Source organism: Roseivirga sp., from assembly GCF_049099775.1.
Classification (GTDB): Bacteria; Bacteroidota; Bacteroidia; order Cytophagales; family Cyclobacteriaceae; genus Roseivirga.
In genome coordinates this window covers 115344-172450 of sequence record NZ_JAGDZM010000002.1, presented here as the reverse complement: position 1 = coordinate 172450, position 57107 = coordinate 115344, and the positions used below count along the sequence as shown (strand labels likewise).

Here is a 57107-nt window from a genome sequence, read left to right as displayed (position 1 = left end):
TAGCCGATGTATGTGGCAATTGGGAGTCGTTTTTCTGTTCCATCTGGGTTTACCGAGTACAAAGCCGCATTAGTGGTAAATGCCCGCTTAATTCTTGCAATTTGACCCTTAGATGTACCTTCCATGTAGTCGGTAAGCGTTGCTCTTACAGCCTTCAAATCGTCTTGTGCCAAGCCTATGCTACTTACTGAAAGTAATAGTGATGCGATTAGAATAGTTTTCTTCATTGTCTTGTTGTTTTTGTGAGTTATGAAATCACAAATAGCAAAGAACTCAAATCAGAAGTAGGCTTTTAAAGCTAGTGGTTCTTCGGATTTATAATGTTGAAGAATTTGAAGTCTCTTTTCTAAAGGCTGCTGGTGTAAGTCCTGTTGCTTTTTTAAAGGAGGTATGAAAAGTGGAGGTCGAATTAAAACCGCAATCAAAACCAATAGCTTCCACAGTTAAATGAGGCATATCTATCAGCATTGTTTTAGCTGCTTCTATGCGATAAGTACTCATTAATTGAGAGAAATTTTGACCAAGTTGATCATTAATGAAAGATGAAAATTGATGTGGAGTTTGCCCAACTAATTTAGCTAAAGCGGGCATGGTTAAATTAGGGTCCTTGAATAGGTTTTCGTTGAGTAGTACCGTTTGAATCTTTTCTTCGAGTCTACCTTTTTCACTATCATTTAAAGGCTTTACTGAAGCCTTCCCTTTCTTTTTAGCAATGACTTGTTTGCGTTGCGTTAGAAGTACCCAAGCCAATAGATAGACAAGAAATGAAAAGGTAAGAGACCCCGTTAAGTATGATGTAAAACTAGATGTATAATAGGCAATCCAAATGGCAAGAACCCCTAGAAGGACTCCGGTTGTCCACCCATCTTCGTTGAAACTTTGCTTTAAAATAAGTCGCTGTTTAATCACCAAGAAAACAGAATAGAATAAGTAAAGCCCCCAGTAAATGTAGATGCCTCTTACTATTTTGGAACTCCAAAAGGCTCTATTTTCTCCATATGACTCGTAAAAAAGAGCATAGCATGCCAAAAGCACCATAGGAATAAGGTGCCAAAGACTTTTAGGGTCGAATGATTTTTCACCACTGATTTGCGTCTTGGTAAAATAGTAGGTCATCGGACCGATAGCAGCACAACCCAATAAGCCGATGAGAATATAATTCTCGTTAAGTCCACTATCGAAATAGAAGAAGACAGATTTGCCTATGCGTATCACAAGAGCTGTAAGCAATAGGCCTAAATATATGTTGGTATACGCCCTTCCCTTCTTACTAAAAAGAAAGTAACCCGTTAAGAAAAGGCCGTTAATAACGCCTAGCAGGCTGACAAGAAAGAGGTATTCGCGTGAAATAGTCTATCGATTTTATTTAAATATAGGTATCCATACGTAATCTTTCCGCAAAATAGTTTCAATGAAACAGCAGATTCGCTGAATGTCGGCTTTTATCTTCCGGAATCAACTAAAACAGCTTCATAAAGCAAAGCCCTTAACCTTTCGAAATCAATCTCTTTAATAGATTTAAACGTTCTGATTCTTACATACTTTCTCTTTCCTGTCGCTAAAAAACCGTCTTCATTCGAAAGAAGGTATCCATGAATAAAACCGAACTGAACACCTTCGAAAGTTTTGCCCCATGGCACAGCACCGGGCCAAATAAAGCAAATCGTTTTTCTAACTCTAAAAAAGGGCACGTTGTAAGAAAGCTTTTCTTTTACTTCTGGAATGCAGTCATAAACTAATTACCGCAGTGCCTGTACAATCTCCAGTTCCTCTGCTGGTAAGTAAGCAAAAAGGTCGTCTAAGTCTTGAAAATCAATCGGCTGAAACTTGTTCACGTTACCTTAAGTATTTGCATCATATGCCTTTTGAAGCCATTCTGCTAAACCAGCATCAACTTGCTCTATGGTCGTCAGTTTTACACGATGTGTAACCATTCCATTCCAGCTTCCTGCCGCTTCAACGCTCCCTTCAGGGGCAATTCCCTTTAAGTTTAAGCCGATATCAACCCTTGTTTTAGTACTTGGTTGTAATAGGGCAAATTGTTTTTTAGGCGTTCTCATGCTGATATATGTGTTTTTATAAGCAAATTCCACCTCGCCATTTATGGCCTCGAACTGACTTTTCGCTTTCTTGAATATTTCAGCAATACCATCCTTACCATTCAATAATTTAGTATCAGCATCATCACCACTTTCTGCCTTTTTATTTAATAATTCTGGTTTTAAAAAGAATTGTGAAATGGTATTGGCAAATCCATGAGTTACTCCATAATCACCCTTTAGCAGCTTTACAAGCTCTCCATGCTTCACTAATCCGGAGTCTTTTAATACAACATGCCAATCATTGAGCGACTTGCCTGTTTTTTCAGGCATATTATTGATCATTGTTTGGAGCATTTCTTCTGGAGTAGCCATAGCATTTGGTTTGATAAAATATGAAAATAACCAAAGCCTTTTAAAATCACCACCGATTAGCAGAAGGATCGGTTGATGAATAAGATATTGAACATAAATTCATTTATATTTCACTATGCAAGTGCCCTTTCTCGATCTAAAAGCAATGAATGATCCGCTCAGGCAAGCGCTTGAAGAAGTCTATAAAGAAGTACTGAACGACTCGTATTTCTTGTTTGGTAGGCAGATGTATGCTTTTGAAGCAGCTTTTGCTGCTAAAACAGGAGTTTCACATTGCGTAGCTGTTGGTAATTGTACTGATGCCCTTTTCATCACGCTAAAAATGATGGGAATTCAACCCGGAGACGAGGTTATTGTACCCGCAATGACTTGGATATCTGATGCAGCAGCAGTATCGCAGTTAGGAGCAATTCCTGTATTTGTTGACGTTGATGACCAAGGCTTGATTGATTTAAACCTGATTGAAGCCGCTATTTCTCCCAAAACGAAGTTCATTATTCCTGTGCATCTCTACGGTCAAATGGTGGATATGCCAAAATTGATGTTTTTAGCTCAACAGCATAGTCTATTTGTCATTGAAGATTGTGCACAGTCACATTTTGCGACACTAGCTACTGGTAAGGCGGGTAGTTTCGGCCACGCCGGAGTCTTTAGCTTTTACCCTTCCAAGAACTTAGGCGCTTTAGGAGATGGTGGGTGTATTAGTACTAACAATAAAACGCTGGCCTTGGCGTGTAGAAAGTTCGCAAACCATGGAGGAATTGATAAAGACAGTCATGAATTTGTTGGTTTAAATAGTAGAATGGATACTATTCAAGCAGCTGTATTATTAGAAAAACTAAATCATATTGATCAGTGGACGAATGAGCGAAGGCGTTTAGCGACTTATTACACTAATGCGCTTGACGGTCTAAAAGAATTTCGGCTTCCAAAAGATATACACGATAACTCACATGTTTTTCATATTTATGAAGTTCGTTCAAAACGTAGAAACAGCTTAAAAAGCTTTTTAGAGGAAAAAGGAATTCAAACGCAGGTGCATTACCCTAAGGCTATTCCTTTTACTAATGCTTATCGTCACTTGGGCTCTGAGGAGGCAGACTTTCCAAAAGCATATCAACACCAAGAAGAAACTTTGTCTCTGCCTTTATATCCGGGAATGCCAAAAGCCCATCGAGATTATGTAATTGAACAGGTAAAAGCATTTCATACCTTATGAAAAGGAAGAAAATTTCCTTTATAAATAGTTTTCTTCATGCACTTGAAATAGGCTTAATCTTTAGCTTTTCATTTGCTTATATGGAGCTTTCTCAGAATTTTCCAGAGCGTTTAAATGACGGCTTTTGGCGCGATATCAGAGCTACTATTGATTACTGGTTTGGTTGGGTAATTGGATTTATTTGGCTCTATATAATCGCTTTCACAGTAGTGATGGGTCTGGTTATTCACGGTATAAAACTGTTCTGGAGAAGGATTTTTGAATTCCCTGAAAAATAAATCGCAGCACTAGTTGCCTAATGCTGCGATTCGTATTCTCAAAGTGTATCAGCCAATGCTATAGGTCATAAACGACACTCAATAGCCAATATCTTTTCTGAATGAAATATTCATAAGTGCTGATTAAACTTTCACTAAAAGAATCTCTACGAATTCCAGTCGTATTAAGAAGGTTCATACCTTCAATCTTAAATTCCCAAGGCGATTTTGCTTTTCTGTAAGTTAATTCTACATCAAGAATTTCGAAGTCACTTTGAATGTCATTCGCCTTGTTTTGGTAGTTGTTGTATTCATAGTCAACATCTAGTCTAAACCCTTTCCAGAACCTTACATCCATTTTAATAAAGGGTTTATCGTTTTCAAATCGGTTAGAAATATTATTTCCATCGTAGCGATTGAACGTTTTTTCAAGGCCAATGTCGATATTCATTTTCTTAAAAAATGTAGTGGAAAGACCCGCTGTATAAGTCTGTTGCAACGAAACGTTTTCATTCAAGATGTCACCAATAAAATTGTTACTCACACTCCTAGTAACACGGCCACTGAAATTCACGCTGAAGTTATCAAATCGTTTATCGGCATTGATATTACCAGACATGGTTTCGTTAGCCACGTCTATGTTTATCGGTGTGTTTACTCTTTCCAATCCGGTAAATTGAATAATGTTAGACACATCATCGAAGCGTTTAGAGTAGTTAAGACCTCCATAGACATTGAAGAAACTATACATATTGAAGTTGGAGTAGTTCAAACTTAAATTGTGGTAAAAACTGTTCTTTAGGATTGGGTTTCCACCGAAAAGCGAGTTGTAGTTTCTTACAATAAGTCCTCTAGCCAAATTTTGAATATCCGTGAATTCTGCTCTCGGACTATAATTCAAACTGAGTGAGTGTGAAGAAGAAAACTTATATCGGGCTGAAGCCGAAGGCAACAGTAATGTCTTATCAAACCTTTCGGTAGTTCCTCTCTGCACATTTTCTATCTGATAGTAGTGTAAGTTCAAACTTGGTGTGAATAGCAGGTTGCCAAATTTTGTCTTCAATGTAATGCCAGCATAATAATCTTGGAATGTATAGTCAACATCGTTCATCAGATCAGCATTTCCCAAATTGAAATCATTGTCATTTACGCGTTGAACCAAATCCGATGTCATGCTTTGTTTCGTATAAACATTACCAACACTTAGGTTGATGTGGTTCGTTTTGTTCAGAATACGGTAGTAATTCAATATTGATTCTTGATTGTCAGTGATGATTTCTCTTGATTGAAGAATGTTAAATGGGTTGTCATCACTTAATGTTATCAAGGAAGCAAATGGCCTTTCGGAGGTAGACAGGTCGTATAAAGGATCTTGAAATTTATGTTCGTAAGAAGCTTCAAAAGACATTACATTTTTGTCGTCCATGGCATAGAACGCACTTAATTGGTTCTGAATAGACCAAGGTTCTTGCGAATTCACACCACCAATAGCATTATTAACTCCTCCGAACTCTGAGTTTTGAATAGCAGTATTTTCAGAATCGGAAATTCGAACCAGCGCATCATAACCTATTTGCAAAGAAGGGTTCGGAGTATACTTGGTATTGAATTTGAATAGTCCGGCATTAGATCGCGTATTTGTAGAGGAAGTCAAAATTTCCTGATTATCTCCGGTTTGAAGAATGTAGTTTCTTCGAGAAACTGAGCCTAAAGTGTTATTTACTTTAGAACCAATCGCAAAACCACTAACCCTCCAAGCTTTACCTGGTGTGGTATTGAAGTTAAAGGCAAGCGTCTCATTTTTAAGCTCCTGTGCGTTGTTTCTTTCTGCAACTGGAAATCCCAAATTATTTGAGCTAAGTCTTAAGCCAGAACCTGATCTGCTCGCAAACCCACCTAAACCTCCTGAAAACCTAAAGTAGTCGCTCATAGTGAAAGTAAGCTTACCTACATTGTTGGCTCCACCGATAAGGTTTAAACTAGTTTTTGGGCTATAATAAAAGGCATTTGCATGGCCTAAATACCTGTCCTCAGGCCCAGCACCAGCGGTAAGATCTCCAAAAAGAATGTTCTTTTTGTCTTCCTTCAACATGATGTTTAATGCCATGGCCTCGCTTTGGTTCACGCCACTTAATGGTGCGACGTCATTGAAGTTTTTCAGCAACTGTACCTTATCTACGACGTTGGCAGGTAGGTTTTTGGTCATCAGTTTTGTGTCTCCACCAAAGGCCTCCTTGCCATCGACCATTAGTTTGCTGATCGTTTGGCCTTCCACTTTTACTTGGCCATCTTCATTAACCTCGAAACCGGGCAATTCACTCAGTACATCTCCTAGTTTTCGTTCATTGCCCTTCGTAAAAACATCAGCTTTGTAAGTGATAGTATCGCCTTGAATCAAGACAGGCATTTCTGTGACCACTTCTACATCGCCCAGTTGTTTTGAGTTTTCCTTCAACACCACCGACAAGGGAGCATCTGTGTTGTTATACCCCTTTATCATTGCTTCTACAGGTAAGAAACCTATAAAACTGATCTTTAGTTTGTAGGCCTTTCCGTCGAGGAGGGTGATTCTGAAATTACCTTGGGGGTCAGTTACACCAAAAGCAGCAATACTGTTTTTTACGGTGTCCATGGCTAAAACATTGGCGAATTGTAATGGCACGCCCAAGGAGTCAGTTATTTGCCCGACAAAAGGTACTTTCTTTTGAGCTTGCGCTTGAAAAGCGAAGCAGAAAAGCGAAATGATGGTGATTAAGAAGAACTTTTTCATGAGTTTTTGACCTTTAGTTTTTAATTATTCTCCACCACCAATTCTAATGACACGCGTGCCGCTTCCTCCACTATATTTTTGAGACATTTCTTCCATCTTCTCTTTTACAATTTCGGTATACTCATCGCGGCTAACCTTTTTACCTTTTTTAGGCCTTTTGATTTCAATCGCCTCTTCTGGGTTAAGCACTACTTTGGTACATAGGAAAGTTCTAGAACCATCATTTAACTCTAAAATAAGACCTGGAAGCCCCCAGTAAGCGTCTGGGCCATGGGAAACAGGAATTTCCGAAGTAAACCATGCCTCAACTTTAATGGTATCAGTATAGGTTTTGATTTCGCTTGTATTTTCTTCCTCTTCACCGTCGTCAAAACTGCCGAAAGACATGTTACTTCGTTCAACAGTGCGCTCATAAATAGCTTTTTGAGCTGTATAGCCTCCTATTTCTTTAGTTTCGTCCGTTAGTACCCATTCTTTTCTAGATAATTCATCTTTAATCAAGAATGCTTTTCCGAATAGGTCCGTTTCTTCTAAATATTGGTTTTCGGCTGTGTTTCTGTACTTAATACTACCTTTTCCTGTACCAACGCTCATAACAATGGCTGTTGTAGTGCCGCCGCCAGCAGGTGCATTTCCTAAGCTTTCGTCTTCTTGCCAGCTAGACTCACTTAAATTGAATTTTAGCGTGTATTCTTTCTGGCCTTGCTTTTTAACAGCACTTTCTAATTGCTTTTGCATTTCGGGTGTTATACCATCTCCTTTAAAAGAGATTGATCTGGCTTTAGAAGCACTTTGGTATGTAGCATACCCTTGAAAGTTTTGTGCGTTCGCTGAAATCATGCCCGAAGTCATGAATGCGATAACTAATAACAATTGATTTTTAAACTTTTTCATTATTTGAACATTTTGAGATTTTACAAATGAATAAAAGCCAGACATCACTTTGAGTTAACCAGTGTTAACGTGTGTTAAGTATCAAAAAACTTTGTTTAACGACTTTAATCGATGTTTTTCTTTGATGTTTGGCTTTTGAAGAATCCTTAGTATTAAGGATTGCCTCCGCTAAAACCTTTTAAAAACAGGTCTCTTTTTTCCTCTTGGATTTTTATGTATTCTTTTCGACTGACCTTTTTACCGATTGATGGCATCTTAATTTGTACTTCTTCCTCAGGTTTGGTCGTCACACTAATGCACTCGTATTTCATTTTTCCATCGTCTAGTTCCAAGACTAAACCGGGAAGCCCCCAATAGCCATCAGGTCCGTGTTTTAGAGGAACTTCTTCGGTATACCATGCGACGACTTCTTCCGAATTGCTAACAATTTTCGTTTCGTCCTTTCCTTTGGCTACGCTTTGCCAAGTCCTAGTGCTGGTTGCCTTTTTTGCCATGTATGGGCCAATCTTTTTCGTTTCGTCACTTAGCGTCCAGGCTATAGGTACTAACTTATCTTTTACCAGATAGGTATCATTCATAATAGCTGCCTCCTCGATAAAGGTAGACTTGGCTATATCACGATATTTTCTTTTCTGATTTGGTTCTTTGGAATCTATCCAGTTTGCTTCGCTACCATTGAAGTACAGAATGAACGTCTTTTGTGCTCGGGCCTTCATCATGGCTTCTATTTGGCTTTTCATTTCTTCCGACATACCATCTGTCTTTATGCCAGCGCTTCCATAATCTCTAACCGTTTTATAGATGGCATTGCCTTGCAACTTCTGTCCGTAGACTACTATTGAGGATTGTACCAGAATTAATAGTAGGGGTAAAACCTTGTTTATCATCTTTCTCATAGGTGTGTTATTAATGATGATATAAATGAAGAAAAGCCCTGACGCACTTTGAGTTAACCAGTGTTAACGTGTGTTAAGCTTTTCTCTGTACCCTTCGAAACTCCGTATATTTGTATTGTGAATGCACTAAGATTCAAACGTATTATCTATATGATCTCCGCCACGGTGATAATTACTGTGGGGATTCAGGTGTATAGAAACATTCAGAATTATCAGCTGAATAAGCAGCAGTTTATGAACGAGGTTCAGCAGGCTTTAGACATTAGTGTAGAAGCTTACTATGCTAATCAGGTTAAAGGAGAGATTATCGTTTTAAACTCATTCAACGATCAGGATAGCCCGAGTTTTCTTGGGGGTAACTTTCCGGTTTCAGGGAGTATTACGGCCAAAAGAAATGTAACTACCGTTTTTGATGGCTTAACGATTTCAAAAGAGACAAAAAGCGCAGGTTTCTCCTCTTCCTTTCAAGATTCAGTGCTGGCCGCGGCACTAAAAAACAACATTCGAATTACAAGTAAATTACAATTAGATTCAATATTGACTCATACTCACCGATCGGTTGAAGGTGTGAAACTAGATAGGACCGTCAATGTTTCAGACTCTATTGATGACCTAAAAGTATTTACAAATCGATTGTTTTTTGCTTTAACCCAAGACTTAGATTTTGTTAAAATGGACTCCTTTCTCACCAAAGAGTTGGGTAGAAAGAATATGAAAATTGACTATGCGCTTTTGCATAATGTGCGCGATTCTGTTAGGAAAAGTAGCGATGAGGTTTACCCATTGTTCACTGTTTCTAAGTCTACTTACCTGCCTGATGGCCAAGAACTAGAGATGAATTTTGAAAATGCCTCTATGGTAATTCTGAAGCGAGGAGCCGTCGATTTATTGATCTCTCTTTTAATATCGGCAGTCGTGATAGGCTCTCTTTTGTATTTATACCGTGTGATTACGGAGCAGAAGGAGTTAGCTGATATTAAAAACGATCTAATCAGCAATATTACACACGAATTCAAAACACCCATCGCAACAGTTTCAACGGCAATAGAGGCCATTTCTAACTTCAATCAAACCAACGACAAAGAGAAAACGGCCAAGTATCTGGACATTTCAAATAACCAGCTGCAAAAGCTCAATGGAATGGTGGAAAAGCTTTTGGAAACAGCGTCACTAGATTCCGATGATCTTGATTTGAATTTGGAGACTGTAGAAGTGGTAAAATTTACGCAGCAGATTTTCGAGAATTTTCAATTGACCAAAGGAGACAAAAAGCTGCTTTTTCAAACAGAAATATCTTCTTTTATGAAAGAGGTCGATCCATTTCATTTAGAAAATGCGCTTTCCAACCTTGTCGATAACGCCATAAAGTATGGGGGTAATGAAATTACACTCAAGTTAGCTCAAAATGAAGATCAGCTAGTTTGGCATGTAATTGATACGGGAAATAGCCTTGATGAGGTGCAGCAAAAACGAATTTTCGATCAGTTCTACCGTGTTCCAAAAGGGAATGTTCATGATGTAAAGGGGTTTGGCATTGGTCTTTATTACACTAAGAAGATTGTTGAAAAGCATGGTGGTAATATTTCCCTAAAAGTATCTTCCGAAACCAATTTTACAATTTCCATTTAGCATGTCAGAACAAACAACAATACTATTGGCCGAAGATGAGGTGGCTTTAGGAACTATTGTAAAAGAAAGCCTTGAAACACGTGGCTTTGAAGTGATATACGCTGAAGATGGCGATATGGCCATGAAGCTGTATCAAGTCAACAAGCCTGAGCTGTTGGTGTTGGACGTGATGATGCCAAAAAAAGATGGATTTACACTCGTGAAAGAGATTAGAAAGATGGATGATCGAATTCCTATCATTTTTCTAACTGCAAAATCTAGAACGGAGGACGTGGTAGAGGGCTTTGGCTATGGCGCTAACGACTATCTTAAAAAGCCTTTCAGTATGGAGGAATTGATTGTGCGTATTAAGGCCCTTCTCGATCGAAAACAAGGTGCTTCAGCTTCAGAAACAGTGAATATCGGGAAATACGAGTTCAATTTTTCTAAGCAATTACTCTCATTTGAAGGCAGTGAAATTATGTTGACTCACAGAGAGGCACAATTACTGAACGAACTATATCGACATAGAAATGAGCTAACTGAGCGCACTTTGATTCTTAATACACTTTGGGGCAACGATGACTTTTTTAGCGCACGAAGTATGGATGTTTTTATTACTAAGCTGAGAAAGAAACTGACGCTAGACGAGGAAATTCAGATCATGAATGTACGTGGTTTCGGTTATAAGCTGGTTTGCTAATAACAATCGTTTCAGCAGTAGTGCTTAACTTTAAGCATGCATAATTTCCAACCTAGGAAATCCAAAAAACCATTAGATATAAAATCTGCTAAGCTGAAAGCGGCAGATTTCTGTGCATATCAAGAACGTTCCCAACAAGAAGTAAGGGATAAACTTTATGCTTATGGTCTGCATGAAGCTGAAGTGGAAGATATTATCGTAGATCTTATTGTTGACGGTTTTATTAACGAAGAGCGATTTGCTAAAGCCTATGCTGGTGGCAAATTTCGCGTGAAGGGTTGGGGTAAAAGGAAGATCAAGCAGGGGCTAAAACAGCATCGTATTTCAGAATATTGTATGAATAAGGGCTTGGCAGAAATAGACTCAGAAGAGTACTATAATACTTTATTGCGGCATGCTGAAAAGAAGTTACCGACTGTAAAAGGCGATTCCGATTATATCATCAAAGGAAAACTGATGCAGTACCTAATAGGCAAAGGATTTGAGATGGATCTAATCCGTGACGCTGTTAATGACGCCTTACTAAATCGTGAAGATTAGGCCTTTTTAACTACCAAGCCTCGCTGCCATAAGAAGCCATACCTTACGCCAAAGAAGGCTACCAGAGGAATCATTGCTGTGTTGAACACCTGAATTTTAGCCAGCCAAACCATTACCATAGCCATCAAAAGTATAAAGAGGAAGCGAACATAAACGCGAACCCATTTTGGAGGTTGTCTTTTAATAAGGTAAAAAGCGACGACTACATTTGGCGCAAAAGCCCATAAGATGTTTAAGTTCTTTACTGCTGTAGCATGGCTGGTTCCGAACCATAAAAAGAGTAGAAAGGCTCCTAAAAGACCCGTAATCAGCATAAGAGTAAAGTCAAAATATCTGTAACGAATGTTCTTTTGGTTTTCTCTAATCGTAACAACGATGAGGAGTAATGCCACAATGGAAAAGATTAGGGTTGGCGAGACGGAAGAGACTCTTCTTTCGTAATAATCAGATTCAAAAAGTTTTGTGGTGCGTTTAACGGCTTTTACTGGTGCTGTTCCTCTACGGATAATGGCGTTATCGTAAGCCGCTAATACATAGTCTGGAAGGTACATGTACTCTTCTGGTGTGGCGACCTTATCCAGAATAGCGCCTAAGGCCAAGTCGATGCCAAAGTCAACCCAAGGGTGATTAAATGAGTTTTCATCGACTAAAGTTCTGAGTGTATTTCTTTCTGTCAGATGATCATTATTATAAACGATGGCAGTACCCAATACATCTTTTACAATATCTCGCATTCTAGTGGCGCAGTTGTCAAAAAAGGGATCGTATCGGTAAGATTTGTTTTGTGGAAGTGCGTTTGTTTCAAGGGCATCGAAAATGGCTTGTTTCTCTTCCAGACTTAGGTTTAAAACTTGCTCAGTGATCCATCGGTTTTCGGCCACATAACTATTATAGAAATTAGGAAAAGGCCGCTTGGCTAACTCATACCGAGCTATTCCCATGGTGAAGTTCCCTACAAAGTTTCCATCAGAGAAGTTATATGTGCCGTAGTTATAGGCCTCGTTAATACCCAAAGTAGGGTCTACTACCCTAAAAGCACTGTGTCCAAAACAGTCATATAAATTGGCACCAGGACCAATAGTGATAATGCTTATTTCAGATTTTTCAGAAAGTGTAGGGAACTGAGCCTCAGCTTGAAGCGAAAAAATAAGGGCTAGAGAGAGAATTAGGTATTTCACGGGTTAAAGCTATTTCTTTTGAAACGATTTGATGCAAAAATACACATCAATTTTGATGCCGAATTAGGGGCATGTAACTTAACCAAATGAATAGGAACTGGCGAGACGGTTTGAATTATGTATCCAAATTAACGCCATTGCGGGTTTGGAACATGGTGCAATTAGTTGGAAGCTACTATCTGTCGAAAGCCACAGGAAAACCTATTCACTATGGCATGCCTACCAGCATTTCCCTTGAGCCAACCACCTCTTGTAACTTAAGGTGCCCAGAATGCCCAAGTGGCCTTCGCAGCTTTACTCGGCCTACAGGAACACTCACACAAGAAACGTATCAAAAAGTGTTGGACGAGCTAAGTCCACGGCTTTCCTACCTTATTTTTTATTTTCAAGGGGAACCTTATCTGAACCCAAAGTTTTTGGATCAAGTTAAGTATGCCAGCGGAAAAGGAGTATATACAGCTACTTCTACCAATGCCCACTATCTAAATGATCAGCAGGCAAAAGCTACAGTGGAGTCTGGGTTGGATCGACTAATTATCTCCATTGATGGTACTACGCAAGAAACCTACGAGCAGTATCGCGTAGGGGGGAAATTGGAAAAGGTAATTGCTGGCACAAAGAACATTATAAAATGGAAGCGGCAGCTCAACTCAGCCAAGCCACATGTTATATTCCAATACTTAGTAGTGAAGCCCAACGAGCATCAGTTGGAGGAGGTAAGAGACTTGGCTGATTCGTTGGGGGTAGATGAGGTTGCTTTTAAAACGGCTCAGATTTATGACTATGAAAATGGTTCTGAGTTAATTCCTACTATTGAAAAGTACGCGCGTTATAAACAAGGGGCTGATGGGAAATGGAGCATTAAGAATAAACTAGTTAACCATTGCTGGAAAATGTGGCACTCATGCGTAATCACTTGGGATGGAAAAGTAGTACCGTGTTGTTTCGATAAAGATGCTCACTATCAATTAGGAACCATGGAGTCAGATGGTTTCAGGGCTATTTGGAGAGGAAAATCATATAGCGCTTTTCGTCAGTCTTTAATTAATTCTCGAAGCGAAATTGAAATGTGCAAAAACTGTTCTGAAGGCACTAAGGTTTGGGCTTAAGGATAACTATACTATTTAGTTAAATCATAGCGAGTGTCTAGAAACCTTGAATAATAACACTGTCATCCTCTCTCACTTCTTGAAATACTATCTTCTCATTTTCCTTCTGAACTAGGAGCCATTCATATGGATTAATAGAGTCCGTGCTGATAAGAACAGGCTGGTTAAAATATGAATTAAAATATCTTGCCAAAGATAGGTCTGATTTACATCTGGCGTTGGGATTATTAAAGAACAGTTCGAAAATATATTTATAACCATGCCCTAATTCTGTTATAGAATAGTAGACTCTTTTACTATCAGCTTTAACACTAGGTTTTGTTTTTTCGATGTCCTCTATCATATTCAGGTTTACGTTAAGGCTACAAGCAATGAACTCTTCTAATTGTTGATTTTGAATGTATGTCTGAAAGAGAATTTCCAACTGCATATAACCTAGTTATTCATAAAATGGCTAGTCTTTAGAAGTTTCAACTCTTTGTTATTTGTGACTTGAAATAAGTACAAATAGCTTGAGCCCTGAACATATAAACCTTTCCTTTCGACTTTCTTTTTTTTGGAATGACTAAATATTTCACAGAAGAAAAGGCCATTCTTAATTTCGCTAAAGAATACTTTTATATAAGCTCGTCTATTACCAAATCGATTTAACTCTTTGTTCGAGTTTATTCTTAGCCTATCTACCAAATTTAACTTGGCTAAGTCTCGTTTCATAAAAACAGAGTAGTCTTCAAAATTGCTTGAATTGACTTCGATTTGAAAAAACCTTTTTTCGTTTTCTAAAAAGAGTGAATTGAATTCATTAGACTCAATCACAAACTTGTAGAAGGCTTCTTTTCGATAATCAATATTTTGTCTCAGTCTTTCGCTTGAGCTAGTGAAAATCAACAAGATGATCATTAATAAACTTTTCACTCTTCTGAATTTAGAGGGTTCTTAATATATAAGCAAAGACCCTGACTTCCACATTTGGTCTGATAGAGAAGATGTTTTAATACTATTCAGCTATCTAGTTGCGAATATTTCTATCACAGTATACTTCAAGCGAGTAGTTTTAGTCAGAATAAGCCTGATTAAAAGGTGATTAAACCTTCAGGTGGTCAGGAAGTTTAACGGCCTTCTCCGTAGGGGCGCAAGCATCGCAGCCAGATGAGGCACAGCCACTAGGAGCTTTGTACTTCATATAAACCTTTCTACCCATAAAAATGGCGGCAGTGATAAACAGTACGATGACTAAAGCTTCTTGCATTGCTATCAGGTAACGATCCCGAGGAAGGGATAGTTCTTAGTATTGGGACAAATCTATTAAAAGTACCTGATTAATTCAGCCCAATCGATGGTTTTCATCTATTTCCAATACTTTTGAATGGTTTGTAGCATGCCAGGTTGTGTTATATTTCCCGCCACTATTTCTCTGCCAAATACAAAGTCATCGTTTCCTTTAAAATCAGTAACTGTTCCACCAGCTTCTTGGACAATTAGTGCTCCAGCAGCTACGTCCCAAGCATTTAAATTGTATTCGAAGAAGCCTTCAAATCGACCACAAGCGGTATAGGCTAAATCGACGGCAGCACTGCCCATTCTTCTAAGGCCATGTGTGGTTTGCATGAACTCATTGATAATGGTCAGGTACTGACGCATTTGGTCGAAGTTGTAGTAAGGGAAACCGGTAGCCAATAGCGATTTATCGAGGGTTTTGACTTCCGAAACCTTGATGGGCGCATGGTTTAAAAAAGCACCCTGTCCCTTTAAAGCATGAAAACACTCGTCTCTGTTAATTTCGTAAACAATGCCCATTACCAACTCACCACGCTTTAAAAGCGCAACTGAAATGGAATAGATCGGTAAACCGTGGGTAAAATTAGTGGTACCATCTAAAGGGTCAATGATCCAATTGTAGATATCCGATCGGTGCTTGGAAGTTCCTTCTTCTGCAATAAAACCGCTTCCTGGTAGTACATCGGATAAGCCTTTTACCAATCGTTTTTCCGCCTCTTTATCTACATAAGAAACCAAGTCATTCTTCCCCTTATATTCGATTTTCGAGTCGTCAAATTTTCTAGATTCCTGCCTAATAAACTCGCCAGTTTCCTTTACGAGCACTATTACATCTTGGAGCAACTTTTGCATATCCCAAAATTACATGAATGGCGGGAAGATAGACCAGTTTTATCGCCTCCTTTTTAATTATTCTGTAACTTGAATCAACCAACCGTTTATTATGCAAAAGCTATCTTATCTTTTGGTATTCGCTCTTTTGGCGTTTTCATCTTGTCAAAAAACGGAGAAACCAAAAAACGAAGTCATCATAATGGGGATGATCCATAGTGGCCATAGAACCAACCCAAATTACAACATCGACATTGTTAAGGACCTGGTTCGCGAGATTAACCCGGATTATATTCTTACTGAAATTCCACCTGATAGATACCCTATTGCAAGAAAGGAATACGACGAGTTGGATACTATTATGGAACCTCGTGTTCGCGTTTTCCCAGAGTATGTGGATGCTATTTTTCCACTTACCAAGGAATTAGATTTTGAGATGATCCCAACCGCGGGCTGGACAAAGCCGATGAACGACTACAGGAATCAACGTTTTAGAGAAATAAGAGAAGATACTGCTTGGGCTGAAAGGTGGGCGGAGTATCAAGAAGCAGGGCGTAAGTCTAGTGAGGCTATGGCTGCTGCAGGTGATAGAAATGACCCTTATTTTATCAATTCGGATGCTTATGATGCCGCTGGAGAAATCCGCTATGAGGCATACAACCGTATTTTGAATGAAACGCTATTACTCGGTGGTTGGGAAAACATTAATATTGCCCATTACTGGAATATCGATAAGGCTTTAGAGAAGCATCGTTACGAAGGAAAGCGATTTTTGATTACATATGGAGCTGGTCATAAAGGCTGGTTTTTGCGTCAGCTGAGAAAGCGCGATGATATTGTGATTAAAGAAATGAAACCATTTTTGGATAAAGTATTGAAGTAATATGGACCGTAGAGACCTTTTAAAATATAGCTTTTCTGGACTGACTGCCACGGCATTGATGGGTTCAGGTTTGCGGGAAGAGTATCTTAAAAAAATTGAAAAAACAGGCTTTAAACTAGCTTCTAGTGCCAATGATGAGGATTACTGGGAGCTGGTAAAAAGTGAGTTTACTATGCATAAAGGGCTCTATTACTTTAATAACGCCTCACTCGGACCTTGCCCCAAATTGGTGGTAGATGCTACCAATGAATTCAGGGCTTTGTTAGATGGCTTTCCTTCAAGGTATATGTGGGGAGGTTGGCAAGAAGAAAAAGAAGCCGTGCGCCAGAAAGTTGCCGATATGTTTTCGGCCGATAAAGAAGAAATTGCCTTAATCCACAATACGACTGAGGGCATGAATATTATGGCCCATTCCATGGATTTAGGTCCGGGTGATGAGGTGATTCTTGCCGACCATGAGCATCCAAGCGGAACGGTTCCTTGGGTACATTGGCAAGAGATACGAGGTTTCAAAATTGTTCGCCCAAAACTACCAATACTTCCAGAGTCTAAGGATGAAATAGTGGAGGCTTACCGAAAAGCAATAACTCCGAAGACTAAGGTTATTTCTATGGTGCATGGTACAAATACCAACGGCATGATTTTACCTGTAAAGGAGGTGAGTCAAATGGCACATGAAAGAGGTGTTTTGGTTGGAGTAGATGCTGCACAAACGGCAGGTACCTTTGAGATAGACTTGCATGATTTAGGATGTGATTTTTATGCTGGGAGTGCCCATAAGTTTATGTTTGGACCAAAAGGAACAGGAATCTTTTATGCCAAAAAGGATTCTCAGAAGTATTTGAAACCCTTGATTGTTTCTAGGGCCCACTTTAGGGATCCTTCCATAAGAAGGCTGGAAAATTATAATACGCGTAACTACCCTGAAATGCTGGGCATGGGTACCGCCGTTGATTATTATAACTTGATTGGTGGAGCAAAGCGTGAAGCTCGTTTGAGGGAGCTTAAGGCCTATTTCCGAAGTAAAATTGAAGCGGATGATCGCTTTGCATTGAAAACCCCTGCTGCGGATGATTTATCATGTGCCATTCAGAATGTGGCTGTGGTTGGTAAAAAAGCCACGGATGTTAAAACGGCTCTTTTCGATCAATATATGATTGATTGTAGACCTATAAGCGGCTTCGATATTAATGGGGTGAGAATTTCGCTTTCTGTGTTTACCACGAAAGCGGATGTAGATTACTTAGTAAATGCTCTGAAGACTGTTTAAGCCTGTTATTCTTTTCCTGCAACAACAATTACAAACTCTCCTTTGATCCCTTTTTCGGAGAAATGCGTGATAATTTCTGATATGGACCCGCGTACGGTTTCTTCGAACATTTTTGTGAGTTCTCGTGAAACAGATGCTTGCCGATCGCCTAAGAATTCTTTAAGCTGTTCTAGGCTTTTGATCAAGCGGTGAGGCGATTCGTATAGGATGATGGTTCTTTCTTCTTCCGCCAATTTTTTTAGGCGTGTTTGCCTTCCTTTTTTATGCGGTAGAAAGCCTTCGAAAGTAAACTTGTCTGAAGGTAAGCCTGAATTGACTAGTGCTGGCACAAAGGCTGTAGCACCGGGCAAACAGTTTACGATTAACTCAGCTTTAATGGCTTCTCTGACCAACAAAAAACCGGGATCGGAAATAGCGGGTGTTCCGGCATCTGATATTAAGGCAAAGGTTTCGCCCGCAATCATACGCTCTACAAGTTTTTCAGCAGCTTTATGTTCGTTGAAAATATGGTAGCTCTGAAGTGGCTTATGAATATCATGATGCTTTAACAGTTTACCAGAGGTTCGCGTGTCTTCTGCAAGAATCACGTCAACTGCCTTGAGTACATTTAGAGAGCGAATTGTAATATCTTCTAGGTTGCCAATTGGGGTTGGCACAAGAAATAAGTTTGTCTTTTCAGCCATTAAACCAAGCCATCGATGATCTCAGCTAATTTACGATCATTATCTGTAACTATATTACCAGCATCGTGTGTGGTCAATTCAATTACTACCTTATTATAAACGTTCGACCAATTTGGATGATGGTCTTGTTTTTCCGCAGCAATGGCCACTCGCGTCATAAAACCGAAAGCAGCTACAAAATCCTTGAATTCGAATGTTCTGGTTAGCTTATTGTCTTTTTCTTCCCACATGGTTTATCTTTTTTCAGCGCTGATAATGTATTGATATTTCAGATTGTCTTCGTTGATATCAATTCGTTTAAAATTGGCTTTTCTCAAAGCCGATCGAACCTCTTTTGGTGCTGTTTTAAATTCGTTTGCCGGCCCCACTGGAATATCTTCGATTTTAAAGTCTACGATAATCAGTTTTCCTCCTGGTTTTAGGCCTTCTAGGAGCCTTGGGAAGTAGGTTTCTTTATTAGGGATGTAGCTATAGGTATTTACTATTAATACTAAGTCAACTTCATCACTCAAAAGATTGGGTACATCGGGAGGAGTGAGTCTTGCCTCTATATTGCTCGACCAATCGCCAACAATTTCTTTTTGACTCTCGATATATTCAAGTGCTTTCGGATCGATATCCAACGCAATAACTTTTTCGGCTGTTCTTGCTAGTTTAAACGCGAAATAACCAGCTCCAGCACCTACATCAGCAACAGTTTTACCACTAAGGTCGCCCAAATAGTCAAGAATATAGTCGGGATTTTGCCACTCGGTTCTTTCAATATCCTCAATCTTTGGTTCCAGTTGATCGGCTATTGATACTGGTTTCGGACCTTCTTTTAATTTGATGATTGGCTCCTGTTTTTCTTTTGTTTTAGAATCGCTAGAACCGCAAGACCAGCAAGTAAAAACAATTAACAATATGGTGAGTGCGGCCCTTGGCATTAAAGTGCTATTATGCCTTCAATTTTCTTGGCCTCCTTGTAAATTTCGATAACACGATCACTCGATGGCATGGTTACACTGGCCGTAACGCTTACGTACTTGCCTTTGCTAGAAGGCTTATAGTTGAGCGAAGTGTTTGGGAAGAGTTTGTCAACTTCCCCAGTCTTATCTTCAGTTACGATAAACTTGAACATATAGACCGTTGGAAAAGCATGTATGTCGTCCAACTTCTTTTTGAATTCCGATGTGGTATAGTCGTTCATAGATCAGGCTAACAATAGATCTGTTGAAAAAGTTACACAAAAAAAAATCGGCCAACTGGCCGATTTAGAAATTAATAGAATTTGTATCGTTCATCAACGACCTCGACCCTGTCGATAACAGATTGTCTGAGGGCATTCTTGATAATGTTGTAAGCTTCTTGAATTAGTTGATTCTCGTAAGAAGTGTAATCACCAATTTCCGATGCAGCTGATTTAGATTTTAACTCAACCACTACAACACCTTGGTTGTCTACTTTGTAAGGCGCTGTCTTTTCACCTGCATTGTTTAATGCAAATGTAGCACCGATAGCTTCTGGAGCAATCCCTGCATTTGGAAGGCTGTTGTCGGCCAATTTCAATGATGGGTTATTCAATAGAATAGCTTCATTTCCGTAAGACTTAGCCATTTCTGAAATTGATCCTGAAAGGCCGTTCAGCTTTGCCATAATGTACTCTGCTTTCTTCTCCTTTTTCAAGATTTCAGTGATTTCAGATCTTGCAGCGTCTATTGACTTAGTGCCTTCATCAGTTTTATTTCTATAAACAGCTACTACATATTCAGTATCAAGGTCGAAGTCTTTTACATCTCCAATAGATGCTTCTCCGTATAACCATGAAACAATTTGTCTTGCATTGTTCATTCGGCCAATAGAAATAGCGTTTCTATCAATTTCAACACCGCTAAATCTTGTATAACCGTTTTCGCTTACGTAGTCATCGAACTGGTTGATGCTTTTAGCATTGCTTGCAAATAAGCCTGCTTGTCTGTAAACCATGTCAATAGTCGATTGAGAAGGGGTAAGCTCAACTATGATTTGTGCTACTTTATATCTGTTTTTGATTTTTGGCTCTGTTACATTAACAATGTAAATATTGTTACTCGTCTCAACCAACCTTCTTACAATACCTTTTCGTGTAGTACCAAAAACAGCTGACTCAATATCTGCAGATTTTGTGTCGCCTTTTTTGATCCAACCCATATCGCCGCCTACATTGTTATAAGCGCCTTGGCTAAATTCTCTTGCAAGGTCTCCGAAAGACTCTCCGTTTCTTGCTCTTCTTAAAACGCTATTCGCTGTTTGTCTTACGCCAACAACTTCTGCGGCTGACATGCCGGCTGTGTTGAAAACAATTTGACTCGCTCTAGCAAATTCGCTATCGGTAGGAACAATTCCTGATAATTTGTGAAGGGTATAGATACCGTTTGTTAATTCTGGCCCTACTACATCGCCAACTTTCAATGAAGATAAGTTGTCTGCAATTTGGAGCGGAAGCGCTGTTGGGTCATAGGTAGCAAAACCTACTCCTTGCTCTGTAATGCTGCTTGCATAGGTCGAATCATTGTCGCTAGACATTAATTGTCTTTTGTAGCTTTCAACGTCTGCTAAGTATCCTGCTGAATCTTCTGACGAAGGGATTACAGGGAATGAAACGTAGTCGATGTCTCTAGTTTCATCAACTTTAAAATCATCTGCGTTGTCTGATAAGTAGCTGCGAATCTCTGCATCAGTGATTTCACCAATTTGTGCATCGGTAACGGTTGCGTAAGGAACGTATAAGTAATCTACATTAGCAAAAGCTAGTTGCTCTTGATAAGCTTTCTGAGCGTCGGCTAGGGTAGCGTACTCAGTTTTTGCCAGCATGTTTTCAAACTTCTCTATTGTTCTTTCGAACATAGCTTGTTGCTCGGCATTTGCGAAAGCTGCTTGAACTCTTGGATCGTATAAGTTTAATTGACTTAAGAAATTCTTAATGGATTGAACATCGTTTGAACCTAAGTTTCTCATGAAGAAGTCGTTCATGCTCTGGGAAATGTTTTTTCCCTGAACCATGTCTACTCTTTCATTATTTCCAATTTCAAGACCTAACTCATTTAGCTTGTTCGCATATGCAGTGTTTGCAATCATGCTATTCCAAATATTGTCTCTAATCAGCTGAGTGAATTGAGGAGTAGTAGCACCGTAACCTGCCGTTGCGTTCTGAACGTATGTTGCGAATACTTCTTGTGAAACTTCTTCTCCGTCAATCACACCTACATTTCTACTATTACCAAATAAGCTAGAATTCTGGCTTAAAAAGTCGGTAAGTACAAAGGCTAAGATTGAGAACCCAACTACTACTACCAGTAGTTTTCCCATTTTCTCACGAAGCGTATTAATTATTGCCATCAGTTATTTTTTAAACAGGCGCAAACATAACGGTTTTATGGCCTAAAATCAAAGGATTATCAGGACAAAACTGCCTAAAGATCAGGAGTCTCCGTGTTATTTGAGTCGGAAAAGAACATTATCGATCCTTGCGTCTTCTTTGCTGATAATTTTAATGTCGAATGTGGTGAAGTCTATCACGTCGTCAACTTCAGGAATATTCTCTGTTATTGACAAGATAAAGCCCCCTAAAGTGTCGTATTCTCCTTCAGGAATGTGCCAGTTGTATTTATCGTTTAGGTAGTCAATTTCGTGCCTGGCGCTCAGTACATATTTGGTTTCATCGAGCTTTTGTTCCACCCAATCTTCGTCGTCATCGTGCTCATCCTGAATCTCTCCGAAAATCTCTTCGATAACATCTTCTAAGCTTACAATTCCTGAAGTTCCGCCGAATTCATCTACCACAAGGGCGAGGCTTTTTCGTTCTTGAATGAACTGAATCATCAATTCGTTTGCCAGCATGGTTTCAGGAACTATTATAATTGGGGTAAGGATGCCCTCTATATCTTGAGGCTTTTTGAAGAGCTCTAGTACATGGCAATACCCAATTATTTCGTCGATATTTCCTTTGTAAACGAGAACTTTCGTATGACTGCTTTCTAAAAATTCTTGTTTGAGTTCATCGATATTGTCTTCAATGTCAACCGCAGAAATTTCAGTTCTCGGAATCATACATTCACGAACTCTTACCGTTTTGAATTCTAAGGCATTATTGAAAATCTTAGTGTCTACTTCAACGTTTGCCTGCTTTACATCTTCATGCGTATTTCTTTTGATGTAGTTGCCAAGATCGGTTAAACCGAATACTTGCCTGTCTTCCGCATACGGTTGTCTGAGTAGGTAGATGATAATGAATTTAGACATCTGCTCTATGATCCAAACCGGAATGAACATGATACAGAAGATCACAAAAAGCGGGAGGGCCAAAATGTTAAGAAGACTATTCGGGTTGATCAAAAAGATGCTTTTAGGGGTAAATTCAGCCGTAAATAGTACAATTATAGTGGAGGCAATAGTTTGAAGAATTACAACCGTGCTATCGGAGTTGATTTGCTCAGGAAGGTTTTCTGCTATTAGCGGTTCCAAAAGGGCAGCCATGTAAATACCGTAAATAACAAGGGCTATCGTATTCCCAACTAGCGCCGTATTAATTAACCTCGATGGCTTTTGAGTAAAAAAGGATAGAATTCGGCCGCTTAATTTCCCTTGTTGGCCTTGTAGTTCTATTTGAAGTTTGCTCGCACTTACAAATGCGATTTCTGTTCCAGAGAAGAATGCTGAAAAAATCAGACAAATAATGATTACCGTCAATTGATAGGGATCCATTAACGTTTTTTAGTCTTTTTTGCGTAGGGCTTTTTCTTGGCGTCCATCTTTTCTTTTTCCTTGCGCTTGGTTTGGCGGTACTTATATAAAAATAGCAATCCCAAGGACAGCATAAAAAAAGTATAGGAGTATTCTATTCCCCATGTCATGGTTAGGTGTACACCAATAATGAAAAGTACTACGGTGAGAGAAAAGATTATCGTGTCGCCTAAATTTTTCAATTGTCTTCTAGTTTGAATTCTCCATCGCGGGGTTTAGTGAATTCATAGGTGGAAAAGTCCTGTGGAGCTGTTAATCCTTCAGCAGGAATGATATCAGTGAGTGTTTGTACGGTTACAAACTTATTGGTGAATATTTTCTTGGTTTCTGGATTCCAGAATAGCTCCTCAGTGCGAAGGGTTTCTTCTTTTTCGAGGTTTCTAACGACTACATCGCCATTGGCACGATATAAGTTTTCGTTGGCTGATTTAAAGCCTTTTTGCGCAGTAAGGATAGAGGTCTTTTTACCGTTTTCGTCAAAAAATGTCACTTCGAGTCCTTCTGGAAACTCAATGTCGCCATTTTGATATTGGAGTTGTTTTTTACCTTTCATTATGACTTTCACTACGGTGGCTTCGGTCAATTTAATCAATACGTTTTCCGACTCGAATGAAGGGCCCGTATACTCTTCCATTTCGGTGAGTTTTGAGTCGTCATCCCCACAGCTTGTTGCAAATGCAAGCGCTATTGTTAAAAGGCAATATGATACGAGTTTGTTCATACAAAAAACGGTCTTCCTCATGATTGAAGAAGACCGTTTCTATTAAATTTTAAAGTGTTATTGCTCTGGTCTTCTTACCAACTTAACGCTAGTTTGAATCCAGCAGCCAACACGAATGCTTTGTCCTTCTTCTTTTCCTTCTGTAAATATATCACCAATGGCTGGGAAATACCCTCTTGCTTGTGCTGCCTTGGTGTTGTTCTTAGCTTTTACGTAGTAATCATGAGCAACGATAAACCTTGCTCTGTCCTCTACTTGGCTCTTTTTATTATCGCATTCATCGCTACCTAAAACCATATCGCCAATAAGCGTATACATTTCGTCACTTAGCGTAGGATCAACTTCTGCAGCTTGCAATGCATATTTTCTCGCTTCAGCTTTGTTGCCTTGAATTCTTTCAGTAGCAGCAACTTGCTTAATGGCTTTTCCTTTATCGGTGTTATCTTCCGTTAGCTCCGCAGCTTTTAGGAAGTAGTCTTTAGACTTATCGAAGTCTTTTTCAGAGCCGAACTTTACACCGAGTAAATAACCTACTCCGTATTGAGGGTTGCTTGAGAATACTTTCTCCGCTGCTTTTACAAACCAATCAGCATCAGTACAACCACCTTCAAATGCAAATGCAAAGATTTTATTTGCTAGTTCCGCGTTATCCGGATTTTGCTCAAATTCGGGTACTAGTTTGGTTACAACAAAGTCACAGTCAACCAATTTAAGGTCAGCTAATTTTTTGTCAACAAATTCTTTAATAGCAACCTGTCTGTTGGTGCTTTTACCAGCATCTTTCGCCTTCGCTATTTGGTAATCGATGTGTTCTGTACAACGATCATAGATTCTAAGAACCTCATCATCGTCAGTGATCACTTTTCTTACATAGGCAAAAGTAGCCATGTTCATGTAGTACCTTCCAAGTGGATAGTAAGCATCGTTACCTTTTAGAGCGTAAGCTTCTTCGAAGAGGTCTATTAATTCTTGCGTTTTGCTTTTGTCCTTGTAGTAGTACTGAAAAGCATCCATTGCCTGACGGTCAATTACTTTTTTCTTTTCTCCTTCAAAGTTGTCATAGCGCTTTTGGTATAAGTCCATGATTTTGTCGGCGTACTCTTTCTTTTCAGCGACTACTTTGGTGTTTTTGTAAGAGTCTTTCCAAACTTTAAGCGCATTGATATATACCGCAGTACTTAAACCAGGGAATTTTTCAATGATTTCATTTAGATGTGGCTTGGCAGCCTCGTAGTCTCCTTGTCCATAAACATCATCGAATAATGTCCATAGCGTTTCTGCTTCTGATCTTTTCTCAGGGTTTTCAGGCCAAAAGAATTGTGCTTGTAGTGAAGAGCACAATACCAAAAAGGCAGTCAATAACAGTGCTTTCAATTTCATATGTAATTTGTTTAGTTAAATTTTTGTCTTGTAAACCACGTTACATCTTGCAAGCTAAAGCCCAAATGAATTTTAACATAGTTTTCTCTCACTAAACCATTGGAAACGTTTCCTCGACGACCGAATGTCGCTCCAAAGTTCAGGTGAGCTTGCCCCCAAAAGGCATTTAATGGTAACGAAGCTCCAAAACTGATGCCAATATCGTCAATGGTTTCGTTATTCACCAAAAAAGGTGTCTGTTCATAATGTATTCCAAACCGATAGCTAGTTACACTAAACAATTTTTGGGCTTGGTAGTTCGGAATAAATTCTCCCCCTAAAGCAAGGCGATAAGCTTTGCCATAACCATTTTCTACAAGACCATTTTCGTCTCGGTAAGCGGACCAATCTTGAGAGAGGAAGTCAAGCCCGATGGTTAAAGTTTGAAATTTTTCATAAGATATTCCAAAGCCAAATTTGTTTGGAATAGTAATAGTTTTTTTATCGGCTTTATCATTTACCAAGGTATCACCTGATATGAAGTTACCCGTAGAGGTCTGGTTTTCTAGTGTGGCCAGAATGTTTTGTCTAAGATCTATTTCTGGATTATAAGTAGCACCAATGTTTAATCTGGAGTTAGAGCTTAATAAAAGCTTGTAAAGACCGCCTACTCCGAAAGACAATCTGTGGTAGTTTTTTGTTTGGTTAACAACCGCGTCTCCAAAGTTTGTTGTAGTTAATCCAGTAAGGGAAAATTGATCTTCTTTTTGAATAGAACCGAAAAGGAAAGATGCTTTAACACCAAACTGGAAGTTCTTTATTCTGAATGAGTTTACAACTGAAAGCTCTTCGATCCCCCCTCTGCCTTCTACTTCCACAACAGGTGTAGACCCTTCCGGACCAGTCCCTTCGCTAGAATTGATAAACCCGTAATTAACATTTGTGTATGGATTAAGACTGATGCCTAGATTCCATTTGGCGTATTTAATTGGAAGGTTAAGGCCGAAATCTTTAACCCCTCCAGCGATAGAGCTGTACGTACTATTTCCTTCTTGGCTAAAAGATCTAATGTCGAAAGAAGAACCAAGTTGGAAGATTGCTTCTTGGTTTGATGCTAAAAGAGCTGGGTTAAGGTTGTTTAGAAATAATCGAGAACCATAGGAAATACCTAGGCCACCCATTGCTGCATTTTGCGAATAACCACCCCAATTTGGGTTGCCTATACCAATAATGGAATAGCTGCTTTGATCGTACTGAGCAGCAGCTTGATTAAATAAAAAGAAGCTCCAAAAAAGAGCTAATATAATTCTTGTTTTACTCCACATTATATTCCAAAACACGATTCAACCCAACGAGCACAATTTCGAGGGAGACAAAGATGTCAGATTTTATTTTAGATTCAAACGTTTTGGAGCCTCCACCCGTCATAATCACCTTTAAACCAGCATTATTTAACAATAATTGTGAGATGTGAGACTGAATTTCGGCCGTTATTCCATTGATAACGCCGCTATTCATACTTTGGCGTGTTGATTTACCGATAAATGAATGACTATCAAGGTCTTTGAGGAGCGGTAAGTTTTTAGTGTAATCGTTCATTGATTTATATCTCAATTCAACGCCGGGACTAATTATACCCCCTTGATAAACGGCGTCCTCAGAAATGAAATCATAAGTAATGCAGGTTCCAATATCAATCACCATTAGTGGAACATCTGGAAAGATTGCATGAGCACCAACGGCCGCCGCCAATCGATCCATGCCTAAAGTATGTGGAGTTTCATAATCTACTTGAAGAGGAGTCTTTGTGTTATGATTTAGAAAAAGAGCGCTTTCCAATTCAGGAATTTTTTCTTTAATGTCTTCGGCGCTTTGGCTAACACTGCATACACCTATCTTATAATAGATTCTATCATTGATAAAGGCGCGAACACTTTCAGTGTCTTGAAAAGTCTCTGACAATTTGAGTAAGTCATTGTCAAAAACTCCGCACTTTATATTGGTGTTACCGAAATCGATTACGAGATTCATAGCTATTGAACCGCTATTATAACGAAAAGATTAGTTTTATAAATGCTTTCTCAACAACAATCTAGTTTTCTGATCATCGGAGCGATGTCTGGTACTTCTTTGGATGGGCTTGATTTGGTTGCCGTTCGATTTACTTATTTAAACGAGAAATGGTCTTTTTCAATAGAGAAAACGGAAACAATCAGTTATCCAGTGACTTTACTTGATCAATTAAAAGCGGCAATCAGATCTACCGATCAGGAAATAAAGCAACTAGACTTTGCCTTAGGTAAATATATAGGCTCAGCTATTTCGAGCTTTTGCAAGTCTATAAGGGGTCATGTTGATTTTGTGGCTTCACATGGCCATACAATTTTTCATAATCCGGAGGAAGGATACACCTTACAAATTGGGGACGGTAGGCTTCTATCTGAGCAATGCGGCCTTCCGGTGATAAATAATTTTAGGGAAAACGATGTAAAACTTGGTGGGCAAGGTGCTCCTTTAGTGCCGATAGGAGATAGAGATCTGTTCGGTAACTATGATTACTGTTTGAATTTAGGGGGCATCGCCAATATTTCATCACAGAGCGATCAGAAAAGTATCACAGCTTTTGACATTTGTCCTTTTAATATGGGCCTCAACTATTTGGCAAATCAGATTAACCGGGACTATGATCATAATGGAAAGTTAGCCAGCGAAGGGAAAGTTGATGAATCAACATTGGCTGAATTGAACAGCTTGGCCTATTTGGAAAAAGCCGCACCAAAATCTTTGGGTTATGAAGATTTCGTTGCGCATTGGTTACCGATTATAAAAGATTCTAAAATTAGTACTCAAGACTTAATGGCCACTTATTCGGAGCATTCCGCTACTCAAATTGCTTCTGAAATTAATAAGGGTAAAGAACCGTCAAAAGTGCTTGTTACCGGTGGAGGAGCATTCCATTTACAGTTTATTTCAAGACTTTCTGATCTTTCAATTGCGGAAATATGTGTGCCCAATGATAGCATTGTCAACTTCAAAGAAGCGCTCGTCTTCGCTTATTTAGGTCTTCTTAGGTATTTAGAAAAACCCAATTGTTTGGCTTCTGTTACAGGGGCAAAACATGATAATATGGGTGGAGATATGTATGGTTTTTGATTAATGAGAGGGAGTTATTTTTGCTCCTATTATCGCAGTTGGTTGATAGTCAGATTTAAATCAAAAACAGACAATATTAACTTAGGATTCATACTATCTGATTTTAAATATTGATAATCTCGTCTATATTAGCAATTCACGTCGACCTTAATGAAGAAACGCATCAATCTTTTGGTATTCCTACTTGTGCTCGGGTTTTATATACCCAATGCACAACTGATTGCTGAAATTAATGCGGTTCCAGAAACCTCAATACTCATGCAAGATGGCCATGAGGATGATGTAAAAGATAGTCATGCAGAAGATAAACAAGAGAATCATGGCGAATCTGCAACCGACGATCATGCTGCGGCCGATGATGCTCATCATGGCCCCCCTCCTGGTTGGACAGTAATACCCTTCGTTTTACTGTTAGGAATGATAGCTACTGGCCCGCTTTTTTACGAGCATTTTTGGCATAAGAATTATCCCTTAATCGCCGTTTCCCTGGCATCACTTGTAGTCCTTTACTATCTGTTTGCACTACACGATACACATGCCCCAGTTCATGCCCTGGCAGAATATGTTCAGTTTATAGCCTTGCTTTCTTCTCTATATATCGCATCTGGCGGTATTATGATAAACGTGGATAAGAAGGCCACACCTATGGCCAATGTAGGGCTGCTTCTTATTGGTGCTGTAATTTCCAATCTTATTGGAACAACAGGCGCTTCAATGCTTTTAATAAGACCTTTTATCCGTTTAAATAAGGGCAGAATAAAGCCTTACCATATTATCTTTTTCATTTTCATGGTGAGTAATATTGGCGGTGCACTTACGCCAATTGGTGACCCTCCTTTGTTCTTAGGTTTCTTGAAAGGGGTTCCGTTTATGTGGACGCTAACTCATAATCTTTTGCCATGGATTGCAGCGCTAATTATTTTGGCGATTATGTTTTACTTCTTCGATAGAAGAAATAAAGACATGGACTTGGCTCCAGAGGTGGAGTTTACCAATAAAACAACCATTGTCGGTAGTAAGAATTTCTTGTGGCTGGCTGTTATCATTGCGGCTGTTTTCATAGATCCGAATGTTATTGAAGGTGTTCCAGCAATTATCTACGATGGGCAGAAATTCTCTTTCATCCGTGAGATTATTATGCTTTCAGTAGGCTATTTATCTTTCAAATTTGCTAGTAAGAAAGCCATTGAGGGCAATGAGTTCAACTTTGAGCCTATACGAGAAGTGGCCTTTATTTTCGTAGGCATTTTTGGTACAATGATGCCTGCTTTAGCCCTTGTTAGTGAGTTTGCACAATCTGAAACAGGGGTTGCCTTAATAAACCCTAACTCTTTGTATTGGGGAACAGGGTTCTTGTCTGGATTCTTAGATAATGCTCCAACTTACTTAAACTTTTTAGCCGCTGCGCTAGCCTCTCAAGGGGGTGATATTAGCGTTGTGGCAGATGTTCAAGCTTATGCTGCGGGTGGCGAATATCCTGATTCTGTCATAAACTTGACCGCCATTGCAGTGGGTGCTGTTTTCTTTGGCGCAATGACCTACATCGGGAATGGGCCTAACTTTATGGTGAAGTCAATAGCTGAACAAACGGGTATTCACATGCCATCATTCTTCGGTTATATTCTTCGGTATTCCGTACCGATTCTCTTGCCAATATTTCTGGTGATTTGGCTACTATTCTTCGTTTTATAACCATTTATTTTAAACCAAAGTCTCAATTAGTGAGTATATTGATGTAAGAAGTCAATGGATACTTTCTACTACGATATTTTATGGAGCGGTATCACTTATGTGATCCTGACTTATTTGGCCTTTAAACTCATGCGAAGTAAAAAGTCAAATAACGGTTCCAGCGACGATGGAGATCAGGACTTATCTATTCCGCCAAAGATCGATTTGCCACCCGGCATAGTATGGCCAAAAGACTTAGATAAGTTGAAAGAAGAAGAGGTGCTAGTTTAGGCACACTTGGCACAAGTTCCGGTAATAAGGAAGTTGCTTTCGGCCATTTGAAAACCATCTGGCAGTGTTACGCTCGGTATATTCACATGATCTAGACAGGTAGTTTCATCGCAGGACTGACACTTAAAATGAATGTGGTTGTGTTGATGTTCAGCTTCACTACAATTATCATTACACAGCGCATATCTTGTTGCCCCGCTATCGTCCAGTACCTTATGAATGAGTCCTTTCTCTAAGAATGATTTTAAGGTTCTATAGATCGTTACTCTATCATATTTTCCATCTATATCCGATTCAATGTCGCTATGAGATATGGCAATATTTCGGTGTAGAAAAATGGATAGCACATCTTTTCTACCTTGAGTAAGGCGAAGAGAATGTTTTTTTAGTAAGCTTTTTACTTGTCCGTCCACAATCAAATATAATCAAATTTGAATTTCGAAGTGATTAGAAAAGGGACATTCTGAGGGATAAAGGCTGCTATTTACTTCCTGCCTGTTATTCTTCTGAACATTTTCTTTTCCCACTCCCAAAAGAACGCAAACTGACCAAAAATAAATCCATAAATGAGGATAAGAATTTGGTAAAGAGGGAAAACAAGCAAAATATAGAGTAAAATACCTTTTGTGCCTTTGATGCTATCTAGACCTACTAATTCGAAGAGAAATGGCTTTATAAATAAAACGGTAGATCCTGTAAAGGCAAAGACGATCAACACCATTATGGTTTGAAACAAGGATTTCAGTCCCCATTTGCCTTGTAGTCTTTTTAGATAGCTCATTTACCCTTTGTATTCTTAGTTAGGAGTGCAAATGTAAAAAAGGAGCGGTGTTATCCCGAACATGCTTGAATTTTCATCTAAAAAAAACCTTTCAGGCTGGAAAAGGGAGGATTTATTCAATAAATTACCATACAAACTCAACCACGAATTATGCAAGATCTTAGCAAGTTTCAGCGAATGATGGTCACGCTTGACCTCACCGAAATGGATGTTTACTTAATTAAGTATGCTTCTATGATTGCCAAGGCATTTGAAATTGATGCGGTGTACTTTTTGCACGTTACTACTTCTCTAGAGTTACCAGAGGAGATTCAGGAAAAATATGGCAATATGATGGCCCCTGTGGACGAAACGCTCGAAAGGGAAATGCAAGTTGTGATAGACGAGTATTTTGAAAAGCCAGAAAACTGCGATATGCAAATCAAGGTTCAAGCAGGCGCGGTTACTGATGAGATACTAAAATTTGCGAAGGTTAAAGTGGTGGACTTGATTCTTCTAGGAAGAAAGGAAGAGTTGTCTGGATCTGGTTTACACTCTAAGAAAATAGCTAAAGGAAGTGCTTCTTCTGTAATATTCGTTCCTGAGGAAGAAAAATACGAGTTGAAGAAAATCTTGGTTTCTATAGACTATTCCGAACACTCGAAAATGGCTTTTGAAATAGCCATTGATATTCAGAAAAAGACGGGAGCCAAATTGTTAAGCAATAACGTGTACCGCGTTCCGGTAGGCTTTGCTAAATCTGGTAAGAGCTATGAGGAATTTGCCGAAATTATGCTCGAAAACACTAAAGAACAATGCGATAAATTCTTTAGTCAAATGAACTTAGAAGGTGTGGACTACGATCATACGTACGCTCTAGATGATGACCCACATCCGGCCGATAAAATATATAGAACAGGGGCAGAATTAGATGTTGATATGATCATCCTAGGTTCAAAAGGAAGGTCTAGTGCTGCTGCTTTCCTGATTGGGAGCGTTGCAGAGAAACTTCTAATGGAGGATAATGATATTCCGATGTTCTTAGTGAAAAAGGGAAATGAAAACATGAGCTTCTTAGAAGCCCTTTTCCGTCTCTAGTAAATGATCGTTCCTACAATAGAGTAATTAAGGTCTTTTTTCACGGCCATAGTTTCTCCCCCCTTAATATCGAAACCGACGAGGTGTTGTTCCGAATTGAAATGAAGAGTCATCTCTTTAGATACTTCATATACGGTGTTTGACTCTTTTACCGAAACCCGAATTTCCTTTAGGGTGTCATTTTCATAAGTACATTCAAGAACTTTAACGGGGTTCTTTTGCGTCTTAGCTGTGAATATTGATTTGGAAAGGCCGTTGATCACGGGCAGGTGTTCTTCAAAATATTCCCCTTCAAAGCCCTTTTTATTAATATTCGCTTCGTAGAATAACTTCAGTTGTCTTTTCCAGCCTTGAACGGAATCAGGGTCAATGGTCAAGTTCTCTTTAGCCCCTTGCGCTGTCAATTCCTTTTTAAGTTTCGCCTCTGAACTTGTGAGGTATTCAACCTGGCTGTCGAGAAGCGTTTGTAAATCGAAATAAGAACTTTCTCCAACACTTGTATTTGTACCTTCTCCAGTACAAGCTGAAATCGTCCCAATTAATGCGAAAGTAAAAAAGAGCTTTATTCTGTTCATATTAGTAAGTCGCCAGTCATCTCAACGGGCGTATCTACACCCATAAGCTTGAGTATTGTAGGCGCTAAATCACCGAGTTTTCCGTCTTTCATTTCAGGTTTTATCTCCTTATCAACTAGAATACAGGGTACAAGGTTTGTTGTATGTGCTGTATTTGGAGAACCATCGGGGTTTACCATGATGTCGGAGTTGCCATGATCGGCAATCACTATGGTAGTATAATCATTGGCCAAAGCGGCATCAATTACCGCTCCAGAGCAAGTATCCACTGTTTCACAGGCTTTGACAGCAGCATTGAAATCACCTGTATGGCCTACCATATCTGCGTTTGCAAAATTCAAACAAATAAAGTCTGCACTCTGATTATTTAACTCAGGAATGATTGCATCCTTTATGTCATGAGCGCTCATTTCAGGCTTAAGATCATAGGTGGCAACTTTTGGAGAAGGGCATAAAAGTCTTTTTTCGCCTTCAAACTCCTTCTCTCTTCCGCCACTAAAAAAGAAGGTCACGTGTGGGTACTTTTCCGTTTCAGCTATGCGAATTTGTTTCTTATTGGCATGGGTTAAAACTTCTCCTAAAGTATTATTTAGGTTGTCTTTATTAAAGATGACTTTTACGCCTTGAAATGAGTCATCATAGTTTGTCATGGTCACATAATGAAAGCTTCGTTTTTCCATACCGAAGTCCGGGAAATCAGACTGAGTAAGTGCCTGAGTAATTTGACGTCCCCTATCAGTTCGGAAATTAAAACAAATCACAACATCTCCTTCTTCCATTTTGCCAACAGGCTCACCTTCCGAAGTATGAACGATAGGTTTAATGAATTCGTCAGTTACTCCTGAGTCGTAAGAATCTTGTATTGAAGAAAGTAGGTCCATGGAAACTGTTCCTGTTCCATTAACCATGGCGTCATAGGCTAGTTTTACTCTTTCCCATCGGTTATCTCTATCCATGGCAAAGTACCTTCCTGTAATAGACGCGATAGTTCCTGTGGTTTGCTCCGCATGATCTAAGACCTCTTTTAGGTAAGACTTACCTCCTCTTGGGTCAGTATCTCTGCCATCAGTAAAGGCATGAACAAAAACCTTGTCCAGTGACATTCCAGCACAAATGGATAATAAGCCTTTCAGGTGACCAATGTGAGAATGTACACCACCATCTGAAACTAAGCCCATAAGGTGTATCTTCTTATTGTTTTCTTTAGCGAAAGTAAATGCACTCTTTAGCGTTTCATTTTCCGCTAGTGTGTTTTCGGCAACCGCTTTATTGATCTTTACCAAATCCTGGTAAACCACTCTGCCTGCGCCAATATTCATGTGGCCCACTTCGGAATTTCCCATTTGCCCTTCAGGTAGTCCAACGGCTAATCCAGAAGCTTCAAGTTTACTATGGTTATAACCCTTAAAAAGGGAGTCAATGACCGGTGTATTGGCCTTGTCAATGGCTGAAACAGACTTATCTTGGGCTAACCCCCAACCGTCTAGAATCATCAATAAAACGCGTTTGTTCATACCACAAATATAAATATTAAAGGCTGGTTTGTTTGTGCAGGCACATTGTATTACTTTAATAAATGTTGATTATTCTATGAAACAATTGGCATTATTTTCGTTATCAAGAGGACAGAATCCTTAGACATGCATAAACTACGCACAAACACACTTATAGTACTGGCACTTATCATTTCATTTGGTGTGGTAGCTCAAGAAAGTGAAGATATTATGGAGCGTGTTGAAGACGCGCTAAAATCCAGTAGTTCGAAGGAGCTGACTAAGCACCTTCATTCAAAACTAGAAATTAGGCTCGATGGTGAACGCAAAGAATATAGCAAGAACCAAGCGGAGATTATGCTAAAGCAATTTTTTCAACAGAACCCGGCTACTGGCTTTGAGTTTATTCATGAAGGAGATAACGATTCTGGTGGAATTCTCTATGCCATTGGTACGTATACATCTTCTTCTGGGAAGCACAGAGTTGTAGTAAGGGCCAAGAAGTACGCAAAAAAGTATAAAGTCTACCGATTAGAATTTTCTAAGGAGCGCTAATCCTACTCATTTCATTTTCTAGTGAGTGCTTTTAGCTATTTTTGGGTATGAGACCTGCATACGTTACCGATGAAGCTTTAGACAGTTTTATTCAAAACGCTTTTATTGAAGATATAGGAGATGGTGATCACTCCACTTTAGCTTCAGTCCCTGAAGACGCTACCAATTCCGCATATTTAATTATGAAGGAAAATGGCGTGATAGCCGGGATGGACTTGGCCGAATGCATTTTTAGAGAACTAGATCCTGAAATGGAACTAGAAGCCTTAGCTGAAGATGGCGATGCCGTTTTTAGAGGCGACGTTATTCTAAGACTCAAAGGAAACGCTCGAGCTATTTTGAGCGGAGAGCGACTGCTACTGAACTGTATGCAACGCATGAGTGGTATTGCCACGAAAACCGCCGAAATGAATAAACTAATTTCAGGAACTAAGGCTAGACTTTTAGATACACGAAAGACAACACCCAACATGAGAATGTTGGAAAAGTGGGCAGTTTTAATCGGTGGAGGGGTTAATCATCGGTATGGTTTGTATGACATGATTATGCTGAAAGACAACCATAATGATTTTGCAGGAGGAATCACGGCTGCGGTAACTGCTACGAAAACATATCTGAAGCATACCGGCAGGGATTTAAAGATAGAAGTGGAAACACGCAATCTAGAAGAAGTGGAAGAAGCACTTTCGGTAGGAGGTGTGGATAGAATTATGCTTGATAATATGTCGAATACTGATATGTCGAAAGCAGTATCAATAATCGCAGGCCGCTCAGAGACAGAGGCTTCCGGTGGCATTACCGAAAGAACCATTCGCGGGGTTGCAGAAACCGGTGTCGATTTTATTTCCGTTGGAGCACTTACTCATTCAATTAAAAGTTTGGATATCAGCCTCAAAGCCGAATAATTTGTCAAAGAACAAGCGCAATTTTTTAGTACTATTGATAGAAGCCTTGGTTTTGATCATTATGTTTGTGTTCCTTTTTCGACACTGTGTATAAAGAGGCTTAATTATGATTGTTAAAACAAAAAAATACGCGTTAGATAAGAAGGCTTACCGACGCGCCGGAATGCGCAATGTGCTTACTCAACAATGGTGGGTAGGTCTTATCGTTTTAGCCATTTCTTCAATGACATTCGTGATTCCATCCAATTGGTGGTGGATTGGTGCATTAATCACCTTCACTCTTTATTTATTATTCTGGTTGATACAGTTTGCGGGTGTTACGCAACTTGAGCAGAGTAAAATGCTATTCGAAAAACTTTCTTACGAGATTAATAGTCAGCAGATTTTAATCAAAATGAATTCCAAGCAAGGCATGCCGATGAAATGGGATCAGATTAAAAAAGCCTGGGTAGATAAAAATCAAATTGTTCTGGTTGTAAGTAAAGCTCAACTAATGCTTTTTCCTTTTACGGCATTTAAAACGCAGAATGAGGTAAAGTTTGTAGAAACTATATTGAAGCGTAAAGGGCTGTTAAAGAACAATGCTCCTGATGAGCAGAAGGCCTAGGACTTTAAGTAGTAAGACCATCTATTTGTCAAGTCTTTGACTTAAAGTGTATCAAGTGCAACTCAACTTGAAGTTAGATTCAATTACATTTGCCTCTTGAACTCTCGCTATTACACAGAAGGACTGATTGCCGTTTTCCTATTTGGAATTACCCCTGTTTTTATAAAAGAGGTTTCGGCCAATGCCTATACGATTGGAATCGTTCGATTAATCATTGGCTCTGTTTTTCTTTTTAGCCTAGTTCGGGTTAGAAAACTCAAAAAACTATCTAGGAAAGACTGGAAAGGACTATTATACATCGGCCTTCTTTTTGGTGCACATTGGATGACTTATTTCATCAGCGTTAAACTTTCGACTCCTTCGATGGCTATACTCTCAGTGTCTTCTTTTGGCCTTCACATGATTTATTTAAACTGGATCATCAATGGTCAAAAGCCATTACTTAAGGACCTCTTGGCTGTTTTCGTAGCCTTAATAGGTATATTCTTGATTGTACCGGAATTTAGCTTGGGCAATGACCTTACAGCTGGGATTCTGGTGGGTTTGGTGAGTGCATTTTTCTTTGCTGTATTACCCTTTGTGCAGCGAAGGCATCAACATATTGATTCTTTAACGCGCGCCTTTGGCCAATATGCTTTTGCAATGATTATCTTTTTGGTGATGATTAGTGAGTCAAACTGGGACCTTTCAGATCAAGATTGGCTGTTTTTAGGGATTCTAGGCCTTGTTTGCACCGTAGGGGCACATACGCTTTGGTTAAGAGCATCAACTATGCTAGCCCCGGCAAAAATTAGTCTTATTTTCTACTTAGGAACACCTGTCGCCATGATCACAAGCTACCTGTTTTTGGGAGAAGACATGAGCGGTTCTAAGCTGCTCGGCGCTGGGTTAATCATTTCTGCTAACATTTTTAGCGCTCTAAAAAAGCGTGATAAAGCCTAATCTAATACTTCGGACAAGTAGTGTGCTGTGTGATTGTCTTTTAGTTTAATCATCTCTTCCGGCGTTCCCTTAAAGCAAAGGTTGCCCCCTGCGTCTCCGCCTTCAGGCCCTAGATCAATAATCCAGTCCGCACATTTAATTACTTCTGTATTATGTTCTATTATAACAACGGAGTTGCCTTGCGCAACAAGGGCATTGATCGACTTCATCAATTTACTAATGTCGTGAAAGTGCAACCCGGTGGTAGGTTCATCGAAAATAAAGAGAATATTCTCCTTGGAAGAGCTCTTACTTTTCGATCCTCCTTTACCTAAGAAATAAGCCAATTTTACACGTTGGGCTTCCCCACCACTCAGTGAGTTTGAGGATTGGCCAAGTCTGATATAGCCTAAGCCTACTTCTTGCAGCGGAGCCAATTTGGCGATCACAGATCTTTCGCCAGCGAAAAACTCCATGGCATCGTCAATAGTCATGTCAAGCACATCAGCGATGTGCTTATCGTTAAATGTAACCTCTAGAATTTCTTGCTTGAATCTCTGTCCTTTGCAGCTTTCACATGTCAAGTGAATATCGGCCATAAACTGCATTTCAATTTTTACTACACCTTCCCCTTGGCATGTCTCACATCTACCACCATCCACGTTAAAGGAGAAGAAAGCTGGTTTGTAGCCTCTTTGTTTGGCAACTGGCTGATCAGTAAAAAGTTGTCGAATAGCATCGTAAGCTTTTACATAGGTGACAGGGTTTGATCTTGAAGACTTACCGATTGGATTTTGATCAACAAACTCTATTTGACTCACTGATTTGAGTGAGCCCTCGAGTCCGTCCATTTTACCGGTTTGCTCTCCTACCGTGCCGAGCATTTTTCCAAGTCCGGGGTAGAGTAACTTCTTAACTAATGTAGATTTACCTGAACCACTTACTCCTGTGACAACGGATAATACACCAAGCGGTATTTCGACATTGAATCCTTTTAAGTTGTTTTCGCGAGCTCCGTTGATATGAATACTATCACGCCATTGCCGTCTCACATTTGGTATTTCTAGGCGTTCAGATCCATTGAGGTATTTAGCGGTATAAGTATTTCCAGCGGCTTTAAGCTCACCTAGAGTTCCTTGAAACATTAATTCACCTCCGTTTGACCCGGCATCTGGACCGATGTCGATGATTTGGTCTGCTGCATGCATTACTTTCTCCTCATGCTCTACCACAACTACCGTATTACCTAAGTCGCGGAGGGTCTTTAAAACAGAAATTAGTCGATCGGTATCTCTTGGGTGAAGTCCAATGCTCGGTTCATCTAAAATATACATAGAACCAACGAGCGCACTTCCCAGAGATGTGGCCAGTTTTATACGCTGGTATTCTCCGCCTGAAAGAGACGAAGTCAAGCGATTGAGTGTAAGATAGCCTAGTCCAACTTTGTCAAGGTAGTCTAGCCTATTCTTAATTTCTTTAATCAGCCTACCGGCTATTTTTTCTTCGAATGCACTTAGTTCTAGCTTGTCAAAAAACTGAATTGTAGTTTGAACGGATTGCAAAACGATATCTGTGATAGACTTCTCTCCAATTTTTACATAAGCCGCGTCTTTTCGTAAACGAGTACCCATACATTCAGGACAATCCGTTCGCCCACGGTAACGAGATAGCATCACACGGTACTGAATCTTATGAGTTTTAGATTCTAAAAAGCTAAAGAACTTGTGGATGCCTTTAAAGAATTTGTTGCCCGTCCAAAGTAATTCTTGTTCCTCAGGAGTGAGTTCACCAAATGATCTGTGAATAGGAAAGTCAAATTCAATACCATGTTTAAGGATTGGTTCAACCCATTTTTTCATAGTTTCACTACGCCATGGCGCGATAGCACCTTCATAAACGGATAGTGATTTATCTGGGATTACTAGGTCTGGGTCAATGCCTAATATTTTACCAAACCCTTCACACCTTTTACAAGCACCATAAGGGTTATTGAAGGTGAAAAGGTTTACACTTGGTTCTTCAAATACGATTCCGTCTGCTTCGAAACGATCAGAAAAATTAAACCTTCCATCGCCAGGAATTTCAATAATACAATCTCCCTCCCCTTCAAAAAGAGCAGTTTGAACAGAGTCGCCGAACCTAAACTGTGTGTCCTCATCGTTTTTAACAACTCCTCTGTCAATTAAAATCTCTAATGACTTACCTTCTATTTCTGAAGGATTCTCCAATAAGTCCTCAATAAAATAGGGGTCACCGTTTGATAGAACACGGGTATATCCTTTTTGAAGTAGAATATTAAGTTCCTGCTCAAGTGCTCTATCCTCTTTTTCCAAAAGGGGGCATAATATCATGATCCGCGTGCCTTCTGGCTTGGTCATTAAAAAATCGACAATCCCTGTTACGCTATCTCTTTCTACTAATTCGCCACTAACTGGAGAATAGGTTTTGCCGATTCTGGCAAAAAGTAATTTTAAATAATCATAAATTTCAGTGGAGGTGCCTACGGTAGACCTTGGGTTTCGAGTACTAACTTTTTGCTCAATAGCAATAGCAGGAGACACCCCTTTGATGTAATCTACTTCTGGTTTTTCCATTCTACCCAAAAACTGTCTTGCATAGCTGCTCAAGCTTTCCACATACATTCGTTGCCCCTCAGCAAATAAGGTATCGAAGGCTAAAGATGATTTTCCCGAACCTGAAAGCCCTGTGACAACGACCAATTTATTGCGCGGAATGGCTACACTGAGGCTTTTGAGGTTATTTACCTTGGCTCCTTTGATAATGATAAACTCTTTTGGGTCGAGGTCATCAATAGGGGTTTTGTTTGAGACAGTTGTTGAATTCATGAGGATGCAAAGATAACAGAGCGAATAGCTAAATGTTACTTAAATTTTAACTTGAGAAATCAGAATAAAATTTTACTCTTTGGCATTATGATTGCTTAATGTTTCGAGTGTAAGTTTAAAGACGAAAGTTATCAAGTCAAATTTAAAATTAACCGATGTTAATTTGCTTTGTATTTCAGATTTTCTACTTTTGACTAAACGACAAAAATTAATTCCAACCCTAAAACCAGTACAATATAGATAGAAACCTCTACGTTAACCTAATAATTACTGACATGAGGAAGTATGCTATAAGCGATAGTCAATTGATATCGCAGTACAAGAATGGTAACGAAGAGGGTTTCACCACGCTGGTAAACCGTCACACCAAGAAAATTTACACTACCATCTATTTGATCGTTAAAGATCAGTATTTGGCTGAGGACTTGTTGCAAGAAACCTTTGTTAAGGTGGTTAACACCATTAAGACAGGTAGATACAACGAGGAAGGGAAGTTTCTTCCATGGGTGACTCGAATCGCACATAATCTGGCGATTGACAACTTTAGAAAAGCGAAAAGATACCCGACTATTGTCATGGAAGATGGCAGTAGCGTATTCAATACACTAGAATTTTCGGAGGACTCAATTGAGTCTAAACAAATAAAAGAAGATACCCACGCTTTGTTGCGCGACTTAATTAAAGAGTTGCCTGATTCACAGCGTGAGGTGCTTATGATGAGGCATTATATGCAAATGAGTTTCCAAGAAATTGCCGATACCACAGGAGTGAGTATCAACACTGCCTTAGGACGCATGCGCTATGCACTCATCAACCTTAGAAAAAAGATGGACAAAAAGAACATTGCGTATGATCAAAACCTTTACCCAAGATGACTTAGTACGATACATTTATAATGAAACTTCCACTGAGGAGCGTTCAGAAATTGAGATAGCCATGCTCTTTGATGAGGAATTGGCGAATACTTATGCTGAACTTTCAACAGTAGTTGGCGATTTAGATGGTGCTTTAAAGTCACCGACAAAAACGACAATTGATAGTATTATCAGTTATTCTAAATCGTATCACTTACATTCTGTGGATTAAGCTATTAATTTAGCGTGATGACACGGAAAGAGCGTTACGAAGAATTTGTAAACTATTTTAGTGAGAATCAGCCACAGGCTGAGACTGAATTGAACTACGGCAACCCGTTTGAATTACTGGTTGCTGTAGTTTTAAGTGCGCAATGCACCGATAAGCGGATAAACTTGGTAACCCCAAAACTATTCGCAGAATTCCCCACTGCCGAACATTTGGCCGCGTCTAATTTCGACGAACTTTTCCCATACATTAGATCAGTCTCTTATCCGAATAATAAGACCAAGCACTTGATTGGCTTAGGTAAAATGCTGGTTGAAGACTTCAATGCTGAGATTCCTCAGACTATAGAGGATCTACAAAAACTTCCAGGGGTAGGTAGAAAGACAGCCAATGTTATTACATCTGTGGTATGGAATCAGCCTTCTATGGCAGTAGACACTCATGTATTTAGGGTTTCGAAAAGATTAGGTTTAGTAAATCAGAACCTAACAACACCTTTAGCTGTAGAAAAACAGTTGGTGAAGCATTTAGCCAAAGATGTTATTCCATTAGCGCATCATTGGCTCATTTTACACGGTAGATATACGTGTTTAGCAAGGAGACCAAAGTGTGAAGAATGCAATTTGATTCACTTCTGTCGTTATTTTGAAAAGAAAGAAGGAATAAAAAGGTGAATTGAATTTGCTAAATTTAATTAGTGGCTGATCGTATTTTATATATCCATCAATACTTTAAAACCCCGCAAGAAGGTGGCGCCATCCGTTCATACTACTTATCCAAAGGGTTAGTCGAAAATGGTTTTGAGGTAGAAATGATCACTACTCACAATGATTCTATTTATACGGTAAAAGAAATAGCTGGAGTAAGAGTGCACTACTTACCTGTTGCTTATTCCAATGAAATGGGCTTTGTCAAGCGCGTTCGCTCATTTTTAAAATTTGTAAGACTTGCCAAAAAGACGGCCACTAAAATAAAAGATATTGATAGTGCCTACATTACATCAACACCGCTTACAGTTGGGCTTATTGGCCTTTGGCTGAAAAGAAAGTACAACATACCTTATACATTCGAAGTCAGAGATTTGTGGCCTACAGCACCAATTCAGATTGGAGCGATCAAAGGTAAAGTCTTTAAAAACTGGTTATACCGTTTAGAAAAGAAGATTTATAAAGGTGCCGATCGCATTGTCGCATTGTCGCCAGGGATGAGAGACTGGATCAAAAAGGTGGTTCCTGAGAAGGATGTATTTATGATTCCTAATATGGCGGACTGTGAGTTTTTTAAGAACGAGATTAAAGACCCTAAGCTGATAAAGTTCTACCATGCCGAAAGGCCTTTTGTAATTACTTACCTGGGCAGTATTGGTACTACAAACCACCTGGAATTTTTACTCGACATTGCCCTATCTACAAAAAAACTAGGCCTGAAAGTTGACTATAAAATCGTAGGACAAGGATCTCAGTTAGGAAGAATCAAAAACTTAGCCTATGGCCAAAAATTAAATAATATTGAGTTTATAAGTCACCAGGATAAAGAAGGTGTCAGACGAATTCTGAATATTACAGATGCCACCTATGTTAGTTTTGCAGATTTGCCAGTACTAGCCACTAATAGTCCGAATAAGTTTTTCGATAGTCTTGCTTCTGGAAGACTAACGGTTGTCAATACAAGTGGCTGGACCAAAGATTTAGTAGAAAAGTATAAATGTGGTTTTTATGCCGATCCTAAAAAGCCTGAAGAATTTGTAGAGCAGCTTAAGCCATTTCTTGAAAATCGTGAGCTATTAGATCAGTACAAGGCAAATGCACGAACACTAGCCGAATCACTTTATTCCAAAAAACTTCAAGTAGATAAATTAGTGAAAGTTCTCAATAACGAGAGCCAAATCAAGGCTAACGATAACGAGGTTTATATTTTGACTGCGTAAGAATTTTTTGAGCATCTTTCTCCGCCATAAGATCAACGAAGTCAACGCCAGTTTCTTCGCGGTAAGCTTTTACAATTTGCCAACCCAACCACTGACCTATTCTACCTGGACAAATCTTGTCAATTTCGGGAATGAAAGGTCTTTCATCCACGTATTTGGTCAAATTAGACGGGTTATCACTGTAAAGAAGCCTCTTTTCTAAGAAGTGAGCCCAAATTATACCTTCACTTACGGTGGCATTGGCAAACTGCTGTGCCGTATAGCCCATTACTAAACTATCAGCAACGCAAGGGAGCATTTCGCTCGCAAATTCTAATGCTTTACCATAAGAAATCATCTCTTCCAATACTGTTCTTTTACCCTCTTTTGACTCATTAAACCGAAGCGAGGTGAATTGAATTAATTGTGGAACCAAATGATCAGGAGTAAGCCTAGTCCGAATATAATCATACACTTGTGGCCTATACGAAGCCTCTTCTCCTAAATAGTAGTCTAAACCTAGAACGATTAGTGAGTCAGAAAAATGAATATCAGAACCAAAACCAGAGTAGACAGCTTTAATTTTTGGTAATTTGAATTCGGGATAATATTTCTTGATTCTTGCATAAGCTCTATCCAACTGGAAGCCCACAACACCCATATCTATAAAGTTGATAGTTTCTTGATAGAGCGTATCCACAAAAGGGTTTTGAAGCAGCGCTAAATTGTCATCATATAGCTGATCATCCGATCGGTAGCCAAATAAAGTGTGCCAATAGTCTTTTTCTACAGGTTTTGAAGCTAGGTAGTTGCTCAGTGGATCTAGGCTGGAATTAGCCGTTAATGGAAGTCTTAAAATATCGGATGATGAAAAAATGTTGTAAACATCCTGAAGGCTTTTTCTAGGGTTGTTAGTCAAAAAAGTGTAGGTGGTAAATTGCCTTAGTTCTCTGTCTTTTTCTAGAATGCTATCGAAGCTTTCAAAAGACTTGGTCTTAAACAAAGCTTTCACTTCGTCATTTTGTACCAGGTTTCTAATTCCATTTAGCACTTCGGCTTCCGTAGTTCTTCCTCCAAACTCAAAGAATTCATTTTTAATGATTGGATTGGCGTTGAGGAACCTTACCAGTTCATCCTTTGAGTTAATTTCATGAATCTGATGCGTTAGGTTTTCAATGTTCAATTGTATGTCAACATCAGAAATATCAACACTATCGTCACACGGATCATTATCTGAACAAGCGAGAAGTCCTAGTAAGAAAAATATAAAACAGTACCTTTTAAGCATCTACACATTTTAAATGACAAATGTATTTATTTATTTTATCGAACATGAAGAAATATTTACTCTCCGCCATTTTGATGGTGGGGCTAGGTCAGCTCTCAATTGCTCAAGATTATAGAATAGGGATTAAACTCGGTCCAACACTTTCGCTCTCTCGTACAGCTACTGACGGGAACAGCAGTGGGATAGAAAGAGATGGTTCTGCGATAAAATTCCTTATAGGAGCTTTCGTAGACCTGCCGTTCAAGGAAAACTATCACTTTCATACAGGAATAAATTTTGCCTCAAAAACGAGTCAAATTAGTGTAACCGATCCAGGTGTATTGGCTGGTCGTCCAGTGTCTGAGCGATATGATCATGAATATTTACAAATTCCATTGTTGCTCAAGCTCTATACCAACGAAGTGGTTTTAGATACCCGTGCATTTTTCAATTTTGGAATGGTTCCAGAATTAAGACTAAATACAGACAATAAAGACAATACGGTTGACTTGGTAAATGAATTTAATGGCTTCGATTTGTCTGGGAATTTTGGCGGAGGACTTGAGCATAGTATTGGCGTAAATACACGCGTTTATGGCAGTTTAAATTATTATATAGGGTTTTTAAATCAGATCAAAGAACAAAACCCCTTATACGATGAGCTTCAGATAAAGAGCAATCTCTTTAGCCTCGAAATCGGCATAAAATTTTAGAAACAAAAAGCCTCAAATCATCGATTTGAGGCTTTTTGTTTTGAGAGGATTCAGTTTATCTACCCTTTGAATTTATACTAGTAGGTTCCGGTTTAGTGGATGCATTCTTTACATATTTCTCTAGCCAAGTATCCATTTCCCATAGCATGTGTAGAATAGACTCTTTTGCTCTATAACCATGACTTTCATCTGGGAGCATTACTAATCTAGAAGTACCACCGTGTCCCTTTATTGCATTATAGTACCTAATACTTTGTATCGGGAAAGTACCCGAGTTGTTGTCCGCTTCACCGTGAATTAGTAGTAGAGGCTCATTCACCTTATCGGCATGCATAAACGGCGACATATAGTTGTAAAGCTCTGGAGCTTCCCAATAAGTACGCTCTTCTCTTTGGAATCCAAATGGCGTTAAGGTTCTATTATATGCTCCACTTCTGGCGATTCCAGCTGCGAAAAGGTCCGAATGGGCAAGTAAGTTAGCGGTCATGAAAGCGCCATAGGAGTGTCCACCAACGCCAACTCTATTTCTATCGCCAACGCCAAGCTCAGCCACTGCGTCTATGGCCGCTTTTGCATTCATTACTAATTGTTCGCGAAACTGATCATTGGGCTGGTTTTCTCCTTCACCAATAATCGGGAATTCAGTATTTGCCATTACAGCATACCCGCGAAGTACCCAAAAGAGCGGAGAGCCTGAGCTCACTCTTGTAAATGAGTAAGGTGTTCCACGAACTTGTGCCGCCGTCGCCACAGATTTGTATTCAATCGGGTAGGCCCACATAAGTACCGGTAAAGGACCGTCTTTTTCCTTATCGTAGCCTTTTGGTGTATAGAGTACTGCCGTTAGGTCTACGCCATCCTCTCTTTGATATTTGATTATTTCCTTATTCACCGCCATCATATCAGGCTGTGGATGTGGAAAATCGGTAATAGCTTCCATTGAACCCTTTCTTAGGTTTCTGATGAAATAGTTCGGCGGCTCGTTTTCCGACTCCCTTAAGGTGATGATTTTATCAGCTTTAGCCGAGATAATATCTATTGGACGCTCGTAATAAGGTGCCTCAGACCTAAAGATGATGTTCTGCTTTTGAGACTTAAGGTTGAATTTGCTAAGGAAAGGACGGTCACCATCAGTAGAACCCCCAGTACTTGTCATGAAAATATTATCCTTGTCGAATTTTAAAACAGATCTTCCATAGTCATTGGAAACCATCATAGGTCTTCCCGGATCGTTATAACGGTCGGTTGTACTTCTATCGATAATTACTTTACCTGCTGAACCCGGTTTTGAAGGGTTTATCAAGGTGCGTTTGTCTAACCTTTGAGCCCACCAGTTTTCATTCAGAATAGCCCTAGAATCATCACCCCATTGAATTCCGGAGTAGCGTAAGCTAGTGCCTACAAGTTTGGTTGGAGAAGCAGTAAAAGGTGCATCAACCATATAAACTACATCTCTTTCAGCCACATCAGCTTTAGGGTCGCCACCATCTTGAGCTTCTGCCCAATATAAAGTAGCCGGTTTATCGGAGCGCCAAGTCATGCTTCTGGCCCCTAGCCTTGTAGCGTCAAATCCCTTAGGCCTAACTTCGTCTAAGGCAATTTGAGCCATTTCTTTCACCATGTTACCATTGATATCCCAAACCTCATAGTTAAAAGGAAACCTAGAAGCCGGTACTAGGTAAGAAAATGGCTTTTGAATGGTTTGAGCTAAAATATATTTCCCATCAGGAGAGATATTAAATGCCTTAATGATATCAGGGTTCCCAACTTTCGTTTGGTTCCCATTCAAATCCACCTTTTGTAATTGAACTGTAGTGTAATACTCAAATAAAGAAGCATCGTAAGGATTCTCCAATAGATCTTGGTAAGTTCTAGAAGGCGCTTCAGCACCGGCAGTTTCCTGTGTAACTGGGCCTTTTGGCGCTCTAGGTTTTTTTGGCGCTTCTCCTCTTCCATCAACAATTGTGCTTACCAATAGGTGCTTGTTATCCGGCATCCAATTGAAGGCTGAAACATAAGCATTGTTGATAATTGCGTTTGTAAGTCTTTTTGCAGATTTGGTTTCTACATCAGCCAGCCATAATTCTATACCGTTTTCAGCGGTATGTGTAAAAGCTATTTTAGTTTCATCTGAAGACCACGATACATTGCTAATCTGTGGGTTTGAAGGAAGTCCTGAAAAGGAAAACTCTTTACCACTAGCAATTTCTTTAAGCTTCAAACCAGTCATAAACGTCCGTCTACTTCTGCCATTTGTAGCGGGGTTAATTCTAGTTCCACCAATTCGAAGTTCCGGTGCAGCAACTTCAGCTATACTAGGGTAGCCAGGCCTTTCCATCAATAGCATCCACTCCGCTTTAGAGTCTATACTCACCGATGGTGTCGAAGGTGCTTCAATAAGTTTGGCAATAGCCTCAGGCGGGCGTTGGTACCCATCTTGGGCTTGTGCTGGCATAGAGTAAAGCCAAGCGATCATGATGCAAATACTGCATACGCGATAAATATTCTGTTTAAGTCTCATAATGTCGTGTATTTAACGGTCTATGAAATTATGATATGACCATTGAAAATCAACAGGTAATATACTGAGGCACCTATAAATGGGATGGAAGGCTAATTTAGCTTGGCTGGCTCCGTTTCGCTCAACTTCTCCATGTCGATATGGATTTTGCCTTTTTCAAGCGTATTATAAATTGGAGAGAAGCTTTCTCCCCAAGTAATTTCTTCGGCAATATAACTTGTTCGGTCATAGACCTGTCGCGCATAAGTATCGTCAAATGCCTTAAACATAACGATCACTTCAACCTGTTTTTCCTTAAAATCTTCCACTGACCACTCAAAAATTGGGCTCTTTTCGGTGATCGGATGAACGACGGTCCAGCTCATAGAAAAGAAATTGATTTTCTTTCTTTCTAAGTCTACCGGCTTAAATATTCTTCTTTTATCCTTGTTGCTCCAATAAGTAATCACAACATCTACCTCTGATTCAATCAATTGGTTCTTGCTCTTATTAGAAAAGCGAAACATCAAGGCATTAATGTCCTTGTAAGGAGCGATGATAGCATTCTCGCTATAAATCAAACTTCTGCCCGGTCTAGAAAATCTGGCAAACATAAGCCCAGTAGCTAGAGCAAAACCCAGCAAACCGATGAAAGACTCAATGGCCGCCAGAAAACTCACCGCATCGCTAGTAGGACTTAAAGCGCCAAAACCTACCGTTGTAATAGCTTGAGTACTGAAATAGAAGCAGGTAATGATATCTTGAAGGATCGATTGTGACGTGTATCCGGAAATTCCATCAACTCCAGAAACAAAATAAAGCAGCGCAAAAATGACGTTGGCTCCTAGGAACAAGAAAAATAATACGCTAAAAAACTTCCACCATTTAATAGAGATGAGTTCATGGTAAAGGTCGAGGGAGTCCCAAAATTTGAGTCCCTGCTTTTCTACATTAAACTCGCCATTCTGAGAAATCAGCCTTGTAGTTCTAGAATAGGCTTTTTGACCAAACCCTAACTCCTCGCTTTTTCCTTTGGCCTGTTTTTTTGGTGCCATAATAAGTCAAATCTACAATTCTTAAATAAAGTTAAAAGAAGAATTTTATACGAAGGTTTTCGTAGAACTGCTTGGATGTACGAATTAGTTCGTATATAATTGTTGTACGAAACATCTCGTAGTTATGACAAAGCCAACAGAATCAGAATTAGAAATACTCAGAATATTGTGGTCAAAAGGACCTTCAAGTGTACGAGTAGTCAATGAAATCATAAACGAATCGAAAGATTCTGGTTATACCACCACCTTGAAAATTATGCAGATAATGGCTCAGAAGGGGCTGGTAGAACGCGATGAGTCGAGCAGAACACATATCTATAGCACCGAAATTCGCGAGGAGAAAGTTCAGTCAGCTATGTTGGATAGGCTGATGGATACGGCGTTTGGCGGCTCGGCATCACAACTTGTTCTAAACGCGTTGGGTCGTGGCGATGCCTCTAAACAAGAGCTAGAACAAATCAAAGCCCTCATAAAAAAACTAGAAGATGGAAATCAATAGTAATATACTCGAGGCTTTAGGACTTACCCTTTTCGACTCTTTATGGCAAGGGGTTCTTATTCTGGCTATTGCCTTTTTAGGAATGGTAATACTTAGAAAAGTGGAAGCGAAATGGAGACATAATTTCTTATTGGTTTGCATTCTCATGCTGCCGATCGGTGGAGTTTATAGCTTTTTACAACACTATCAAGCCCCAGATATTCAGGGACTTTCTTACGAGACGCAATTAACCACTTCTAATAACCTTATTTCTCCAATACAGGAAAATTCAGTCACTCAAACTTCGGCTTTGTCTCCGGTAAACACCTCATGGATGGAAGAAAATGCAAACGGGATTGCGATGGTTTGGTTATTTGGGTTTCTCCTCTTTTCTATTCGGGGAATAGGAGGGTTCATTTATTTAAACCGCATAAAAGTCAATGCCAAGCAAATAAAAGAACCAAAACTGATAAAACTTCTAGACGAACTTAGGGCAGCATTTGGTGTTAGAACACAGGTACTTTTAAGAGAATCGTCAAAGGTATTTAGTCCAATGGTGTCAGGCTACTTTAAGCCGATGATCATTTTTCCGATGGGATTAATTCAAGGCTTAACCTCAGATGAAGTGGAGGTGATTTTGGCCCATGAATTGGCCCACTTAAAAAGAAACGACTTTCTGATTAACCTACTATTAACTGTCTTAAGGTCTATTTACTTCTATCACCCAGCTTACTGGTGGCTCCAAAGTCAATTAGATAACGAGCGCGAGTATGCTTCTGATGAAATGGTCATGAGCATTAAGTCCAATGGATTATTGCTTGTAAAAGCCCTGGCAAAAACTCAAGAATATAAAATGACAATGCCCTCGCTTGGTTTTGCGGGTAACTCAAAAAATCAATTACTCAAACGTGTAAACAGAATTATGAAACAACAACAGAATCCAAATTGGCTTAGTGGTGTGGTTACCATTATGGTACTTGGCACAGCATTTATGCTTATGAGCCAAAGCCAAAAGAAAGTTAATGATGCTACAGTTCAGGAAGTAAGTTCATTACTTACTGAGCCAGAAACTTCGAAAGAGATAATAGATGATAGTATTTATGAAAAACTTGATCCAAAGTTTAGCGTGGCAGCGGACGTAGATAATGGTGTAGCAAGTTTTATTGGTAATCCCTTTCCAAATGATACTACATCACTTGCTTTTGCTTTAAAAGAGCTTATTCAAGAAAAAAGCCCCGTAAAAGTGAGCACGAACCTTAAGGGAGAAGTTACTACCATAAAACGGAATGGGAAATTGCTCAAAGGCGACGATTTTGATGTATATGAAAAGGCATTTCAACAATTGAGTCAATACGTTTCAAATGCATACGAAGACCAATCTGGCCAAATGGAAAAACTGGCAAGAATTGCCGGTATGGATTTAAAAAATGCTTCAACTGTGCAGCAAAAGTTGATCCAGCAAGAACAAATGCAGTATACGCAACAGATGCGAGCCCGGGACTTACTAAATAGTTTGATTGATGAGATTGATGTTTTGGCAGAAAATGATGCGCTCAATAAGTTATCGTTAGAAGAAAGAGCTACGCTATTAAAAGAGCAAACCAATCAATTAAGAGATGTTTCAAAGAAATATAAAGATTGGACAAGTGAAGAAGTTGACAAGTCTTTGGTGCTACATCAAAACCTTCAAGAACAAGTCAAACAAATGGAAAAGCAGGCTAAACAAGTGCAATTAAGCCGTGCTTACATAAATGAAGTTCAACAGCTGACAGATCGCTTGAATTTACAATTTGAAAGAAAAGAACGCTTAGAAGAACGAGTCGCGAAAATTCAGGAACAATTAAAAGCAGAAGGTTTGCCTAAAGAGGAATCTGATAGGTTATTGGAGCGAATGACGGCTCTAGAAAAAGAAATTAAAGCTAATGCTGAGAACCTAAACACGAAGCGCAAACTCTTGGGCCCTGTTTCAGACATATCCGTCTTAAATGGAAAGGAGAAAATAAAGACCGAGGAAGGACGGGAAGCCACTTTAGAAAGAATTATGGCCAGAACTCAAGAAATCTTGAAACAAGATGGTGTCTCAAAGGAGGAATCTTTTAGGCTTATGGAACGAATTTTAGCTCTGGAAGATGAAATTGGTGCTTATAGGGCAAAAAAATATAACGAGAATGTTCAGAAAACATCCTTTGGCACATATAAAATCTATTCTAATGACTCTACAAAGACAGCTAGTCAACTGGACTATATGAAGGTGCTCGGTGACCGTGCAAGTGAATTTAGAAACGATGGATTAATGGTTCACACCAGGGTCACACCTACCTATGAAACTTTCACATTCAAAGAAGGGAAAGAACGAGAAAAATGGGTTGGCTATGCTTTTGAAAAACTTTTCAATAAGAACCTTAGTAAAAAGCTCTTTTTAGTAGATGGAGAAGTGATGAAGGATTGGACTTTTAATGACGCTGAGGCATTAGATTTCAATACTATAAAAGCCATAGATTTTGCGGCAAAAGAGGATATGAAAAAGCATTATGGAGATGTGCTATCTAAGAAAATGCTCCGGAAGTATAACAGCGTAATTAGCATAAAAACAAAGTAAAAGAGACCATACATTTAAAAGCCTCAACTGCACGTCGGTTGGGGCTTTTTTGTTGTTTTTAAACCCTAACATTTTTAAAATCGATTTATCCCTTAGAAAATTGTTTTATTTTTATTCCTAGAAAGAGCCCAAAACCAAAATCAAAAATGAAACGCCTGCTGACCTTTGCGATCCTTTTAGGGGTCATTTCCTACATAGTGGTTCAGTACCTAAAAGACAGGAGATTTAACCCAAAGGGCGATTACGACTACGACATTTCCGAAACTATTGACACAGACTTTTATGACCCAATGGTGGTAAAAGCCTACTATAAAGGTGCTTTAGAGATCGGTGCTTATGCACGCTCTCTTTGGAACAATGATGGAATTGACGTCCGATTCATGGACCGAGAGGATTTTGAATCAACACAAGCCACAGAATATTACAACCTGCTAATTGCTACTACTGAAATGCTTGAGGATAAACTCGAGCTATCGGCCAAATATGCTGCCGAAGGGTACAACAAGGATCAGATTAAGGTCATCATGGAAAAAGGCCTTACCCCAGAGGACATCAAATACGAAAAGAACAGTTACTTTTTAGGTCTTAGAATTGGCATGAATGGGCAAACAACTATGGAGTTGCAGCAATTGCTCAATGCTAAAGGAGAAGAATTATTAGCAGACGGAATTTTTAACATTATAACGAGAAATAGCCTACGGTCATTCCAAACCAGAAATGGTTTGTACCCTTCAGGAATAGTGAATGAAAAGACTTTAAAGGCATTATTAAAATAAATTATGGCTAAGCAAAAAGAAGAACAAGCGCCACAAGGAGGCAGTGGAGTAGATCCAAAAATAGAGGCGGTAAAGCAGCTTATTTTTGGTGAAAACATGCAGCAGTATGATTCTGAGTTTAATGAGATAAAAGCCCTCATTAAAAAGACGCGTACCGATGTTGAGAACGAAATAAACGACACCCGCGACGCACTGAACAAGCTCATTAACCAGACTAAGGAAGGTCTGACTAATGATATTTCAGATTTGAGAAGCGATATGAACAAAAAGGTTACGCAATTAAGATCAGATATGGACGATTCTGTGGCTGACCTTGATGAGAAAAAAGTGAACCGAAAACTCTTGGGCACAATGCTTCAAGAAATGGGTAAGCAAATCGCTGAATAGTCACTTTCTATGAGTCAGAGCGCTGGTTTTGATCAACTTAGGAAAATCTTACTGGAACAAGACCGGGAAGATAGGCAAGCGCTTGCCCAAAAACTCGAAGAACTTGACGCTCAACTCAACGATAAAGACAAACTTCAAGACCGTGTTAACCCCATTCTTGTAGATCAGGAAGGGGCGCTGAAAAGCAATTTTTCACAGCTTTTCGGACCAGAAATTACCGAGTCAATCCGAAAGCAAATCAAAGAATCTCAAGACGAAGTAGTAGAAGTTCTTTATCCTATTATAGGTAGAATGATTAAGAAGTACATTACTTCTGAAATCGAAAAACTATCTGAAAAAGTAGATGCCCAAATGGAAATGGCTTTCTCTTGGGAAGGGTGGAAAGTGAGAATTAAAGCTTGGATATCCGGAACCCCACAAAAAGACATGGTCATGTCTGGCCTAGTTGAACCCAAGATTGAAGAGATCTTTGTGATAGAACGAGATTCAGGGATTATGCTAGGAAATTATACCAAAAAAGAATCACTGGATGGCGATATGGTGGCTGGAATGCTAACAGCCATAAAAGCTTTCGTTGAAGATGCCTTTAATGCCGACAGCCAAGAACTAGAGAGCATCGATTATCAGAACTTTAAGGTGATTTTAAAAAGTTTTAATTCGTTTTATATCGCCGTAGTTGCTTCCGGAATTACCAATACCACCTTCAAAGATAAACTGGACGATCAGTTGCTAAATTTTGCACAGAAAGTACTGGCTAAAGCAAAGGATGGTGATGAACCAGATCAAGAGCAAATCACAACAGGCCTAGCAGAATATTTTAATGATTTCGAAGATGTCAGTGAGTAAGAAAGTCATTCTCATTGGACATTTTGGTGTTGGAAAATCCTCTCTAGTCAAGCGCTTCGTTCATCAGGCGTTTTCAGAAGACTATATCACTACAATTGGTGTTAAAATCGACAAAAAGGAAATAGATCTCGACGGCTTACAGATCAAAATGATTATTTGGGACATTGCTGGTGAAGACACCCAGCAAAAAGTGCCAGCAAGCTATAGACTTGGCGCTCATGGTGCTCTTTATGTTTTCGATGTCAGCCGACCATCTACCTATGAAAACTTAGCAGAAGAGTTGGCTTACTTGGACGAAATAATTCCAAACATTCCCATTCAAGTATTAGCGAATAAATGCGATCTACTTTCTGAAAGTGATCTGAACGATATCATAAAGAAAGTTAATCGAGAAGGCGTGTTCCAGACATCGGCGAAAACGGGAGAACACGTAGAAGAAGCATTTGAACTACTGGCCAAATCCATGGTCTCATGAGTTCACGGTTAAACCAAATAAAGCTTTCTATAATAGCTGATAAAAGTCAGGTCACAATTTTCAATACAAGCGGAAAGTTGATTGAAAGCTGTGATACTTTAATTCCAGTCGATACAGAACTTTCAGTTTACGAGCAGTTCGATTTCCTAAAAAGCTTAGAAGAACTTATTCCCGCCCTTCCATTGAATGAAAAGCTTCATTTTGGTGCGATTGAATGGGAAGAGAAAGCGCAAGGCTTATTTTCAATTGACTTAGAAAGAATCAATGAGTCGACCATACAATGGTTGATTCAAGATAATTCTGCTGATAGAACTGAAACCCAAAAAGTTCAGCAAGAACGAAACGAAGCAACTATTGGTGAAGAGTTTCAAGCCATTCAGAGAAAGTACCTGGAGATGGAAAAGGAGCTACTTCAGTATAAAAATGATGAACTGCATAGAATTCAAGCCTTTAAAACCCAATTCTTCGCTGAGGTAAGTCACGAAATGCGAACGCCTTTGAATAGTATATCAGGACTCATCAACTTACTACAAGAAGGGCCACAATCACGTAAAATTGAATACCTTAAAGCATTAAGCGCTACATCTAGCCACCTCAATGCCATCATCAACGATATTCTTGACCTTTCTAAAGTGGAGGCTGGCAAATTAGCCTTAGACAATAAACCTTTCTTCTTAAAAGAAACCCTAGACAATGTTGTGACAGGCTTTTCGCATATGGTTCAGGAAAAAGGACTAAGGCTGAACTTATCTATTGACAAGGATGTCCCCAAATCATTGATTGGTGATTCAGTTAGACTATCACAAATCGTTTACAATCTTTTAGGAAACGCCTTAAAATTTACAGCAAAAGGCCAGGTAGACCTTTCAATTATTAACCTTAGTGAGTCCGAAAAAGAATGCGAATTAGGCATAAAAGTAGAGGATAGTGGGAAAGGAATGTCTGCGGAAAGCATTAAGAAAATATTGGAACCCTATGGGCAAGCAGAAGGCCAAGATCATGGTCAATATGGAGGCACCGGGCTCGGAATGGGAATAGCTAAGGCCCTTGTAGAATTGATGGGAGGAAAACTTTCAATTCAAAGTATAGAGGGAGAGGGTTCCAAAGTAGCCTTCTCAATTCATGTTGATAAAGGCCAAGAACCCGCCGGGCAATTGAATGAAGAAAGAGAAGATCTTAGTGCGCTAAGCTTACTTGTTGCCGAAGACGATCCTGTTAGCCAAATGGTTTTAAAGGAGTCTTTAGCACAGTACAATATTAAATCACCTACAATTGTCTCTACGAAACAGGAACTGAGGGCTCATCTTGAAAGCACCAAATTTGATGCTGTTCTTTCAGATTTAAACTTATCGGACGGCAACGCACTAGACGCTTTGTTGGAATTTCCGAGTCAAGAGTTGCCACCAATTATTTTTCTATCAGGAGATACCAGTGAAAAACCGGAGGCGCTTGGAACTTATAGTAATTGGCAATTTTTATTGAAGCCCGTTGATATTAACATCTTGGGTAGCTTATTGAGAGCTATTGTTCCAATTTCAACCATTGACCTGTCAAACTTGAGAGTGGCAACACATCAGAATGTGGGTCTAATGAAAGAACTCATTCAAATTATCCTTGAGACGCTTCCATTGGAGCTAGAGAAGATTGCCGATGCAATTGAGAAAGGAAGTTTCGGCATCGCAAAAAAGGGCCTGCATAAAATAGGGCCGAGTGTGAGCTATTTAGGTAATAAGGAACTAATTGAAAGCAGAAGTTTCCTATACGATCAGTTGGAAGCTGACGAGAATGCCTTGGTAGAATACCGTCAATTTTCGACTAAGGTTATCGCAGCACTTGCCGAACTTAAAGGAATCGAAATCTGAATAGCCACCAAAGATTACTGAATTCTAATTGAGCAATGTCGAATCCTCATCCAACAGAAATCTCTCCGAAACTTCCTTGTTATTCGTACTGAATCAAAAACTCAAAATAATGCGAATTTTAATATCAGTACTCTTATTGGTTTGTTGTGTTTCGGTCAAAGCACAAGAAGCTATTATTACTAAAGGTAAATTACCTCTAGGAATTAAGGTCATGGACCGTGAAGGGAATGCTTATGATCCTTCATCTTTTTACGATGGTTTTGACGATAGCGGTTTACCAAAGAACCTTGTCATACCGTATGATGCCATCATTGTACTTTTCCTCCCAACGATAACAGATGAAAATAAGGAAGGGTATACTTTTGGCAGGCGTTCAGACAGTAAACTAAAGCCAATAGAAAACTTTGGGGCAGATTACGGGGGTAAAAAAGTGGCTTTATTGGGTTCAGTATCTCATAGTCCAGCATCCAAAGGAACAGTTCTAGTGAATTACACTGATGGGCACGAATCAACCGAGTTAATCAATTTTCAATATCGGATTGACTACAAATCTCCGATGATCGAAGAGGTCTTATTAGGCAGTGAAATTGTGGAGCTAATCAAGGAGTCTTACGGTAAAGATATCTTTGATATTACCACCAGAAAGTACGATGTATGGAAGGAAAAGGGCTATACATCTACCGGAGGAACGGAGCTTCCTACGGACCTTGTATTACCGCAAAATGAGAATGCCATCTACATTAATATTACAGGCAACTATGAAGAAACAGATTTAATCGTTGAAAAGGATGGTAAGGTCTTGGAGTTTAAAGACAACTACATGCTCTTTAACTGGGTGATGGGCTTAACCGATTTAAAACCCGGTGAATACAAGATAACAGTAGTGAACGATCAGAAAGCTTACGGTAGTA

At 39.3% G+C, this 57107-nt stretch carries 60 protein-coding genes (2 of these 60 cut by a window edge); 29 read left to right on the top strand and 31 right to left on the bottom strand.

Annotation, left to right across the window (positions count from 1 at the left end; all coding sequences use genetic code 11):
- The 4 genes from JXQ92_RS03090 to JXQ92_RS03075 all read right to left on the bottom strand — a co-directional run.
- On the bottom strand, window positions 1-227 hold the 5' portion of the coding sequence (locus JXQ92_RS03090) for a nuclear transport factor 2 family protein (protein WP_421985113.1). 190 nt of this gene lie to the left of the window's left edge; only the first 227 of its 417 coding nucleotides appear in the window; it begins with the start codon at window positions 225-227; its stop codon lies beyond the left edge, outside the window.
- Between the two features lie 88 nt (window positions 228-315).
- Window positions 316-1215 carry a helix-turn-helix domain-containing protein gene (locus JXQ92_RS03085; RefSeq protein ID WP_421985112.1) on the bottom strand — a complete coding sequence of 300 codons (900 nt, stop codon included), beginning with the start codon at window positions 1213-1215 and terminating at the stop codon, window positions 316-318.
- Window positions 1216-1442: 227 nt separating this feature from the next.
- The gene (locus JXQ92_RS03080) at window positions 1443-1724 is read right to left on the bottom strand and encodes a DUF1801 domain-containing protein (RefSeq protein ID WP_421985393.1); all 282 of its coding nucleotides are present in this window, start codon (window positions 1722-1724) and stop codon (window positions 1443-1445) included.
- A 117-nt stretch (window positions 1725-1841) separates the two neighbouring features.
- Window positions 1842-2414, bottom strand: coding sequence for a DUF4287 domain-containing protein (locus JXQ92_RS03075; RefSeq protein ID WP_421985111.1), 573 nt, complete (start codon window positions 2412-2414; stop codon window positions 1842-1844).
- Window positions 2415-2559: 145 nt separating this feature from the next.
- Here JXQ92_RS03075 and JXQ92_RS03070 point away from each other — a divergent pair, with 145 nt between their 5' ends.
- Window positions 2560-3633 carry a DegT/DnrJ/EryC1/StrS family aminotransferase gene (locus JXQ92_RS03070; protein WP_421985110.1) on the top strand — a complete coding sequence of 358 codons (1074 nt, stop codon included), beginning with the start codon at window positions 2560-2562 and terminating at the stop codon, window positions 3631-3633.
- Window positions 3630-3911, top strand: a complete 282-nt coding sequence (locus JXQ92_RS03065) for a hypothetical protein (RefSeq protein WP_421985109.1) — start codon at window positions 3630-3632, stop codon at window positions 3909-3911. The genes JXQ92_RS03070 and JXQ92_RS03065 overlap by 4 nt, the downstream gene beginning before the upstream one ends.
- Window positions 3912-3969: 58 nt before the next feature.
- Here JXQ92_RS03065 and JXQ92_RS03060 read toward each other — a convergent pair whose 3' ends face one another.
- The 3 genes from JXQ92_RS03060 to JXQ92_RS03050 all read right to left on the bottom strand — a co-directional run bounded on the left by JXQ92_RS03060 (window position 3970) and on the right by JXQ92_RS03050 (window position 8450).
- Window positions 3970-6660, bottom strand: coding sequence for an outer membrane beta-barrel protein (locus JXQ92_RS03060; protein WP_421985108.1), 2691 nt, complete (start codon window positions 6658-6660; stop codon window positions 3970-3972).
- A gap of 24 nt (window positions 6661-6684) precedes the next feature.
- The gene (locus JXQ92_RS03055) at window positions 6685-7554 is read right to left on the bottom strand and encodes a GLPGLI family protein (protein WP_421985107.1); all 870 of its coding nucleotides are present in this window, start codon (window positions 7552-7554) and stop codon (window positions 6685-6687) included.
- A gap of 152 nt (window positions 7555-7706) precedes the next feature.
- The gene (locus JXQ92_RS03050; protein ID WP_421985106.1) at window positions 7707-8450 is read right to left on the bottom strand and encodes a GLPGLI family protein; all 744 of its coding nucleotides are present in this window, start codon (window positions 8448-8450) and stop codon (window positions 7707-7709) included.
- A 150-nt stretch (window positions 8451-8600) separates the two neighbouring features.
- Here JXQ92_RS03050 and JXQ92_RS03045 point away from each other — a divergent pair, with 150 nt between their 5' ends.
- The 3 genes from JXQ92_RS03045 to JXQ92_RS03035 are packed head-to-tail and all read left to right on the top strand — an operon-like array spanning window position 8601 to window position 11301.
- The gene (locus JXQ92_RS03045) at window positions 8601-10079 is read left to right on the top strand and encodes a sensor histidine kinase (RefSeq protein WP_421985105.1); all 1479 of its coding nucleotides are present in this window, start codon (window positions 8601-8603) and stop codon (window positions 10077-10079) included.
- A 1-nt stretch (window position 10080) separates the two neighbouring features.
- Window positions 10081-10761 carry a response regulator transcription factor gene (locus tag JXQ92_RS03040; RefSeq protein WP_421985104.1) on the top strand — a complete coding sequence of 227 codons (681 nt, stop codon included), beginning with the start codon at window positions 10081-10083 and terminating at the stop codon, window positions 10759-10761.
- A 36-nt stretch (window positions 10762-10797) separates the two neighbouring features.
- The gene (locus tag JXQ92_RS03035; RefSeq protein ID WP_421985103.1) at window positions 10798-11301 is read left to right on the top strand and encodes a regulatory protein RecX; all 504 of its coding nucleotides are present in this window, start codon (window positions 10798-10800) and stop codon (window positions 11299-11301) included.
- Here JXQ92_RS03035 and JXQ92_RS03030 read toward each other — a convergent pair.
- On the bottom strand, window positions 11298-12479 hold the full coding sequence (locus tag JXQ92_RS03030) for a DUF4105 domain-containing protein (RefSeq protein WP_421985102.1): 1182 nt from the start codon (window positions 12477-12479) through the stop codon (window positions 11298-11300). The two genes, JXQ92_RS03035 and JXQ92_RS03030, sit on opposite strands and share 4 nt — an antisense overlap.
- A gap of 86 nt (window positions 12480-12565) precedes the next feature.
- Between JXQ92_RS03030 and JXQ92_RS03025 the strand changes: the two genes are divergently transcribed.
- A complete protein-coding gene (locus JXQ92_RS03025; RefSeq protein WP_421985101.1) occupies window positions 12566-13588 on the top strand; it encodes an SPASM domain-containing protein in 1023 nt (340 codons plus the stop codon).
- Between the two features lie 37 nt (window positions 13589-13625).
- On the opposite strand, the gene JXQ92_RS03020 is transcribed toward JXQ92_RS03025, so the two are convergent.
- From JXQ92_RS03020 to JXQ92_RS03005, 4 genes are all read right to left on the bottom strand, one after another.
- Window positions 13626-14018, bottom strand: coding sequence for a hypothetical protein (locus tag JXQ92_RS03020; RefSeq protein WP_421985100.1), 393 nt, complete (start codon window positions 14016-14018; stop codon window positions 13626-13628).
- 5 nt (window positions 14019-14023) lie between these two features.
- Window positions 14024-14503, bottom strand: a complete 480-nt coding sequence (locus JXQ92_RS03015) for a hypothetical protein (protein ID WP_421985099.1) — start codon at window positions 14501-14503, stop codon at window positions 14024-14026.
- A 169-nt stretch (window positions 14504-14672) separates the two neighbouring features.
- Entirely contained in the window at window positions 14673-14837 is a 165-nt protein-coding gene (locus JXQ92_RS03010) for a hypothetical protein (protein WP_421985098.1), read from the bottom strand.
- Window positions 14838-14935: 98 nt separating this feature from the next.
- The gene (locus tag JXQ92_RS03005) at window positions 14936-15718 is read right to left on the bottom strand and encodes an inositol monophosphatase family protein (RefSeq protein WP_421985097.1); all 783 of its coding nucleotides are present in this window, start codon (window positions 15716-15718) and stop codon (window positions 14936-14938) included.
- Between the two features lie 91 nt (window positions 15719-15809).
- Between JXQ92_RS03005 and JXQ92_RS03000 the strand changes: the two genes are divergently transcribed.
- Window positions 15810-16580, top strand: coding sequence for a hypothetical protein (locus JXQ92_RS03000; protein WP_421985096.1), 771 nt, complete (start codon window positions 15810-15812; stop codon window positions 16578-16580).
- A 1-nt stretch (window position 16581) separates the two neighbouring features.
- Entirely contained in the window at window positions 16582-17850 is a 1269-nt protein-coding gene (locus tag JXQ92_RS02995; RefSeq protein ID WP_421985095.1) for an aminotransferase class V-fold PLP-dependent enzyme, read from the top strand.
- 5 nt (window positions 17851-17855) lie between these two features.
- Here JXQ92_RS02995 and rsmI read toward each other — a convergent pair whose 3' ends face one another.
- From rsmI to JXQ92_RS02940, 11 genes are all read right to left on the bottom strand, one after another.
- Complete coding sequence (rsmI, locus tag JXQ92_RS02990; RefSeq protein WP_421985094.1) at window positions 17856-18533, bottom strand: 16S rRNA (cytidine(1402)-2'-O)-methyltransferase; 678 nt, start codon at window positions 18531-18533, stop codon at window positions 17856-17858.
- Window positions 18533-18763 (bottom strand): 4a-hydroxytetrahydrobiopterin dehydratase, encoded by a 231-nt coding sequence (locus JXQ92_RS02985; protein ID WP_421985093.1) that lies wholly within the window; start codon window positions 18761-18763, stop codon window positions 18533-18535. The genes rsmI and JXQ92_RS02985 overlap by 1 nt, the downstream gene beginning before the upstream one ends.
- 3 nt (window positions 18764-18766) lie before the next feature.
- Window positions 18767-19459, bottom strand: a complete 693-nt coding sequence (locus JXQ92_RS02980; protein ID WP_421985092.1) for a class I SAM-dependent methyltransferase — start codon at window positions 19457-19459, stop codon at window positions 18767-18769.
- Complete coding sequence (locus JXQ92_RS02975; protein ID WP_421985091.1) at window positions 19459-19722, bottom strand: DUF493 domain-containing protein; 264 nt, start codon at window positions 19720-19722, stop codon at window positions 19459-19461. Before JXQ92_RS02975 ends, JXQ92_RS02980 begins: the two co-directional genes overlap by 1 nt.
- Before the next feature lie 71 nt (window positions 19723-19793).
- The gene (locus tag JXQ92_RS02970; protein ID WP_421985090.1) at window positions 19794-21890 is read right to left on the bottom strand and encodes a peptidylprolyl isomerase; all 2097 of its coding nucleotides are present in this window, start codon (window positions 21888-21890) and stop codon (window positions 19794-19796) included.
- A gap of 96 nt (window positions 21891-21986) precedes the next feature.
- On the bottom strand, window positions 21987-23255 hold the full coding sequence (locus tag JXQ92_RS02965; RefSeq protein ID WP_421985089.1) for a hemolysin family protein: 1269 nt from the start codon (window positions 23253-23255) through the stop codon (window positions 21987-21989).
- Complete coding sequence (locus JXQ92_RS02960) at window positions 23255-23476, bottom strand: hypothetical protein (RefSeq protein ID WP_421985088.1); 222 nt, start codon at window positions 23474-23476, stop codon at window positions 23255-23257. Before JXQ92_RS02960 ends, JXQ92_RS02965 begins: the two co-directional genes overlap by 1 nt.
- Window positions 23473-24015: an LPS export ABC transporter periplasmic protein LptC gene (gene lptC, locus JXQ92_RS02955; protein ID WP_421985087.1), complete on the bottom strand. Its 543-nt coding sequence runs from the start codon at window positions 24013-24015 to the stop codon at window positions 23473-23475. The genes JXQ92_RS02960 and lptC overlap by 4 nt, the downstream gene beginning before the upstream one ends.
- A gap of 57 nt (window positions 24016-24072) precedes the next feature.
- Window positions 24073-25395: a hypothetical protein gene (locus JXQ92_RS02950; RefSeq protein ID WP_421985086.1), complete on the bottom strand. Its 1323-nt coding sequence runs from the start codon at window positions 25393-25395 to the stop codon at window positions 24073-24075.
- Between the two features lie 11 nt (window positions 25396-25406).
- On the bottom strand, window positions 25407-26699 hold the full coding sequence (locus tag JXQ92_RS02945; protein WP_421985085.1) for a hypothetical protein: 1293 nt from the start codon (window positions 26697-26699) through the stop codon (window positions 25407-25409).
- A complete protein-coding gene (locus JXQ92_RS02940; RefSeq protein ID WP_421985084.1) occupies window positions 26689-27405 on the bottom strand; it encodes a type III pantothenate kinase in 717 nt (238 codons plus the stop codon). The genes JXQ92_RS02945 and JXQ92_RS02940 overlap by 11 nt, the downstream gene beginning before the upstream one ends.
- 42 nt (window positions 27406-27447) lie before the next feature.
- On the opposite strand from JXQ92_RS02940, the gene JXQ92_RS02935 reads away from it, so the two are divergent.
- From JXQ92_RS02935 to JXQ92_RS02925, 3 genes are all read left to right on the top strand, one after another.
- Entirely contained in the window at window positions 27448-28527 is a 1080-nt protein-coding gene (locus JXQ92_RS02935) for an anhydro-N-acetylmuramic acid kinase (RefSeq protein WP_421985083.1), read from the top strand.
- 150 nt (window positions 28528-28677) lie between these two features.
- Window positions 28678-30219, top strand: coding sequence for a sodium:proton antiporter (locus JXQ92_RS02930; RefSeq protein ID WP_421985082.1), 1542 nt, complete (start codon window positions 28678-28680; stop codon window positions 30217-30219).
- 54 nt (window positions 30220-30273) lie between these two features.
- Window positions 30274-30489 (top strand): hypothetical protein, encoded by a 216-nt coding sequence (locus JXQ92_RS02925; protein WP_421985081.1) that lies wholly within the window; start codon window positions 30274-30276, stop codon window positions 30487-30489.
- Here the strand turns inward: JXQ92_RS02925 and JXQ92_RS02920 are convergent.
- Window positions 30486-30902: a Fur family transcriptional regulator gene (locus JXQ92_RS02920; protein WP_421985080.1), complete on the bottom strand. Its 417-nt coding sequence runs from the start codon at window positions 30900-30902 to the stop codon at window positions 30486-30488. The genes JXQ92_RS02925 and JXQ92_RS02920 overlap by 4 nt on opposite strands.
- Window positions 30903-30973: 71 nt before the next feature.
- Complete coding sequence (locus JXQ92_RS02915) at window positions 30974-31270, bottom strand: DUF6787 family protein (protein WP_421985079.1); 297 nt, start codon at window positions 31268-31270, stop codon at window positions 30974-30976.
- Window positions 31271-31420: 150 nt separating this feature from the next.
- On the opposite strand from JXQ92_RS02915, the gene JXQ92_RS02910 reads away from it, so the two are divergent.
- The gene (locus JXQ92_RS02910; protein WP_421985078.1) at window positions 31421-32347 is read left to right on the top strand and encodes a universal stress protein; all 927 of its coding nucleotides are present in this window, start codon (window positions 31421-31423) and stop codon (window positions 32345-32347) included.
- Here JXQ92_RS02910 and JXQ92_RS02905 read toward each other — a convergent pair.
- Both JXQ92_RS02905 and gpmI read right to left on the bottom strand, forming a co-directional pair.
- On the bottom strand, window positions 32344-32922 hold the full coding sequence (locus JXQ92_RS02905; protein ID WP_421985077.1) for a hypothetical protein: 579 nt from the start codon (window positions 32920-32922) through the stop codon (window positions 32344-32346). The two genes, JXQ92_RS02910 and JXQ92_RS02905, sit on opposite strands and share 4 nt — an antisense overlap.
- A complete protein-coding gene (gene gpmI / locus JXQ92_RS02900) occupies window positions 32919-34436 on the bottom strand; it encodes a 2,3-bisphosphoglycerate-independent phosphoglycerate mutase (protein WP_421985076.1) in 1518 nt (505 codons plus the stop codon). The genes JXQ92_RS02905 and gpmI overlap by 4 nt, the downstream gene beginning before the upstream one ends.
- A 126-nt stretch (window positions 34437-34562) precedes the next feature.
- Between gpmI and JXQ92_RS02895 the strand changes: the two genes are divergently transcribed.
- The 4 genes from JXQ92_RS02895 to JXQ92_RS02880 all read left to right on the top strand — a co-directional run bounded on the left by JXQ92_RS02895 (window position 34563) and on the right by JXQ92_RS02880 (window position 37424).
- A complete protein-coding gene (locus JXQ92_RS02895) occupies window positions 34563-34970 on the top strand; it encodes a DUF4783 domain-containing protein (RefSeq protein ID WP_421985075.1) in 408 nt (135 codons plus the stop codon).
- 47 nt (window positions 34971-35017) lie between these two features.
- Window positions 35018-35875: a carboxylating nicotinate-nucleotide diphosphorylase gene (gene nadC, locus JXQ92_RS02890; RefSeq protein WP_421985074.1), complete on the top strand. Its 858-nt coding sequence runs from the start codon at window positions 35018-35020 to the stop codon at window positions 35873-35875.
- A gap of 106 nt (window positions 35876-35981) precedes the next feature.
- Window positions 35982-36482 (top strand): YcxB family protein, encoded by a 501-nt coding sequence (locus JXQ92_RS02885; protein WP_421985073.1) that lies wholly within the window; start codon window positions 35982-35984, stop codon window positions 36480-36482.
- A 96-nt stretch (window positions 36483-36578) separates the two neighbouring features.
- Entirely contained in the window at window positions 36579-37424 is an 846-nt protein-coding gene (locus JXQ92_RS02880) for a DMT family transporter (RefSeq protein ID WP_421985072.1), read from the top strand.
- Here JXQ92_RS02880 and uvrA read toward each other — a convergent pair.
- Window positions 37421-40249, bottom strand: coding sequence for an excinuclease ABC subunit UvrA (uvrA, locus tag JXQ92_RS02875; protein WP_421985071.1), 2829 nt, complete (start codon window positions 40247-40249; stop codon window positions 37421-37423). The two genes, JXQ92_RS02880 and uvrA, sit on opposite strands and share 4 nt — an antisense overlap.
- A gap of 275 nt (window positions 40250-40524) precedes the next feature.
- Between uvrA and JXQ92_RS02870 the strand changes: the two genes are divergently transcribed.
- Genes JXQ92_RS02870 through JXQ92_RS02855 form a run of 4 tightly spaced genes read left to right on the top strand, consistent with a single transcriptional unit; the run spans window position 40525 to window position 43259 of the window.
- Entirely contained in the window at window positions 40525-41124 is a 600-nt protein-coding gene (locus JXQ92_RS02870) for an RNA polymerase sigma factor (protein ID WP_421985070.1), read from the top strand.
- Window positions 41099-41335 (top strand): hypothetical protein, encoded by a 237-nt coding sequence (locus JXQ92_RS02865; protein WP_421985069.1) that lies wholly within the window; start codon window positions 41099-41101, stop codon window positions 41333-41335. The genes JXQ92_RS02870 and JXQ92_RS02865 overlap by 26 nt, the downstream gene beginning before the upstream one ends.
- A 17-nt stretch (window positions 41336-41352) precedes the next feature.
- On the top strand, window positions 41353-42006 hold the full coding sequence (nth, locus tag JXQ92_RS02860; RefSeq protein ID WP_421985068.1) for an endonuclease III: 654 nt from the start codon (window positions 41353-41355) through the stop codon (window positions 42004-42006).
- A 23-nt stretch (window positions 42007-42029) separates the two neighbouring features.
- A complete protein-coding gene (locus JXQ92_RS02855; RefSeq protein WP_421985067.1) occupies window positions 42030-43259 on the top strand; it encodes a glycosyltransferase family 4 protein in 1230 nt (409 codons plus the stop codon).
- Here the strand turns inward: JXQ92_RS02855 and JXQ92_RS02850 are convergent.
- Window positions 43225-44526, bottom strand: coding sequence for a hypothetical protein (locus JXQ92_RS02850; RefSeq protein WP_421985066.1), 1302 nt, complete (start codon window positions 44524-44526; stop codon window positions 43225-43227). The two genes, JXQ92_RS02855 and JXQ92_RS02850, sit on opposite strands and share 35 nt — an antisense overlap.
- A gap of 44 nt (window positions 44527-44570) precedes the next feature.
- Here JXQ92_RS02850 and JXQ92_RS02845 point away from each other — a divergent pair, with 44 nt between their 5' ends.
- Window positions 44571-45218, top strand: coding sequence for a porin family protein (locus tag JXQ92_RS02845; protein ID WP_421985065.1), 648 nt, complete (start codon window positions 44571-44573; stop codon window positions 45216-45218).
- A 55-nt stretch (window positions 45219-45273) separates the two neighbouring features.
- Here JXQ92_RS02845 and JXQ92_RS02840 read toward each other — a convergent pair whose 3' ends face one another.
- A complete protein-coding gene (locus JXQ92_RS02840; protein WP_421985064.1) occupies window positions 45274-47739 on the bottom strand; it encodes a S9 family peptidase in 2466 nt (821 codons plus the stop codon).
- Window positions 47740-47831: 92 nt separating this feature from the next.
- Window positions 47832-48773: an ion channel gene (locus JXQ92_RS02835; protein WP_421985063.1), complete on the bottom strand. Its 942-nt coding sequence runs from the start codon at window positions 48771-48773 to the stop codon at window positions 47832-47834.
- Between the two features lie 124 nt (window positions 48774-48897).
- On the opposite strand from JXQ92_RS02835, the gene JXQ92_RS02830 reads away from it, so the two are divergent.
- The 8 genes from JXQ92_RS02830 to JXQ92_RS02795 all read left to right on the top strand — a co-directional run.
- Complete coding sequence (locus JXQ92_RS02830) at window positions 48898-49272, top strand: BlaI/MecI/CopY family transcriptional regulator (protein ID WP_421985062.1); 375 nt, start codon at window positions 48898-48900, stop codon at window positions 49270-49272.
- Window positions 49259-51850, top strand: coding sequence for a M56 family metallopeptidase (locus JXQ92_RS02825; RefSeq protein ID WP_421985061.1), 2592 nt, complete (start codon window positions 49259-49261; stop codon window positions 51848-51850). Before JXQ92_RS02830 ends, JXQ92_RS02825 begins: the two co-directional genes overlap by 14 nt.
- Before the next feature lie 146 nt (window positions 51851-51996).
- Window positions 51997-52626 carry a peptidoglycan-binding domain-containing protein gene (locus JXQ92_RS02820; protein ID WP_421985060.1) on the top strand — a complete coding sequence of 210 codons (630 nt, stop codon included), beginning with the start codon at window positions 51997-51999 and terminating at the stop codon, window positions 52624-52626.
- Window positions 52627-52629: 3 nt separating this feature from the next.
- Window positions 52630-53013 carry a hypothetical protein gene (locus JXQ92_RS02815; RefSeq protein ID WP_421985059.1) on the top strand — a complete coding sequence of 128 codons (384 nt, stop codon included), beginning with the start codon at window positions 52630-52632 and terminating at the stop codon, window positions 53011-53013.
- Between the two features lie 9 nt (window positions 53014-53022).
- On the top strand, window positions 53023-53859 hold the full coding sequence (locus JXQ92_RS02810; protein ID WP_421985058.1) for a hypothetical protein: 837 nt from the start codon (window positions 53023-53025) through the stop codon (window positions 53857-53859).
- A complete protein-coding gene (locus JXQ92_RS02805; protein ID WP_421985057.1) occupies window positions 53846-54334 on the top strand; it encodes a Rab family GTPase in 489 nt (162 codons plus the stop codon). The genes JXQ92_RS02810 and JXQ92_RS02805 overlap by 14 nt, the downstream gene beginning before the upstream one ends.
- Window positions 54331-56196: a hybrid sensor histidine kinase/response regulator gene (locus JXQ92_RS02800; protein ID WP_421985056.1), complete on the top strand. Its 1866-nt coding sequence runs from the start codon at window positions 54331-54333 to the stop codon at window positions 56194-56196. Before JXQ92_RS02805 ends, JXQ92_RS02800 begins: the two co-directional genes overlap by 4 nt.
- A gap of 109 nt (window positions 56197-56305) precedes the next feature.
- Window positions 56306-57107 carry the 5' portion of a sensor histidine kinase gene (locus JXQ92_RS02795; RefSeq protein ID WP_421985055.1) on the top strand. Its footprint extends 746 nt past the window's final position, so 802 of the gene's 1548 nt are visible here — the first part of the coding sequence; it begins with the start codon at window positions 56306-56308; the stop codon falls past the right edge of the window.

Bases quoted from the DNA above. Each gene is read 5' to 3' on its own strand.
- JXQ92_RS03075 (WP_421985111.1), bottom strand. From the start codon at position 2,414: ATGGCTACTCCAGAAGAAATGCTCCAAACAATGATCAATAATATGCCT.
- JXQ92_RS03070 (WP_421985110.1), top strand. From the start codon at position 2,560: ATGAATGATCCGCTCAGGCAAGCGCTTGAAGAAGTCTATAAAGAAGTA.
- JXQ92_RS03065 (WP_421985109.1), top strand. From the start codon at position 3,630: ATGAAAAGGAAGAAAATTTCCTTTATAAATAGTTTTCTTCATGCACTT.
- JXQ92_RS03060 (WP_421985108.1), bottom strand. From the start codon at position 6,660: ATGAAAAAGTTCTTCTTAATCACCATCATTTCGCTTTTCTGCTTCGCT.
- JXQ92_RS03055 (WP_421985107.1), bottom strand. From the start codon at position 7,554: ATGAAAAAGTTTAAAAATCAATTGTTATTAGTTATCGCATTCATGACT.
- JXQ92_RS03050 (WP_421985106.1), bottom strand. From the start codon at position 8,450: ATGAGAAAGATGATAAACAAGGTTTTACCCCTACTATTAATTCTGGTA.
- JXQ92_RS03045 (WP_421985105.1), top strand. From the start codon at position 8,601: ATGATCTCCGCCACGGTGATAATTACTGTGGGGATTCAGGTGTATAGA.
- JXQ92_RS03040 (WP_421985104.1), top strand. From the start codon at position 10,081: ATGTCAGAACAAACAACAATACTATTGGCCGAAGATGAGGTGGCTTTA.
- JXQ92_RS03035 (WP_421985103.1), top strand. From the start codon at position 10,798: ATGCATAATTTCCAACCTAGGAAATCCAAAAAACCATTAGATATAAAA.
- JXQ92_RS03025 (WP_421985101.1), top strand. From the start codon at position 12,566: ATGAATAGGAACTGGCGAGACGGTTTGAATTATGTATCCAAATTAACG.
- JXQ92_RS03020 (WP_421985100.1), bottom strand. From the start codon at position 14,018: ATGCAGTTGGAAATTCTCTTTCAGACATACATTCAAAATCAACAATTA.
- JXQ92_RS03010 (WP_421985098.1), bottom strand. From the start codon at position 14,837: ATGCAAGAAGCTTTAGTCATCGTACTGTTTATCACTGCCGCCATTTTT.
- JXQ92_RS03005 (WP_421985097.1), bottom strand. From the start codon at position 15,718: ATGCAAAAGTTGCTCCAAGATGTAATAGTGCTCGTAAAGGAAACTGGC.
- JXQ92_RS03000 (WP_421985096.1), top strand. From the start codon at position 15,810: ATGCAAAAGCTATCTTATCTTTTGGTATTCGCTCTTTTGGCGTTTTCA.
- JXQ92_RS02995 (WP_421985095.1), top strand. From the start codon at position 16,582: ATGGACCGTAGAGACCTTTTAAAATATAGCTTTTCTGGACTGACTGCC.
- rsmI (WP_421985094.1), bottom strand. From the start codon at position 18,533: ATGGCTGAAAAGACAAACTTATTTCTTGTGCCAACCCCAATTGGCAAC.
- JXQ92_RS02985 (WP_421985093.1), bottom strand. From the start codon at position 18,763: ATGTGGGAAGAAAAAGACAATAAGCTAACCAGAACATTCGAATTCAAG.
- JXQ92_RS02980 (WP_421985092.1), bottom strand. From the start codon at position 19,459: ATGCCAAGGGCCGCACTCACCATATTGTTAATTGTTTTTACTTGCTGG.
- JXQ92_RS02975 (WP_421985091.1), bottom strand. From the start codon at position 19,722: ATGAACGACTATACCACATCGGAATTCAAAAAGAAGTTGGACGACATA.
- JXQ92_RS02970 (WP_421985090.1), bottom strand. From the start codon at position 21,890: ATGGCAATAATTAATACGCTTCGTGAGAAAATGGGAAAACTACTGGTA.
- JXQ92_RS02965 (WP_421985089.1), bottom strand. From the start codon at position 23,255: ATGGATCCCTATCAATTGACGGTAATCATTATTTGTCTGATTTTTTCA.
- lptC (WP_421985087.1), bottom strand. From the start codon at position 24,015: ATGAACAAACTCGTATCATATTGCCTTTTAACAATAGCGCTTGCATTT.
- JXQ92_RS02950 (WP_421985086.1), bottom strand. From the start codon at position 25,395: ATGAAATTGAAAGCACTGTTATTGACTGCCTTTTTGGTATTGTGCTCT.
- JXQ92_RS02945 (WP_421985085.1), bottom strand. From the start codon at position 26,699: ATGTGGAGTAAAACAAGAATTATATTAGCTCTTTTTTGGAGCTTCTTT.
- JXQ92_RS02940 (WP_421985084.1), bottom strand. From the start codon at position 27,405: ATGAATCTCGTAATCGATTTCGGTAACACCAATATAAAGTGCGGAGTT.
- JXQ92_RS02935 (WP_421985083.1), top strand. From the start codon at position 27,448: ATGCTTTCTCAACAACAATCTAGTTTTCTGATCATCGGAGCGATGTCT.
- JXQ92_RS02930 (WP_421985082.1), top strand. From the start codon at position 28,678: ATGAAGAAACGCATCAATCTTTTGGTATTCCTACTTGTGCTCGGGTTT.
- JXQ92_RS02925 (WP_421985081.1), top strand. From the start codon at position 30,274: ATGGATACTTTCTACTACGATATTTTATGGAGCGGTATCACTTATGTG.
- JXQ92_RS02915 (WP_421985079.1), bottom strand. From the start codon at position 31,270: ATGAGCTATCTAAAAAGACTACAAGGCAAATGGGGACTGAAATCCTTG.
- JXQ92_RS02910 (WP_421985078.1), top strand. From the start codon at position 31,421: ATGCAAGATCTTAGCAAGTTTCAGCGAATGATGGTCACGCTTGACCTC.
- JXQ92_RS02905 (WP_421985077.1), bottom strand. From the start codon at position 32,922: ATGAACAGAATAAAGCTCTTTTTTACTTTCGCATTAATTGGGACGATT.
- gpmI (WP_421985076.1), bottom strand. From the start codon at position 34,436: ATGAACAAACGCGTTTTATTGATGATTCTAGACGGTTGGGGGTTAGCC.
- JXQ92_RS02895 (WP_421985075.1), top strand. From the start codon at position 34,563: ATGCATAAACTACGCACAAACACACTTATAGTACTGGCACTTATCATT.
- nadC (WP_421985074.1), top strand. From the start codon at position 35,018: ATGAGACCTGCATACGTTACCGATGAAGCTTTAGACAGTTTTATTCAA.
- JXQ92_RS02885 (WP_421985073.1), top strand. From the start codon at position 35,982: ATGATTGTTAAAACAAAAAAATACGCGTTAGATAAGAAGGCTTACCGA.
- uvrA (WP_421985071.1), bottom strand. From the start codon at position 40,249: ATGAATTCAACAACTGTCTCAAACAAAACCCCTATTGATGACCTCGAC.
- JXQ92_RS02870 (WP_421985070.1), top strand. From the start codon at position 40,525: ATGAGGAAGTATGCTATAAGCGATAGTCAATTGATATCGCAGTACAAG.
- JXQ92_RS02865 (WP_421985069.1), top strand. From the start codon at position 41,099: ATGATCAAAACCTTTACCCAAGATGACTTAGTACGATACATTTATAAT.
- nth (WP_421985068.1), top strand. From the start codon at position 41,353: ATGACACGGAAAGAGCGTTACGAAGAATTTGTAAACTATTTTAGTGAG.
- JXQ92_RS02850 (WP_421985066.1), bottom strand. From the start codon at position 44,526: ATGCTTAAAAGGTACTGTTTTATATTTTTCTTACTAGGACTTCTCGCT.
- JXQ92_RS02845 (WP_421985065.1), top strand. From the start codon at position 44,571: ATGAAGAAATATTTACTCTCCGCCATTTTGATGGTGGGGCTAGGTCAG.
- JXQ92_RS02840 (WP_421985064.1), bottom strand. From the start codon at position 47,739: ATGAGACTTAAACAGAATATTTATCGCGTATGCAGTATTTGCATCATG.
- JXQ92_RS02835 (WP_421985063.1), bottom strand. From the start codon at position 48,773: ATGGCACCAAAAAAACAGGCCAAAGGAAAAAGCGAGGAGTTAGGGTTT.
- JXQ92_RS02830 (WP_421985062.1), top strand. From the start codon at position 48,898: ATGACAAAGCCAACAGAATCAGAATTAGAAATACTCAGAATATTGTGG.
- JXQ92_RS02825 (WP_421985061.1), top strand. From the start codon at position 49,259: ATGGAAATCAATAGTAATATACTCGAGGCTTTAGGACTTACCCTTTTC.
- JXQ92_RS02820 (WP_421985060.1), top strand. From the start codon at position 51,997: ATGAAACGCCTGCTGACCTTTGCGATCCTTTTAGGGGTCATTTCCTAC.
- JXQ92_RS02815 (WP_421985059.1), top strand. From the start codon at position 52,630: ATGGCTAAGCAAAAAGAAGAACAAGCGCCACAAGGAGGCAGTGGAGTA.
- JXQ92_RS02810 (WP_421985058.1), top strand. From the start codon at position 53,023: ATGAGTCAGAGCGCTGGTTTTGATCAACTTAGGAAAATCTTACTGGAA.
- JXQ92_RS02805 (WP_421985057.1), top strand. From the start codon at position 53,846: ATGTCAGTGAGTAAGAAAGTCATTCTCATTGGACATTTTGGTGTTGGA.
- JXQ92_RS02800 (WP_421985056.1), top strand. From the start codon at position 54,331: ATGAGTTCACGGTTAAACCAAATAAAGCTTTCTATAATAGCTGATAAA.